The sequence below is a fragment of the Roseovarius maritimus genome (assembly GCF_043355895.2).
GTDB lineage: Bacteria > Pseudomonadota > Alphaproteobacteria > Rhodobacterales > Rhodobacteraceae > Roseovarius > Roseovarius maritimus.
On sequence record NZ_JBHFPF020000008.1, the window covers coordinates 1 to 55801 of the forward strand.

Genomic DNA, 55801 nt, shown 5'->3' on the forward strand with positions numbered 1-55801 from the left:
ACCTCGCCCTTCTTCGGGCCATCGAGGTTCACTTCCATGATTTCCATGGGTTTTCCGGCCTCAAGGGCCACGGCGGCGAGTGTTCTCATTGCGGATCTCACTTAATTTATGTATAGACATATAGAGTGTCACCACTTTGTAGAAAGCGTGACTGGCCCCGTCAAGCATCTGGCGTCACTTTGGATTGGGGGAAGGCATACCATGCAACTTTTGAAGGGCGCCGATCTGGTGGAGGTGCCGTGGAGGAACGGCGGCGGCATCACCCGCAACATTGCGGAGGGGCGGACAGCCTCGGGCGCGGCCTGGCGTCTGAGCCGGGCGGACGTGGCGGACGATGGGCCATTCTCGAATTTCGCCGGATTGCGGCGCATTCTGACCGTCGTCTCTGGCGCGGGGATGGACCTGGTGCATCCGGGTGGCACCTTGCGCGCCGCCCTGTTCGAGCCGGTCGCGTTCGATGGCGGCCTGCCGGTGACGGCGCGTCTGTTGGAGGGGCCGCTCACCGATCTCAATCTGATGTTCGATCCAGCCTATTGTGACGGCGCGGTCCGGCTGAGGCGCGGCGCGGCCACGCTGGATGCGGGTCCGCCGCTTGCCGGGCTCCTGGTGATTCACGTCCTGCAGGGTCGCCCGCGGATCGCGGGCAACGCGCTGTCGGTCGCGGATACCGCCTTTTTGTCCGAGCCTGCGGATATGGTGATGGCCGAGGGGGACGCTCTGCTCGAGATATCCTTGCGGTATCTGGATCGGAGCGCGGCCATCACGCTTTGCGTTGCGGCACGGTAGCGCGCGACGATTTGCGCGCGCGCGACATCCCTGCCGCCCTTGACCATGTGGCGGCCGTGGGACCGGACATCGGTCACGACCCGGTCGTCGCGGCAAAGATCAGACCATCAGCGCGGTGTCCGAGCTGTCGATCGCCACCAGATCGGCCAGCTGGCCCACGACTGCCCCGGGGTGGCCATTGCCCGTGTTTTGGTATCGCTCATGTGGGTGGCGTGGATCAGGCACCAATCAAGCGTGACATCGGCATTCGCCAGCAGTCAGTCCACGGGGCGCAATGCCGACGCGGCAATCGCCGGGCAGCCCTGCCACCGCGTGACGCCCGCGCTACCAGGTCGCCAAAAACGGTCCACATCATTGCCAAACCGCGCCTGCCCCGCCTGCAGCGGTGCCTTGCCCGCGCCGCCATAGGTATAAAGGACCGGCAGATGCGTCAGGCCGATGCCCTTCTGCCCCGCGGCAGCGGCGATGCGCGCCGAGAGCTCGCCCAGATCGGCGTAGGGCGCGCCACCCGGCTGGTGGTGAATGTAGTGGAATTCGCCCACCGATGCATATCTCGCCTCCTGCGTTCAAGGAAAACGAAGGCGGCGATTGCCTCGATCTGTTCGTGGCCGAGATGCGCGGTAAAGCGATACATAAGATCGCGCCATGTCCAGAAACTGTCCTTACCGGCCATGCGGTATTCGGTCATCCCCGCCATCGCCCGCTGAAAGCTGTGACTGTGACTGTGACTGTGACTGTGACTGTGACTGTGACTGTGACTGTGACTGTGACTGTGACTGTGACTGCGCAAGTTGGCCAGCGCCGGAAGAAGCGTGTCAACGCGTGCATCACCGGATCGGACCGCAGCGCCCTCTTCGATACCGGTGATCTTCCCGCCCTCCACCACCAGCCTGACATTGCTGGCCCAGCCACACGCGATGAGAGCCTGATTTGCGAAAATCATTTGACTGCCTTTCGAAAGTTTATGTATAGACATAAATAGATTCACCCGCCGCTGGCAAAGCGAAACCTCAGCCATTTCGGACAGTTTATGACAGATAGCAGCACCCTTTACGTCGATTTCACAGCCGCAACCATGGTGACGGGGGGCGACGCTTATGGCCTGATCCAGGATGCAGCGATTGTCGCCCAGGACGCGCGAATCGCCTGGGTCGGGCCGCGCGGGGATCTGCCGACCCAGTATGACAGCCTGGCCGGACACAGCCTTGGGGGCCGCCTGGTCACGCCGGGGCTGATCGACTGCCATACCCATGTGGTGCATGGCGGCGACCGCGCGGGCGAGTTCGAGATGCGCCTCAACGGCGCCAGCTACGAGGAAGTCGCGCGCGCCGGGGGCGGCATCGTCTCGACCGTGACGGCAACCCGCGCGTCGGATGTGGACCGGATGGTGGCGGATGCCCTGCCCCGCGTCGATGCGCTGCTCGCCGAAGGCGTCTGCACGCTGGAAATCAAGTCTGGCTATGGCCTCGATACCGAGACCGAGCTGCGGATGCTGCGCGCCGCGCGCCGCATTGGCGAGGAGCGCCCGGTGCGGGTCTGCACCACGTTCCTCGGCGCGCATGCGGTGCCCGCCGAATATGACGGCCGCCCCGACGCCTATATAGACGAGGTCTGCATCCCCACCCTGCGCAAGGCGCACGGCGAAGGGCTGGTGGACGCGGTTGACGCGTTCTGCGAGGGCATCGCGTTCTCGCCCAGCCAAGTGTCGCGCGTCTTTGACGTGGCAAAAGAGCTGGGCCTGCCGGTCAAGATCCATGCCGAGCAGCTGTCGAACCTCGGGGGTGCGATCATGGCGGCAGAGCATGGCGCCATCTCGGCCGATCACATCGAATATCTGGACGATGCGGGCGTCGCCGCGCTGGCCAAGGCCGGCACCGTCGCCGTGATCCTGCCCGGCGCCTTCTATACGATCCGCGAGACCCAGGCCCCACCCATCGAAGCGTTGCGCAACGCAGGCGTGCCGATGGCGCTGGCGACGGACAACAACCCCGGCTCGTCGCCGCTGACGTCGCTTCTCCTGACGATGAACATGGCCTGCACACTCTTCCGCATGACCCCCGAAGAGGCGCTGAGCGGCGCAACGCGGAATGCCGCCGCCGCGCTGGGGCTGGAGGATTGCGGCACCCTCACCAAGGGCATGCGCGCCGATCTGGCCGTCTGGGACGTCAAGACACCGGCCGAGCTGAGCTATCGCATCGGGTTCAACCCGCTTCATTCCCGCATCTTCGGAGGCACTTCGTGACCACGCTTACCCTGACGCCCGGCGCCGTGACGCTGGATCATCTGGCGCAGATCTATTGGGACGAATGCGCCGTGCGCCTCGATTCCGCGTGCCACCCGGATATCGAGCGTGCCCACGCCCGCATCGCGCGCGCCGTTGCTGGGTCCGATGCCGTCTACGGCGTCAATACCGGCTTTGGCAAGCTGGCTTCCGTCAAGATCGCGTCCGAGGATACGGCCACGCTGCAGCGCAACCTCATCCTCTCCCATTGCTGCGGCGTCGGCCCCGCCATTCCGCGCCGGATGGCCCGATTGCTGATGGCGCTCAAACTTCTCAGCCTTGGGCGCGGGGCATCGGGTGTGCGGCTTGAGCTGACGCATCTGATCGAGGCGATGCTGGAGAAGGGCGTGACGCCCCAGATCCCGGCCCAGGGCTCGGTCGGGGCGTCGGGCGATCTGGCCCCGCTGGCGCATATGGCGGCCGTCATGATGGGCCATGGCGAGGCAGAATACGGCGGCAAGGTGATGGCGGGCGGCAAGGCATTGGAGGCCGCGGGCCTCAGCCCGATCGAGCTGGGCCCCAAAGAGGGTCTCGCGCTGATCAATGGCACGCAATTCTCGACCGCTTTCGCGCTGGGCGGCCTTTTCGGCGCATGGCGCGCGGCGCATTCGGCGCTGGTCACATCCGCGCTCTCGACGGATGCGATCATGGGATCGACCGCCCCCTTGCAGCCCGAAATTCACCAGCTTCGCGGCCATCGCGGCCAGATCGAGGCAGGCGAGACGATGCGCGCGCTGCTCAGCGGTTCGGAAATCCGCGAGAGCCATGTGGACGGCGACGCGCGCGTGCAGGATCCCTACTGCATCCGCTGCCAGCCGCAGGTGACCGGCGCCGCAATGGACGTTCTGCGCCAGGCGGCGCGCACGCTGGAAATCGAGGCGAATGCTGCAACTGACAATCCCCTTGTTCTGACCGAGGCGGACCTGATCGTCTCGGGCGGGAATTTCCACGCCGAGCCGGTCGGCTTTGCCGCCGACATGATCGCGCTGGCCGTGGCCGAGATCGGCGCCATCGCCCAGCGCCGCGTCGCGCTGATCGTCGATCCGGTGCTCAGCCATGATCTGCCCGCCTTCCTGACGCCGCGCCCCGGCCTCAACTCGGGCTACATGATCGCCGAGGTGACGACCGCCGCGTTGATGAGCGAGAACAAGCATCTGGCCAACCCTTGCGTCACCGACAGCACGCCCACCTCCGCCAATCAGGAAGACCATGTCAGCATGGCCGCCCATGGCGCGCGGCGCCTGATGCCGATGTTGGACAACCTCACCCGCATCCTCGGGGTTGAACTCCTTTGCGCGTCCCAGGGCGTCGATTTCCGCGCGCCCTTGACCACCAGCGCGGCGCTGGCCCGCGTCGTCGCGCGGGTGCGCGAAGAGGTCGCCACGCTGGGCGATGACCGCTACATGGCCCCCGATCTGGAGCGCGCGGCGCAGATGATCGCCACGGGCGCCATCATCGAGGCGGCAGGCACCCCGATGCCGAAGCTGGGCGCCTGAATGCGCCCCTTTCATTCACCTTCTGATCCCATGTTGAAATAGACCCCCGGAGACACCTCATGAGTAATCCCCGCAAGAACACCCGCGACATCTATCCCGCGACCGGCAGCGAGATCACGGCCAAAAGCTGGATGACCGAAGCCCCGATGCGCATGCTGATGAACAACCTGCATCCCGACGTGGCCGAGAACCCGCATGAGCTGGTCGTCTATGGTGGCATCGGGCGCGCCGCGCGCACATGGGAGGATTTCGACACGATCGTCGCCAGCCTCAAGGACCTTGAAGAGGACCAGACCCTGCTGGTGCAATCGGGCAAACCCGTAGGCGTCTTCCAGACGCACAAGGACGCGCCGCGCGTGTTGATCGCCAACAGCAATCTGGTGCCGCATTGGGCCACCTGGGACCATTTCAACGAACTCGATAAGAAGGGTCTGGCGATGTACGGCCAGATGACCGCCGGATCCTGGATCTACATCGGGTCTCAGGGCATCGTGCAGGGCACCTACGAGACGTTTCAGGAGGCGGGCCGCCAGCATTACAATGGCGATCTGACCGGCAAGTGGATCCTCACGGGCGGTCTGGGCGGGATGGGCGGCGCACAGCCTCTGGCCGCCGTGATGGCCGGCGCGTGCTGCCTTGCGGTCGAGTGCAACCCCGACAGCATCGATTTCCGCCTGCGCACGCGCTATGTGGACGAGCGGGCCGAGACGCTGGACGAAGCGCTCGAGATGATCGAGCGATGGACCAAGGCGGGCGAGGCGAAATCCGTCGGCCTTCTGGGCAATGCCGCCGATGTCTTCCCCGAGCTGGTCAAGCGGGGCGTGCATCCCGATATCGTCACCGACCAGACCAGCGCGCATGACCCGGTCAACGGCTACCTGCCGCAAGGCTGGACCATGGCCCAGTGGCGCGAGAAACGCGAGAGCGATCCCAAGGCGGTCGAGAAGGCCGCCCGCGCCAGCATGAAGGTGCATGTCGCCGCGATGGTCGATTTCTGGAACGCGGGCGTTCCGACGCTGGATTACGGCAACAACATCCGGCAGGTCGCGCTGGAGGAGGGCCTTGAAAACGCCTTTGCCTTCCCCGGATTTGTGCCCGCCTATATCCGCCCCCTTTTCTGCCGGGGCATCGGTCCGTTCCGCTGGGCCGCGCTCTCTGGCGACCCCCAAGATATCTACAAGACCGACGCCAAGGTGAAGGAGATCCTCTCGGAGGACACCCATCTGCACAACTGGCTGGACATGGCGCGCGAGCGGATCAGCTTTCAGGGCCTGCCCGCGCGCATCTGCTGGGTCGGCCTCGGCGTGCGGCACAAGCTGGGACTCGCCTTCAACGAGATGGTCCGGAGCGGCGAGCTGAGCGCGCCCATCGTGATCGGCCGCGATCACCTCGATAGTGGCTCGGTCGCCTCGCCCAACCGCGAGACGGAGGCGATGAAGGACGGCTCGGACGCGGTCTCCGACTGGCCGCTGCTGAATGCGCTTCTCAATACAGCGTCGGGTGCAACCTGGGTGTCGCTGCACCATGGCGGCGGCGTCGGCATGGGCTTTTCGCAGCATTCCGGCATGGTGATCTGCTGCGACGGCTCCGAGGATGCAGACCGCCGCATCGCCCGTGTCCTCTGGAACGATCCGGCGACCGGCGTCATGCGTCACGCCGATGCAGGCTATGACGAGGCGCTGGACTGCGCGCGCGAGAACGGGCTGAACCTGCCGGGTATCCTCAAGTGACCCCCTCGCTCCGGCCACCCTGCTGGCCGGAGCACGTTCAGTAGCGCGTCGTCATGCGGTGGCCGGGCCGATAGGACAGCCTGACATGAGTGATCGCCCGGCCCTCGAACCACGTTGCCCGCTCCACCACGAACAGCGGATCGCCCTCCCGGCTGCCCAGATACTCGGCCAGCCGGGCATCGGCCAAGGCGGCGGAAAAACTGATCTCGGCATTCGAAAAGGGGATCGTCGCCACCAGCCATTCATTCGGCCCGGTCTCGCTGAAATCCGCCTCTTCGGCCTGCGGCAAGGCCTCCAGGCTGATCCAGCGGTCCTCGTGCTGGTAGGGATCGCCATCCGCGTAATGCATGCAGATGAGGTGCAGCGCCCGCGTGCCTTCCGCCAGCCGGAGCCGGGCACGGAGCCAATCGGGTGCGGCCTCGACACTGCGCGCCGCCAGCGCATAGCGGTAGGCCGCGCCCTTGTCCTCGATCTCGCGGCGCACGATGGGGATATCGAAACGTGCCTGCCGGATCGGGCTGGCCCGCACGCGGGTCCCGGCCTTGCGCCGTCGCTCGATCAGGCCGTCATCGGCCAACTCGCGCATCGCGCGGTTCACCGTGGCACGGGCGCAGCCATAGGTCTCGGCCAGTTCGATCTCGTTCGGGATAAGGCTCCCGGGCTGCCAATGACCCTTGGTGATCTTGGCGAGGATGTCGGATTTGACGTCCTTATAGGTGGCGTTCATCAGGCGGGCCTTCGGATAACACTGCATCAAATGCCTTATAGTCTATATCGCATTCTGTACCAAGCCTGCCTGTACGAGCCTGTAGATATTCTAAACGATGGCGGTGTCAGCCTGCGCTCGTCAGCCTATACGCATCAGGTTTTGCAATATATTATCTAGACATAAAGGCGATTATTTGGACAAAAAGTGGTGTAGATGCGAACGATCCTGTCGATCATCATGAAAAGACTGCTGGTTGGTTGCCTGACCCTATTCGTCGTAACCATCATTATCTTCGGCGCGATCGAGATGCTGCCCGGCGACATCGCAACCGAGGTTCTGGGCCAGGCCGCGACCGAAGAAAGCCTGAACGCATTCCGCGAGAAATATGACCTGAACCGGTCGCTGCCCGCACGCTACCTGTCATGGCTGGGCGGCGCGGTCACGGGCGATTTCGGCATCAGCCTCGCCAACCAGCGCCCGATCTCCGAGCTGATCGGCCAGCGCGCGGCCAACACCTTTTTCCTTGCCGGCTATGCCGCCGCGATCGCAGTACCGATTGCCGTGATGTCGGGCATGCTGGCCGCACTCTACAACGGATCGATCTTCGACCGGATGCTGTCCAGCTCGACCTTGGCAGCGATATCGTTTCCCGAATTCTTCATTGCCTATATCCTGATCCTGATCTTCTCGGTCGCGCTAGGCTGGTTTCCCAGCCTTGCCAATGTCGATCCGAATATGGGTCTGGGTGAGCGGCTTTACCTGACATTTCTGCCAGCAATGACGCTGACGCTGATCGTACTGGCATACATGATGCGCATGACGCGTGCGGCGATCCTGAACCTTCTGGCGCTGCCTTATATCGAGATGGCGCATCTGAAGGGGATGAAGCGCTGGCGCGTGATCGCGGTCCATGCGCTGCCCAATGCGTTGGCGCCGATCATCAACGTCATCGCGCTGAACCTGGCCTATCTGATCGTCGGCGTGGTGCTGGTCGAGGTGGTGTTCGTCTATCCCGGCCTCGGGCAGATCCTGGTCGATGCGGTATCGAACCGCGACGTGACCGTGGTGCAGGCCGCCTGCCTGATCTTTGCGGCGACTTACATACTGCTGAATCTCGCGGCGGATATCCTGTCGATCATCGCCAATCCCCGCCTTCTGCACCCGAGGTAGCGCCGTGAACGAGATGCTATACACACTGCGCGGCGCGCCCGTTTCCGCCTGGATCGGCATTTTCATCGTCGGTCTCTACGCTATCCTTGCCATCGGCGCGCCCGTGTTGGCCCCCTACCCCGAGGCGGCATCCGTCGGCGCGCAATATCAGCCATGGGTCGCGCCGCATTATCTTGGCACCGATGCGCTGGGGCGCGATGTGCTCTCGCGGCTGATCTACGGCGCACGCAACACGGTGGGCATCGCACTGGCCACGACAGCACTGGCGTTCCTGCTGGGCGCCACCATCGGCCTTCTGGCAGCCACCATCGGCGGTTGGTTCGACTCCTTTAGCGCGCGCGTTGTCGACGTGCTGATGGCGATACCCCCATTGATTTTTGCGCTGCTGATCCTGACGATAACCGGAACGTCGGTTCTGTCGCTGATCCTCGTCATCGCGGTACTGGACAGTACGCGCGTATACCGCCTGTCGCGCGCCGTGGCGCAAGGTATCCTGACGATGGACTATATCGAGGTGGCGCGAATGCGTGGCGAAGGCCTGCCGTGGTTGATCCGCAAGGAGGTGCTGCCCAACGCCGCCGCGCCGTTAATCGCGGAATTCGGCCTGCGCTTCTGCTTTGTCTTTCTGTTCATCTCGGCGCTGTCATTCCTCGGCCTCGGGATTCAGCCACCCACGGCCGATTGGGGCGGGATGGTGCGCGAAAGCGCCAAGCTGATCGGCTTCGCCAATTTCTCGACCTGGCAATCGGCCACCTTCGGTCTTGCACCGCTGCTACCCGCGGGCGCCATCGCGCTCTTGACCATCGGCGTCAACCTGATCGTCGATTGGGTGCTGCACATGTCCTCGGGACTCAAGGAGTAACGCATGAGCAATCTGCTGCTGGAGATGACCGATATCCGCATCGAGGGCCGCTCGGACAGGGCGTGGAAGCCCATCATCAAGGGTGTCGATCTGTCGCTGAGACGCGGCGAGATCCTGGGCCTCATCGGTGAGAGCGGCGCGGGCAAATCGACACTGGGCCTTGCCGCCATGGGCTATACCAAGGGCGGGTGCCGGATCAGCGGCGGCTCGATCACATTCGACGGGCAGGAACTTGTGGGGGCACCGCAAGGCGCGCTGCGGAAGCTGCGCGGCAAACGGATTGCCTATGTCGCGCAGTCTGCGGCGGCCGCCTTCAACCCGGCCTACAAGCTGATCGATCAATATTGCGAAGGCCCGGTCAAACATGGCGTGATGAGCCGCGCCGAAGCTCAGCGCGATGCGGTGGAGCTGTATCGCAAGATCCGCCTGCCGGACCCCGACCAGATCGGCTTTCGCTATCCGCATCAGGTATCGGGCGGGCAGCTCCAGCGCGCGATGACGGCGATGGCGATGTCCTGCCGCCCCGATCTGATTGTCTTTGACGAGCCCACGACGGCGCTGGACGTGACCACACAGATCGAGGTGCTGGCCGCGATCCGCGACATCGTGCACGAATACAACACCGCCGCGATCTACATCACCCATGATCTGGCGGTCGTCGCGCAGATGGCCGACCGGATCAAGGTGCTCTTGCGCGGCGAGGAGGTCGAGGATGCGCCCGCCCGCGACATGCTGGCCGACCCGCAGGAGGATTATACCAAATCCCTCTGGGCGGTCCGCGCGTTTCGCCGCGATCCGATGCCCCCGCAGGAGGCAGGCATCGCGCCGCTGCTGGAAATCGCGCAGGTCACAGCAGGCTATGGCGCCGCAACGGTGCTGAAGGATATCGACCTGACGATCACACGCGGATCGACCGTCGCGATTGTTGGCGAAAGCGGGTCCGGCAAATCCACCCTCGCGCGCGTCGTGATGGGCCTTCTGCCGCCATGGCAGGGGGCGATCAAATTCGACGGCACGCCCCTACCCGCCTCCAGCAAAAACCGCACACCCGATCTGCAGCGCCATGTGCAGATGATCCACCAGATGGCCGACACCGCGTTAAACCCGAAGCAGCGCATCCGCGAGGTGATCGGCCGGCCGCTGGACTTCTTTCTCGGGCTCAAGGGCGCGGCCAAGGAGGCACGTACGCGCGAGCTTTTGACCCTGATCGAACTGGACCCGGACGAGTTCATCGACCGCCTGCCTTCCGAGCTGTCGGGCGGCCAGAAACAGCGTGTCTGCATCGCCCGCGCTCTGGCGGCCGAGCCGGAATTCATCATCTGCGACGAGGTCACATCGGCCCTCGATCAGTTGGTGGCCGAGGGCATCCTGCGCCTTCTGGACCGACTGCAACGCGAGATGAATCTGACCTACATGTTCATCACACATGATCTGGCGACAGTGCGGTCCATTGCCGACACCGTCGTGGTGATGCAAAACGGCGTCATCGTCGAGCAGGGCACGAAGGACGAGATCTTCACGCCGCCCCACGCCGATTACACCGAGCTTCTTTTGTCATCGGTGCCCGAAATGGATCCCGACTGGCTGACCCGGCTTCTGGCCGCACGCGGCGCAAACGGGCAAGGCGAGCCATGATGGGTCTCGCGTTCGGCACCGTATCGTCCTCGCTCGATCTGGATGCCCCGGGCAAGCGGGCAGGCCAGTTCGGCCTGACGCATTCGGGCAACCGCCATGCCTTTTCCACGATCCGCGCGCCGCTTGGCGTTATACGCGGAGGGGACGGCCCCACGGCCCTGATCTGCGGCGGCAACCACGGCGACGAATACGAGGGGCAGATCATCGCGCGCCGCCTCTTCGAGCGGCTCGAGCCGGGTGATCTGGCGGGCCGCGTCATCCTGGCGCCTGCGCTCAACATGCCTGCGGTCGAGGCTATCAGCCGGACATCACCGCTGGATGGCGGCAACCTGAACCGGTCTTTTCCCGGCGAGGCCCATGCCACCCCCACGCGAGAGATTGCCGGGTTTGTCGCGACGCAGCTTATGCCGCTGGCCGATGTCGCCATCGACTTGCATTCAGGCGGGACCGGCACAGCCTATCTGGACGCCGCCTATCTTTGCCTTTCGGGCGACGCGGCGCGCGATGCGCAGACCCGCGCCATGGCGACGGCGATGGGCCTGCCCTTCGCGATGGTCGTGCCGCCGGGCGACACGCCCGGCGATTTCGACGGGGCCGCCCACGCGGCGGGCTGCGCGATGCTGTCCTGCGAGCTGGGCGGCGAGGGCAAGGTATCGCAGCGCGCGCTCGAGGCCGGTTGGCAGGGCGTTTTGCGCGTACTGAATGACGCCGGCATTGTGAGCGCGGCGGCAGCGACGCGTCTGGGCGCCAAACCGGCGCCGCAAACGCGGTTTCTGGACCTTGGCGCAGCCTCGGCGCCTGTCACATCGGATCACCACGCGCTTGCCGAGCCCCTGGTGCAGATGGGCGAGGCGGTCAGCGCAGGCCAGGCCATTGCCCGCCTGCGCGATCTGCATCGTCTGGACGTTGCGGCCATTGACCTCATCGCGCCTGTCTCGGGCGTTGTCGCCATTCAGCGCGCGGGCGCTATTGTCGCGCCCGGCGATCATCTGTGCGTCATTTGCCCGGAACTCTCCGGCGTAGCACTCGATGCCCTGCTGGAGCAATCCGCGCGCAGCATGCCCTAGATATCCAGCACCACGGCCCCCTTGGGGCGGGCGCAGCAGATCAGCACCTCGCCCGGCGCGGGCGGGTTCAGCGGATCCTCGAAATATTCGACCTCGCCCGATACAAGCGCGCATTTGCACGTATTGCAGATACCGGCGCGACAACTGAATTCAGGGGTGAGGCCCGCAGCCTCGGCCAACTCCAGCAAGGATGACGAGGTGCCATCCCATGTTGCGGCCTTGCCGGATTTGCGGAACGTCACATCACCCAGCGCCGCATCAGGCGCAGCCTTCGGGGCCACCTCGACGGTGGTATCATCGCTGGCCCATGCATCGGGATTGGTCAGGAAGGTCAGCGAGCGGATGGACGCGGCCGCGTTCGACGCCGCCCGAGACGGCGCATCGGTGGGCGCGGCACTCATCTGGTCGAGCGACATGGCCTTGCCAAAGAACTCGTAGGCGATCCGGTCCTTTGGCAGGCCCAGCTCTTGCAACAGCTGATACATCGCCGCCATGAACGGGGCGGGGCCGCACATATAGGCCTCGTAATCGCCGATCGGGACATGATCTTGCAGAAACGCCTTGTCGATCACGCCCTCGGCGTGATGGCGCGCGGCGCTGCGATCCGCCTCGCTTGGGCTGCGGTAGACAAAGAGGGCGCGGATATTGCCCCCCTTCAGCGCCTCGACCTCATCGCGCAGCGCATGGACCGCGCCATTCTCGCAGGCGTGGATGAAATAGACGTCCCGTCCGCTATCCTTCAGGCTGTGCAGCATCGACACCAGCGGCGTCAGCCCGACACCGCCCGAAAGCAGCAGAACGGGGCGCTGGCTGGCCTCGTCCAGAACGAAACTGCCGCGCGGGGCGGCGATAGCGATCTCGTCGCCCGGCTCGATCCTGTCATGCAGCCAGCACGATCCGAGACCGTCTGGCGCGCCGCTCTGTCCGGCCTCACGCTTGACCGTGATCCGGTGGTGGCCAGTCTCGGCCACATCATTCGACACCGAATAGGTCTTGAGCACCGGCGCACCTGCCGCCGCCTCCGCATCGGGCATGCGCAGCGTCAGATACTGGCCGGGCCGCACCGGCCAGAGCGGCGCGCCATCGGCGGGCACCAGATGAAAGGACGTGATGATATCACTCTCGCGGCGCTTGTCAGCGACGCGAAAGCTGCGGAATCGATCAGCCATCTTACTGGCTCATCTTGGCGTCGACCATCGCCTCTTCGGCGATCATCGCCTCCAGCTGCCGGCGGAACCGCAGCTGGCCCGCATCGATGTGCAGGTCGATATGTGGCGAGGTTTTCTCGGTCATGCCGATCTGCACCTGATCCAGAACCGCGCGATCCTCCTCGAATGCACCGCGCACATCCTCGCTCATCATCTTGGACAGCTCTTCGTCATCCGGCCGGATGTTGCGCAGCTGGAACCAGTAATAGCGCGTTTCCGTCTCGGTCGTCGGCGTCATGAAGTTATAGCTGTCCATGACAAACGTGTTTTCATGCAGCGTGCCATCTACACCGCCGGTTCCGGCGGGCGTGAAAACCGCGCGGATCAGGGCGTGGCTTGGATAACGCACTTCGTAGTGCTGAAGTCGGTCGCAATTGCCTTCGAACTCAATCACCTTCTTGTAGAAGGGCGCAGGCTCGTGATCCATCATCCAGCGATGCACGATGACGCCCGTGTCCGTCTTGGTCACGCGCAACGGCGTGTCCTTGGTCGCCGCGGCGGCGAACGAGGTTTCATGCACCCAAGCCACATGCGTGGGATCAAGCAGGTTGTCGCACATCAGAAGGTAGTTGCAGTTCAGCTCCATCGCCGCGCCGCGGTTGATGCCCCACTCGGGATTGTCGAAATTCGGGATGTCAATGATATCCTCGGCGTCCGCGATGGCCGCGTTGCCCATCCAGATCCAGACCAGCCCGTATTTTTCGTGCACGGGATACGGCCGCACGCGCGCCGCCGAGGGGATGCGCCCGCCGCCGGGCGCCCAGACGCATTGGCCCGCGCAATCGAAGGTCAGCCCGTGATAGCCGCATTCAACGTTGTCGTCCTTGATCCGGCCCTTTGACAGCGGCAGCTTGCGATGCGGGCAGGCATCCTCCATCGCGATGACTTCGCCCTGGCTGTTGCGGAACATGCATATCTTCTCGCCCAGCACCTTGACCTGCTGCAACTCGCCTTTGATCTCGTCGCTCCACGCGGCGACATACCATGCGTTCTTCAAAAACATGCCTGGACTCCTGACTGACCTTAGTTTGGCTGGGACTATCCGATCTATATTGAAGACATGGCAGAATTAAATGCCGTTCTACAGGATGATTGTTTAGTTTTCCTGTCCCGTGGCCAGCAGCGCAATGCCCTGGTCAGACCGCGCCTCAGCTAGGATCCAGTTGAGGAACCTGCGCGACACGTCGTTTTCCAGCAGCATGGGCGACCAGCAGATGTGATAGGGCTCGGGCATCGGAATGGACTCGTCGGACAAACGGACCAGCCGCCCCAGCTTGAGATCCATCGACGCGAAAGAGTGCTGCGCGAGAGCGACGCCCTGCCCGCTCGCCACGGCCTCGAGTGCGGAACTTGAAAGCGAATGGATCGAAACGGGTTTGTGCGCGGGGCTCAGCTGACCTTGCGCGGCAAGCCAATCTCCAAGGCGCGGCACGCTGGCGTAACCCGGCCCCCAGTCGATATCGATCCACGGTAGCGATCCCAGCGATGCAGGGTTCGACGCCTCGGGGTGGCGGGCCAGAAACTCGGGGGCGCATACTGGAAAGCAGACATCATGAAAGAGCGCCCGCCGGTGCGGATGCACCTCGGACGCCGCACCATATGTCAGGCGGAACATGTGGTTCAGAAATTGCGGCTCGGGCTCCACATGGGTGGCCTCAAGCCGAAAGGAGGCCGACCCGAACGCCGCTTCAAAGCGGTGGAGGCGCGGATTGAGCCATTTGAGCAGTAGGGTCGGCAGCCCCGAGATACTCACATCACGATCGGCAATTCGTTCCGACAGAAGTCCTTGCGCCTGCTTCAGCTTGGCAAAGCCCGCCGAGAGCAACTCATGATACGATCGCGCGGCAGGAGCCAATGACGCGCGCCGTCCGTCCTTCATGATCAAGGGCATCTTGAGCTGCGTTTCGAGGATCTTGATCTGCTGGCTGATCGCGCCGGGTGTCACGCCCAGCTCCTTGGCGGCCGCAGTGACCGAGCCCAAGCGTCCAAAACTCTCGAAGGCCTGAAGCGCACGCATTGGGGGAAGGGTGGATTGCATAGCCTACCTACAGCATGGTTTTGAACGAGCCACGTTTAGCAATTCTAAAGAGTGTCCGCGCAATTCTCATTTGTAACGCGATTAAGGGTCAACCTATTCTATTAACAATAGACATAATAGCACGTAATCCGCCGCCCTCTCAACCGGCGATTACCAGTAACGACAGATCACAGGGGTATCATAAAATGACATTTTCGATGAACAGGAGAAGTCTGTTGCTGGGCGCGGGCGCCATGGGCGGCGCGGCCGTTCTGGGCCTTTCGGGCCAGCCGTTGCACGCAGCGACGCCGCAGCCCGGCGGGACGCTGCGCCTCGGGATCGGCAGCTTCGACTCGGGCGAGACCCTGGATCCGCAGGTGAACGAGACGAAATTCATGCAGAACCTGCAATGGCAGCTGCGCAACAACCTGATCGAGATCGGCGCCGGCGGCGTATTGGTGCCCGAGCTGGCAACCAGCTGGGAGTCGAATGACGATCTGACGGTCTGGGTGTTCAAGCTGCGCCAAGGGGTCGAGTTTCACAACGGCAAGACGATGGATGCCGATGACGTGGTTTTCTCGATCAACCTGCACCGCGGCGAGGACACGATCAGCCAGACCAAATCGCTGGTCGCCGTGATCAAGGACGTTCAGGCCACCGCCCCCGATGAGGTGACGATCACCCTGAACGAGCCGAATGCAGGCTTCCCGCCGGTTCTGGCGCTGACCACCATGGTCATCGTGCCCAAGGACGACATGAATTTCGACGCAGGCATCGGCACCGGCGGATATATTCTCGAAACTTACGAGCCGGGGATCAAATCCGTCGTCCGCAAGAACCCCAATTACTGGAAATCGGACCGCGCGCATTTCGACAGCATCGAAATGCTGGCAATTCGGGACGTAAACGCGCGCACGACCGCGCTGCAAACGGGGCAGATCGACGTGATGAATTCGGTCGATCCGACAACGGCCAATCTGATGGCGGTCATGCCGGGGGTCGATCTGGTCCAGACGCAGGGCAAGGTGCATTACTGTTTCAGCATGTACACAACCGATCCGCTTTTCTCGGACGTGCGCGTGCGCAAGGCGATGAAACTGGCGATCGACCGTCAGGACATGGTCGACAAAATTCTCAACGGCTACGGCTCGATCGCCAATGACCAGCCGATTTCGAACGCCTATCGCTATCACAATCCCGATCTGCCCCAGCACAGCTATGACCCCGAGCAGGCCAAGGCCCTGCTGAAGGAGGCGGGCGCCGAGGGTCTGACGACGACACTGCACGCCTCCAACACGCCCTTTACCGGCGCCGTCGAGGCCGCGCAGCTTTTTGCCGAGCACGCGGCGCAGGCGGGCATCACCATCAATGTCGCGCGTGAGCCCGAGGATGGCTATTGGTCGAACATCTGGGGCAAGAAGCCGTTCTTTGCCTCGCGCTGGTCCGGCCGTGCCAACGAAGATCTGATGCTGAGCCTTGCCTATTCGCGCGAGGCACTGGGCGGCTACAATGCGACCAACTGGGATAACGAGGCCTTCAACACCGCGCTGATCGCCGCTCGCTCGGAAAAGGACGATGCCAAACGCAGCGAGCTCTATGGCGAATGTCAGCGCATCCTGTCGGATGAGGGCGGACTGATCGCCCCGGTCTGGGCCGACTTCCTCGATGCCAAGGCGTCCAAGGTAGGCACGCCCGAAGAGATCTCGGGTGACTGGGACCTGGACGGCAACCGCTGCGGCGAGCGCTGGTGGTTCAACGCCTGATCGGGCAGAATTTCAGCATTGCGGGCCGCCCTGAACGGCGGCCCGCAGCCACATCCGATCCCGAGGTCAACACATCCGATGGATAGCCCCGCCGTGACCGACAGCATCGCCGCCGCTCTGGAGGATTTGCGCCCCCGGTTCGGGGACCGCTTGCTGACCTCCGATGCCGCGCGCGAGCACCACGGGAGCGGCGAGTCGCATCTGCCTCCCCAATGGCCCGATGCGGTGGTGATGGCGCAGTCGACCCAGGATGTGGCGGACGTGCTGCGCGCCGCCCACACGCACGGCGTGCCGGTCATCCCCTTCGGGGCCGGATCCTCGATCGAGGGCCAGATCCATGCGCCGCGCGGCGGGATCAGCATTGACCTGTCAGGCATGGACCGGATCATCGCAGTCCACCCCGAGGATATGGATTGCAGCGTTGCCTGCGGCGTCACCCGGCAGGCGCTGAACGAGCATCTGCGCGACACCGGCCTCTTCTTTCCCGTTGATCTGGGCGCGCATGCAACGCTCGGCGGCATGGCCGCGACGCGCGCGTCGGGCACGACGACCGTGCGCTATGGCTCCATGCGCGATCTGGTACTGGGGCTGACTGTGGTCATGCCGGACGGGCAGATCATCAAGACCGGCGGGCGGGCGCGCAAATCCTCGGCCGGGTATGACCTGACGCGGCTGATGATCGGGTCCGAAGGCACGCTTGGCATCATCACCGAGCTGACCTTGCGCCTTTTCGGCATTCCCGAGGCGGCGCAAAGCGCGATGTGCAGCTTTGCCAGCATCGAGGAGGCGACCGAAACGGTCGTCGCCGCCTTGCAATGCGGCCTGTGCCTGAATCGGATCGAGCTGGCCGATACCGTGCAGATGCGCGCGATCAACGCCTATTCCGGCACTGATCTGCCCGAACATCCCACACTTTGGATCGAGTTGACCGGATCTGAGGCGGCCGTCACCCATGACATGGCGGTCCTGCGCGATCTGGCCGAGGGCGCTGTGCGCTTTGACAAGGCCGAGACGGTCGAGGCCGCGTCCAGGCTCTGGCGCATCCGGCACGACGCGCTTTATGCCGCGCGCGCGCTACGGCCCGGCATCAAGGGGATTTCCACGGATGTCTGCGTGCCCGTCTCGCAGTTGCCCGCCTGCATCAGCGGCATCATGGAAGTGATCGCCACCACCTCGATCATCGCGCCGCTGGTCGGGCATGTCGGCGATGGCAACTTCCATCTGGTGCTGCTCTATGATCCGGCCGATGCGGATGAGGTTCGCGAGGCGCAGCATATCAACGGCAGCCTGATCAGGATGGCCCTCGCAATGGGCGGCACCTGCACGGGCGAGCATGGGGTCGGCCTCGGCAAGAAGGCCTATCTGGACGCCGAACACGGGCCCGCGCTGGACGTGATGCGCCGGATCAAGCGCGCGCTTGATCCGGGCGGTATCATGAACCCCGGCAAGATTTTCGATCTTTGACGCCAAGGACAGCAGCCATGACACACCCGATTCCCGATGATCTGATCCGCAAGGATGTGCGCGATCTGCCCGATTATAACGCCGGCCTCGCCTTGGACCGGTTTCGCAAAGCATACGGCATCGATTGCGTGGCCAAGCTGGACAGTAACGAGAGCCCGCTCGGTCCCTCGCCGCGCGCGATCGACGCGATGCGAGAGGCGGCCAGGGGTGTCGCGCGCTATCCCGATGCCGCCAACACCGCCTTGCGCGCCGCCATCGCGCGCAGCACGGGGGCGGATGCCGATTGCATCATCGTCGGCAATGGCTCGGAGGATCTGATCGGTGCGCTCTTTCGGGCTATCATCCGCGCGGGCGATCATGTCGTCACGATCTGCCCCAGCTTCGGCCTGCATGAATTTGGCGCGCTGACCTTCGGCGCGCGGGTGACCAAGCTGCCCTTCGAGGCCGACTGGTCCTTTCCGGTCGAGGCGATGAAGGCCGAATTGCGCCGCGCGCCGCGCGTATTGATCTTCTCGTCGCCCAGCAACCCCGCAGGCCCCGCGATCCGCGAAGATGAATTCCGCGCCATCGTGGACGCCGCCGACCCCGCGACGCTGATCTGCTTCGACGAGGCCTATGTCGAATTCACCCTGCCGCAGCACCGCTTTGACGCGCTCGGCATTCTGGCCGCATCGGGCAAGCCCTACATCGTGCTGCGCACCTTCTCCAAGGCTTACGGCCTTGCCGGTGCGCGGGTGGGCTACGGCATCGCTGGCGCGCCCGCGATGATCCGCGCGCTGATGAAGACGCGCAATCCTTTCGGCGTCAACGCGATGGCCGCCGCAGGCGCGATCGAGGCGCTGGCCGATACGGCCCATCTGGACCGCGTGGTCAAAGATGCCTCAGCCGAGCGCACGAGGGTGGCCGCCGCTCTGACCGGAAAGGGCTATCCCTGTGCGCCCAGCCAGACCAATTTCGTCTTTTTCGACACGCGCCAGCCTGCGGGCGATTTTGCCGAGGGGCTGCGCCGCTCGGGCATCCTGATCAAGGCATGGCAGGAGGTGCCGTTTCAGACATGGGCGCGCGTCACCATGGGCACCCAAACCGAGAATGACGCCTTTCTGGGCGCCGTGCCGGACATCAGCGCCCAGGTGGCCTGATCTCCGCAACGTCCTGCTGGGCAAAGATCCAGGCAGACATACTGGCAGGCGTGCATCCGGTTGATCTGACGCTGGAGCGCATCGTAAAGACCGGCGTCCCGCTCGACTGGGATGAACAGGCGCAATTGTTTGGCTTTGATTGAACAGCGCTGCGCCGAAGATCTGGCACCCCCTGATCGCGCCACATCTGTCTGATCCGTCGCGCAATCACAGCGACATGCCGCCGTCCGGTTTCGATCAGTCTTGCGCTCGGCCGGACAACACACTGCCGACGCCCGGAATGGCCTTAGCCATTCATCCGCGAAATCGAAGGAAATTCCCTGCTAATTCCCTGTATTTCCAGTTTCGGCGCCAAAGCGAAACGAGCCTATTGCAGGCCGGAGACTGGAGGCCGGAAAGCCGGGAATACTGCCAAAGCATCACGTCTCAGTTACGGGTCGCCGTCAGCAAGCTTTTGATCTTGTATGTAAACACTGACGCAGAACGAAACACGTGACGTGAGACTTGGGTGGGTGGCGGAGACGATGGGATTCGAACCCACGAGACCCTTCCGGGCCTACTCCCTTAGCAGGGGAGCGCCTTCGACCACTCGGCCACGTCTCCGCCGACCCGTATAGCCAAGCAAACATAGGGAATACAAGGCCAAATTGGGGTTTATTGAAAAAACCTCCCTGCGCCCAAAAACTGCTCAAATGGCACTGAGAGGCACAGAATGGCACCCAGTTTGGGCAAGATTTGGTCAATTTCCCTTCCAGAGAAAGCGCCCTGAAAGCATGGAAGCGACGCAGCCAAGCCTGCCTTGCTGGCGTTCCCAGTGATGTCGATCATCAGGCTCTGCTGCGCTATTGGCGGTCTGCCCTGCGTGCCGACCCTTGCGGGGCGACTACGCAAGTAGTCGATAAACACGGTGTGGAATGGGCCCTTATTTCCCGGCGCGGACCAATAGCTCCGGGAGAGGGTGAAACCCTTACCATCACCATTGCGCTCGATGCGCTTGCAGCCTCATTCCGCGTGGCGATGGTGCACAGGGAAGGCAACGAAAATGCGATGGCCATCGGCTGGCTCATGGCAGTGACCAGATTGAGTGTGGTGCCAGCGTTTCAGCCGGTCGGCTTACTCTCTGCCACTTGGGAGCGTCACGAAAGAGATCTGATTTTGACGGTGGACGCCACTGATGTATTGGTGAATCCGGACTGGATGAGAAATGCAGCGCGTCAAACCGGTTGGCACCGCGAGGCGTTGGCGGAGTTGTTCGACGCTGAGGATGGTGTCGGGCTACATGCATCTTACTATCTACTGAAAATAAAGGACGCCGTGGCGAGCCTGATCCGGGGGCGTATCACCGGCGAAGATCTCGCCTTCCGGCTCGACGCGTCGTCAACAGGTATTTTCGACTCGGCGGCACTCTTTCTTCGACCCGACTCCAATTTCACCGCCGGTGCTGCGCGAGATCTGGATATTATCGCGACCTGGTCGCCAGAGCGGATCGCCCGCACCGCACTCGCGAAAGTATTCAGCTTCGAATCTCAGAACGACAACATCGAAGTTCCCGCGGTCAATACCGGCGCCTTGAACCGAGAACAGACGGCAGCAGTACGCAATGCCTGCTCGGAGCCGCCATCCGTCGTGACCGGGCCGCCGGGAACGGGAAAGAGCCAGGCGATCGTTTCCTTGGCAGCGTCTGTGCTTCTTTCCGGCGGCAGCGTTCTGATGGCATCAAAGAATCATCAGGCTCTTGATGCGGTCGAGGACCGTCTTGGTGCGCTTGCGCCGGGCGTCCCTTTCGTGACGCGGACCTTGAAGCCGGAAGATGAGATCGATGTAGGTTTCGTGGACGCGCTGAAGGCTCTGATCGATCGCGATCACGCCATGCGCGCGCGGCGTGTCGACCAAGCCATGTTGGACGACCTCAGAGTAGCCGCTCGCGAACGAAGTGCGGGGGGCGACGCACTTGCGCAGCGAACGGAGTTGGAAGGCGAGATTGCAGAGCTTGTGGAACGCATCGAGTATCGTGTGGGACTCGGTAGACAAGAAAACACGTTTGCGCCGGACGACCCATCCGCATTGCCCAGCTGACGTCGCATTCTTTTGGCCTTTGTCCATCTATTTGCCAAAAGGCAGGCTGCTTCAACCAAGGCCGATGAAACGTCCCTCCGTGGCGCGACTCTGGCGGAGATGCGTTATCGTCTGGAGCAGGCACGAGCTGCAAAGAGCGCCTTGCCGCCTTTGAGCGATCCGATCGCACTTGGGGAAAAGATACAAAACCTCGTGGCGACGGTTTTGCCCCAGGCAATGGCAGATCGCGCATCTCTGGGCGATGCCAGGCGCCAAGAGATTGCGGAGTCCTACGACGACTGGGCGTTCGCTGCCGGCAGGGGAATCCTTCCGGCCGATCTTGCTCGATCGATCCTCGGCACGCCGCGGCGCATTCCGCTGGATGATGGTCTCTTTGATCTTGTCGTCTTTGACGAGGCCAGCCAGTGCGACATCGCCACGGCCATACCCCTCTTTGCGCGGGCGAAGAGGGCCGTCGTCGTTGGGGACGATCAGCAGCTTTCTTTCATCCCCCCAATTGGGCCAGGCTCAAGATCGGAACCTGATGCAGGCACGAACCTCCCGATTGCAAAGATGGCGCGCTTCGCGCAGAGTCGACGATCACTCTTCGATTTCGCCTCGCGGGTGCCGAATGTCGCGCGGTCACGCTACGCCACCAATATCGCTCGGCCGGCCCGATTGTGGATTACATCAGCGAGTATTTCTATGGAGGTCAGCTCGAGACCTCTCACGATCCAGCCAGTCTTGTTGTCCCGAAAAATGCGAAACCGGGTTAGGCATGGGAAGATGTTCCTTCGCCTGCGATCCCGCAGAACGGCAATGTCTACGTTGCGGAGGTGTCTGCCATCATTCGTCATTTGCGCCAGTTGCTCGAAGAACAAGGTTATCCCGGGCGGGTTGGCGTGATAACCCCGTTTCGCGCGCAAGTGATGGCATTGCAGGACGCGATCGCGAATATATCGGAGCAGAAGCGTTTGGGTGCCGACCTGAGTGTCGGCACGGTCGATGGTTTCCAAGGACAGGAAAGAGACCTCATCCTCTTTTCGCCTTAAGTGGGCCCGCGTAGTCCGCGATCGGGTCTGACGTTCTTTCACCGGGACGCACGACGGCTCAATGTCGCAATCTCTCGTGCCCGCGCGGTGGCGATGATCTTTGGCGATCTCGACTTTGCCCGGTTGGGGACATCGAAGGCGCTCAGGAACCTTGCAGCGCGGGCGATCGAGCCACGAGCGCGCGCCGGCGAAGGCGTATTCGATAGCGATTGGGAGCGTCACGTTATTCACGCACTCAAGGAACGAGGGCTCGACCCAATACCGCAGCACGAAATTGCCGGTCGCCGGCTCGACTTCGCTTTGTTCGGAAAGCAAGGTATGAAGCTCGATCTGGAGGTGGACGGGCGCCGTTGGCACCAGACACAGGACGGCAAACGCAAGACGACCGACCTTTGGCGTGATCACCAATTGCAATCACTGGGCTGGCGCGTCCGCCGATTCTGGGGAGATGAACTGGCACTGGGCATGGTGGAATGCATTGACATCGTCGAACGGGACCTCGCCTAAGCTGGAATAATCACCATACTGATGACTCCTACTGACAGCAAAAACAGGGTAGATTTGTGATGCGGGGACGGCCCACAACGGGCATCCATCACCCCTCAGTTTCCGCTCTGCAGCTTCACCAAACTGGCCATCCGCCACATTTGCTGGATTGGCAACTCAATGGGTGGCAGCAACACGGTACGTTTTGGGCCCATGCTCCGAGCGCTGGAGCAAGACGCGGGTTTTGTTTAGCTATGTGGCTGTATCAACTGTTGGCGGTGCATCCTTGCTGAAGCGTAGTTTGCGGAATATTGCTAGTGATCTCAAAGCGTTGATAAAAATTTTGCCTGAAAAAGAACTTGATCTTCTTGCGCTGTCAAGTGATCGTCGAACCGGAAATGTCTTCCCATTTTGAAAATGGTGCCCTTCAAAGAGCCCCGAATAATCAAAGTGAAATTTTTTGGATTTATTGATGGAAAACACACTCGCAAAGCTAATTAAGAGTGTTTCGGGAACGCTCACGCAACTGACTAAAATTAGATGTGTGGAAAGCTACGCTCTACCTTTGACTTGCAAACCCAAGAATCTTTTCGCTTGGCCTAATACAAGGTTTCTTGACGAAGAAGGCGCATCTTTTCTTGAAGCTCGAGGTGTCTGCTTGCGCGATAGTCACATCAAGACGTTCTCGGTTCCATACAGTTTGTACGATGAAATGAAAAAAGTCGATGTTCCAAGTGTGGCTACGATCAAGATAAACAGAACATTATTAGATGTGTTTCAAATAGTTTCTGGTGACAAGCCCGTAACTGAAATTACGGCAGTTTTGTCAACGGCGGAGAAAAGACCTAACCCAAACCGATCAGCAGGAGCAAAGCGTAGCTTAAATTACGCGGAATCCTGCCCAAGGATTGGGGAGTAGCTCAGTTTCGCTCCACTCGTCCATGGGTCGCCCGGCTTTCGACTCAAAGCCTTGCCTTGACCGGACCTTCGTGACGAAACCGGCGAATGCTCGGTCTGACCCCAGACTGCGTTATGCTGCAAACTGCGCCGTCGACAGCGACCAGCGGCAATGCGGACCTTCGCCGCGCCAGCAAAATGAACACACACACACAAGCAAGCCTCAAGACCGGACTTTCACGGCATACAGGTCCAGACCAGCAGACATCGGTGACAGATCAAAGTTCAGGACGGCGGATTGCGAGTCAGGCCACAAACAGATTTGACTCACTTCTGACCACGCCTGCTGACAGCACTCATTGCAAACAACAGGTAGCTCGACACGATTGCGGCCATGAAACACCAGACAGAAGTGAATGCATAGTGAGCGAACGCGAAGCCTGCGATGACGGAAAGAGTGATTATTACGCCGAAAATCTTGATATGTTTTTCAGACGCCAAGAGCAAAGGCAGGCAAACGATGCCGGCGTAGACGACCCGAATGATACTGTATGGCACGACGCCCTCCCAGATCAGGCGTGAGTTGTAGTCAATAGAGTACTTCGCGATCCTGAGCGGCACCCAATCCGGATTGAAAATCAAAGGCACGAAAAGAGACAGCCCCAGAAAGAGCCCCAAAGCACTCAGAGCCAAGAAAATCATTCTCCGTTTTCTGCGCGGTTCAATAAGAAACGTCGCGAACGGTATCAGGAATGGCCAGACGAGATAGGCAAAAAACAGGAACCCCAAGGCAAAAAGATGCGATTGCCCAGCGTCCGGCTGCGCGATTTCTATCCAAAGCCCCCCTTCCAAAACTTGCTGAATACCAAAAAAGAGAGGAAAGATTGCGAACCCCAGATATCGTCGGTCCGTCTTTAAAGCCATCCCGATTGTATATGCCGCCCCTGTTAGCAGGACAGCTGCTGTTGTGAAGCTGGCGGTCGCGGAAAAGCACATGCTCGGTGTCCTCAAGTCGCCAGTTATCGGCAGCCCGTTGAATCTCACTGGCAAATCATACTATACGGACAGCCCATCTCATTGAGGCATATCAACCCTTGCGATTGGCCTCCCTTCGGCTCTGGGCGTGATACATTAACGGCTGCAATGCGAAAGTGATGCAGCGGCGCAGATGGTCAGCCTGACTGTCTCACTCGGGCCGGAAGCAGACCTTTCGAAGGTCGCATCAGATGGCAACTTTGTCCGCATAGCCGCCATCTCGGGCGAAATTGCGGTCGCAGATTTACGCGAGGGCGCTCAAGTCTTGAAAGCCAAATGGGACGGAGCGCCGCGCATGGCAATTCAACACATTCGTTAACGGGCTCGCTTTCCCTGCGGCGGCTCTTTTCATCTTGGCGAAAATACTCACGCCGAAGGCGCAAGAAATTTCCTTGAATTTTCTCACACCCGCGCGAAATCCGCGTCGTTCATCAGGCTCGGGATGCGCCCCTCGGTCCGGGCGATCATGTCGAGGTCAATCCGCGCCGCCACGACGCCCGGGCCTTCGCCCCCATCGGCCAAAACCTCGCCCCACGGATCCACGATCAGCGAATGCCCATAGGTTGCGCCCCCGCCCGGCACCGGGCCTGTCATCGCCGCCGAGACGACAAAGCGCGTCGTCTCGATGGCCCGCGCGCGGTTCAGCACATGCCAATGCGCCGCGCCTGTCTTGGCGGTGAAGGCGGCGGGACAGGCCAATATTTCGGCCCCGCCCTGCGCAAGGCTGCAATAGAGATGCGCAAAGCGCAGATCATAGCAGATGGTATGGCCGACCCGCACCAAGGGCGTGTCGTGGATCACCGCGCGATCGCCGGGATCGACCCGGTCGCTCTCGCGGTAAACCTCGCCTTCCGACAGCTGGATGTCGAAGAGGTGGATCTTGTCATAGCGACCGGCGATTGCCCCCTCGGGGGTCAGCATGAAACCGCGATTGATGATGCGCCCGTCCGGCCCGTCCACGGCAACTGATCCCAGATGCACCCAGACGCCGCTTTCGCGGGCGAAATCCTGCATCGCCGCCAGAAAGGCATGCTCCTCCTCGGGCGCCGAGGGTGGCGCGACCGCCGCGCCATCGGCGCGCAGGCCGCCGCAATATTCAGGCAGGAAAAGCATCTGAGCGCCGCCCTTCACGGCCTCGCGCGCAAGGGGCAGCGCCTCGCCCAGCGCCGCATCCATGCTGGGCATTGGGCGCAGTTGCAGGCAGGCTATGTCTAAGACATGTGGCATGGGTCAGGCTCCGGCAATGATAAGCTGCCAAAGCCTAGGCCAGTGCCGCCACCGGGGGCAACCCGGCAGCGGCGGTTGGTGTCAGATCACGACGACGTCAAGCGGCGGAAAGCCGTTGAAACCGACCGAGCTATAGCTGCTGGTATAGGCGCCACAGTTGCGGATCACGATCCGGTCGCCGCAAGCCAGCGCCAGAGGCAGGTTCACAGGACGCTGCTCATAGAGGATATCGGCGCTGTCGCAGGACGGACCGGCCAAGATGCAGGCACCGGTCTCGCCACCGTCATGCGGCGTCTGGATGCGGTAGCGGATTGCCTCACCCATCGTCTCGGCCAGCCCCGAGAACATGCCGATATCGAGGTAAACCCAGCGGTGCAGATCATCGGCGGACTTGCGCGAGACCAGCAGCACCTCGGCCACGATATGCCCCGCCTCGGCAACAAGGCCGCGGCCCGGCTCCGCCATGATGTAGGGCACGGCGCCGAACCGCTCGGTCACGGCGGCCATCACGGCAGCGGCGTAGCTCTGCGCTCCCATGACTTCGTCCTCGTAGGTGGCCGGAAAACCGCCGCCCAGATTCAGAACGCGCAGGTCATGGCCAGCGTCGCGGCCCGCCATCCACAGCTCGGCGATCTGGTCCAGCACGGGGTTCCAGAATTCGGGACGGCGCGTCTGGCTGCCCACGTGGAACGACAGCCCCGCCACATCGACACCGGCCTCGCGCGCATAGTCCATCAGCGGCAGCAGCGCCGAACGCGCGCAACCGAACTTTCGGCTGAGTGGCCAGTCGGCCTCGGAATTCTCGACGATGACGCGCAAATAGACTTGGGCGCCGGGCGCATGCGCCGCGAGCTTGTCGATCTCGGCCTCGCTATCGGCGGCAAAGAGGGTCACGCCATGGGCGTGGGCGAAGGCGATGTCGGCAGGTTTCTTGATCGTGTTGCCGAACGAAATATCGGCGCCCGGTGCACCCTGGCCCAAGCAAAGCTCGATCTCGCCCCGGCTCGCGGCATCGAAGCGCGCGCCCTTTTGCACCAGCGCGCGAATGATTTCGGGCGCCGGGTTTGCCTTGACCGCGTAGTGAATGCGCGCATCGCCAAGGCCCGCGACCAGCGCGTCATATTGCGCGGTTACGCGGTCGCGGCTGACCACCAGCGTCGGGCGGTCGAACTGACGCGCCGCGATCAACGCAGCGGCGGGATCAGTGAGATCAGCAGCGGGGATGGCGAAAGGTGCGGCGCGCAGGGCGCCGGGGATCATAGCGGTCATGGTCATCTCCAAAAGGATCCCCCGGAACGGTCCGGGTTGGGTCAGCAGTCAGAGACGTTACCGTCGCTACATAAACGCGGGTCAGTCAGTATGTGGACTGACCGGCCAGAGGCGCGTGCGTTGGCGTCTTGAAATCGCATTTAAACCAGTTTGGGAATCGCACAAGAGATTTTTGCCCCTCGGGCGAAAAAAATCCCGGCGCGCGCTATCGCGGCCGGGATTGAGCGTGGCTTGGATTTGCAGCGCAGCCTAGCGGCGGCTGCCCTCGTCCTCGTCCTCGTCATCCTCGTCTTCCGCCCCTTCAGGCAGGTTGAAGAGGCTGTCGGCATCATATTGCTTTTCAGTGACCTCGGGATCGGCCTCGCCCAGCGTGAAGGTCTCAAGCCCCTCGATGGCGGTCGGCATCTTCTGCTCGTCCTCGTTACCGAGGCTCTGCTCGGTGCTGAGGAGCTTGCGGCGATCGTCATCGCTCATCGCCTCGCCCTCGCGGACCTTCTTGGCGGCCGCCTTCTGCACGGCGGCGTCCAGCTCGGACTGCTTGCACAGGCCCAGCGCGACCGGATCAATCGGCTGGATATTGGCGATATTCCAATGGGTGCGCTCGCGGATCGCCTGAATCGTCGGCTTGGTCGTGCCGACCAGTTTCGAGATCTGGCTGTCGGCCAGTTCAGGATGGAACTTGACCAGCCATAAGATCGAGGCGGGACGGTCCTGACGCTTGCTGAGGGGGGTGTAGCGCGGGCCGCGGCGCTTTTCCTCGCCCTCGGCCGAGGCATTGTATTTCAGCGTTAGCTTGTGCAGCGGGTTTTTCTCCGCCTCGTCGATCTCCGACTGCTCCAGTTGGTTGTTGGCAACAGGGTCGAATCCCTTGACGCCAGCAGCCACGTCGCCATCCGCGATGCCTTGCACTTCCAGCTCGTGCATCTGGGTGAAATCCGCGATCTGCTTGAAGCTGAGCGTGGTGTTGTCCACCAGCCAGACGGCGGTGGCCTTGGCCATCAATGGTTTCGCCATGTCTAATCTCCTACAGCGTATCCGTCCCGCTCGCATGCCTTCCTCGTCTCCTGTCTCCAGGAGGCTTCGGGTAAGGTCCGAAGCGGGTCGCCATTGTCGGGAAACTTGGGGCCCCGTATAATCACCCTGCTGCCATTTGGAAAGACCGAAATATGCGTGCCCTCCTGATCCTGCTTCTCGGCTGCACAATGGCCCATGCCGATGGCGAAAAGGCGGGCACCTTCGACTACTACGTGCTCGCGCTCAGTTGGACACCCACATGGTGCGCGCTGACCGGCGACGCGCGCGGCGCGCCTGAATGCGACAGCTCGGCCGATGCGGGCTGGACGCTGCACGGCCTCTGGCCACAATACCACCGCGGCTGGCCCACCTTCTGCCCGACGGCTGAGCGCCCGCCATCGCGTGCAATGACCGAGGCGATGAGCGACATCATGGGCAGCGGCGGCCTTGCCTGGTATCAATGGAAGAAACACGGCCGCTGCACAGGCCTCAGCGCCCCCACATATTTCGCCCTCACCCGCGAGGCATGGGGCCGCATCACCCCTCCCGACCTCTTCAAGAAGCTGACCCGGCCCGTTGCCCTGCCCGCGCGCGTCGTCGAGGAGGCTTTCCTCAAGGAAAATCCGGCGCTTGAGCCCGACATGCTGACTATCACCTGCAAGGAGGGCCGCATTCAGGAGGCACGCCTCTGCCTCTCACGCAGCCTCCACCCGGTGCCCTGCGGCCAGGACGCCGTCCGCGATTGCACCCTGAACAACGCTATTCTGGACCCGATCCGCTGAGGCGCCCGCATCGTGCGATGCAGCATGGATATTTGTGCCAAGAAAAAGCTTGGACCGTCACAGAACGCGAAAGGGCGCCCCGCCAAGCGCCCCTTCCATTCTGCTTGCTGAAAATATCCCCGCCGGAGGCCGGAACATTAATTCAGTTTTCCGTTCACGCCGCCTCATGTGCGAGGATCGCAGCCTCGGGCGTGCTGAGGCTCCGGCGGGCGAAGGCACCATAGGTGTGCGGCTCGCACTCCAGCGACGGATAACGCGCCAGCAGGCGCAACCGATCCGCCTCGCTCAGCGTCGAGAGGGCAGTGCTGGCCGGGTGGAAACTTTCGGTCTCGACACCATTGGCCCAAAGGATCTGGTGGCTGGGCAACAGCAGGTGAATATAGGTCACCTCGCGCAGCGCCAGATCGACACTGATCGAGCCGGAATTGACCAGATCCTTGGCCGAGATCAGCACTTCGGGCGTGTTGAACAGCGCGCGCGCCGTGTCGCCCTCGATCAGCATGCGGTGCTCGGGTGAGACCAGCAGATCCTCGTCCGGACGGGTGCCACCCAGCGCGCCGGCGCGGATGCGGATGGGCCTCAGCCGCGGCATCGCGAAAAGGCGCGCACCGGTCATGTGCCGGCTGCCGATCCATTCGATCGCTTGCGTGCCATTATCTTTGGTCTGCACGCGGTCGCCCTCGCGCAACTCCTCGACAAGCCGTGGCCCGTCCGGCGTGTCGATGCGCGTTCCGGGGGTAAAGCAGATGACACCGCCCGTCGCCGGGCCGGTCGATGCGGTTTGCGCACCTTCCAGCGTGTGATGCACGACCCACATGTCGGTGTCTTGCGGCGGCAGCGCGTCGATGAACATCAGGAGCGGCGGCGTGCCACGCCCCAGCTCGATGACGCTGACCGTGTAACTTTGCGCGCCGTTGGTCACGACAAAACTGCTGTCAGGCAGCGTGTCATCCACTTCCACCGCGCTCAGGTCGCGCGTGCCGCTGACGGCCGCCCCGACGAGGCGGCGCACCATGCGTGCCGCGCTCTTGCGATTGATCCCATATCCGTCCGCATTTTCCAGCCGCAACAGTTCAGGCGGCCCATCGACGCGCACGGGTGACCGGTGCCAACGCCATGTCGCGCCGACTGCAATCTGTTCGACCGCCTCGGGCTGAAACCCGTCGACTGTCGTTTGCGACCAGGAAATGACGAACGTGCCCCGAAAGCCCGTTCCCATACCCGTATATCCTGCCTCAGTCTTTTTTTTATTAACGGGAAATTAACAAACGAGGAGCAAGCTGGGAAGCCGCGTCAAGGAAAAGCTGTCAGAATTCCACGTGTAGTCGCAGAGATCCCACAATCTGGCCTTCGTCCTGGCCCTTGAATTCGCGGTCCAGCCAGGTCAGGCCGTAGAATACCCGATGACCTGCCGGGGCGGCGTAATGCACACCCGCGCGAACGCGGCTCCGCGCATCGCTCAGGCGGTAACCGCTGCTGGAGGGCAGGTAAACGCTGTCCTCGACATAGGCCGTGTCGGCGCCCAAGACGAAAGCGTAGCCCGGCAGGCCGTTCTGCACCGTGCGATAGCGCTGCCCCGAAACCGGGTCGCGCAACAGTAACCCGCCATCGAGGGCCGAGCCGATGGTCAGGTCCGCACCCACGCGGATCAGCGTCTCGTCCCCGGCGCGCGCCTCGGCGAAGGGCCGCAGAGAAATCGCGCCGAAATCCGTACTACGGCCCACCTCCATTACTGCGGTCGGGCGGATATCGTCACCGATCTGGGTGCGGCGCACGGTGCTGCCGAGGCCCTGCCCGCCCAGAGTGTCATGGAACGCGTCCTGAAACCCGTCGAGGCCCGTTTGCGGGCCGACAAATACCAGATCGCCCCCCAGCGACACTTCGCTACCAAGGGCGCTGTAATGCGTATGCAGACCCAGCGAGAGCGATCCTGCATAGGGTCGATCTCCGGGCGCTGGCATGTTCAGATCGTCGGGCGCGATGATCTGCGCGTTCAGCCGTAGCTCCAACAGCTGGCCAAACCCATCCGGTACGGTTCCGTCCCACTCGGGCCCCCAAACACGGCTGGAGGCGACCGAGCCGGTGCGCCAACGGTCATGGCCGTCGCCGATGAAATCGTTTGTGACAAGGCGCCCATAGCCCAGTTTTACACGTCCTTCGGACGCGGCCGGGACCGTCAGGCCAAGCAGAAGGGTGAGGGATAGGCCGGTTGCGGCAGTGAGACGCATCTTGAATTCCTGTCGTGAGGCCCCCCCGGGCACGTTCAAATAGCCGGCGGATTGTGGCACTGGCCAGACCGGATGGCGCTATTTCGGTGGCGATGTCCGAGTTTTCCAAGGGTCGGGGCATTTTTGCATCGCCGTCAGAGGTGGCGCATCCAAAGCTGTAGATCGTGATCCGTCTCGGCGGCGGCGCCCACTTCCTTCCACGCAAATCGCGCAATGGCTCCGGGCAGCGGTGCATAACCGCGCCCGCGCCAGAACGCATCGAGAGAGCGATACCCGCTGGGCCGCTTCGGGTGCCCATCCGGGCGCAAGACGCTACAGAATACGCAGGTTTCCCGCCCCAGGGCGCGCGCGTGATCTTCGCGGGCATCAAAGAAGGCGTGACCGATGCCATGACCACGATACGCGGGCAACAGAACCGACTCGGCGCAGTAGAATATCCGCGAAAGGTCCGGATCGCTGCCCGCCGGTCCCTGCCCCGCCAGCGCGGCGGCAAAGTCATCGGCGTGATCCTCCATCGGCGTGCCCGTGGCCGCGCCGATCAGGCGCGTTCCATGATAGGCGCCGACAAGAATGGCACCGGGGCTGTCGCGATAGGTCTGCAGGTAGCGCCGCTCGTATGCGGTGTCGCCGTCATAAAGATAGGGATAGGCGCGAAACACCTCGATCCGCAGACGCGCCACGTCGTCCAGCGCCGCCTCGAGCGCGGCGCCGGTCAGGGGCCGCACCTCGATCCCCGCACGGGATCCGGTGGCGCCGCTCACGAGATCTGGTTGCGCCAGTCGGAGAGGTTGTAATAGGTCGTGATGCGCGTGATCAGCCCATTCTCCAACGTAAAGAACGAACCGGCGGGCAGCCGGTAGGTCTGGCCGTCGGCCTCGGGAAGGCCGTCATCGGTTTTCAGATACGTACCATTGACCACGTATTCCGCCGCCGCACGCTTGCCATCGTCGGTCTGGAACAGGGTCATATCCGTCAGCTCTTCGCGGTAGCACTCTTCCATATGCTCGCAAAAGTCGCGGAACATGTCCTTGCCCCGGCGCGTCCCGCCCTCGTTGACGTGATGCGCAACATCATCCGAGACGCAGGACAACATGCCCTCGATATCGCCGATATTGAACGAGTCGAAATAGTGCTTGATGGTTTCGATCATGTCTCTTCTCCCCTGGGATCACCCCAGCGTTCAGTCATATGCCGCAGAATCTGGTCCCGCGTTTGACGATAGGCGGCCAGCTTGGACTCGCGCGTCTCGCCCAGGCCGGTCGGGTCCATGATGGGCCAATAGAGCACGTCGAGATGATGGACCCGCGTCAGATCCAGCGCGCGCCTCTGGCTGGCCGGGCTGAGCGCGATGACCAGATCGAACGAGCCGAGGTCATCGCCCCATTCGGCCATCTCGTCGAAACTGCGGGCGCGGTGGCGCGACAATTCGACCCCGATCTCGTCGCAGACCGCGATGGAAAAGCCGTCGATATCCTGCTCGCTCTTGACGCCCGCCGATTGGACATAAGTGCCGGTGCCGTAGAGCTTCTTCATGATACCTTCAGCCATGGGAGAGCGCACCGCGTTGTAATCGCAGCAGAAAAGCACCGACTGAGGAAGCTCTTCCACCATGCGCTATCCGCCGAAATGCAGAACGCAGATCAGGGTAAAGAGGCGGCGGGCGGTGTCGGCGTCGATATCGGCCTTGCCCTCCAGGCGCTCTTCCAGGATGCGCGCGCCCTCGTTATGGATGCCGCGCCGGGCCATGTCGATCGTCTCGATCTGGCTTGGGGGCATGTTCTTGACCGCGTCGAAATAGCTCTCGCAGATGGCGTAATAATCCTTGACCACTTGCCGGAACGGGCTGAGCGAAAGGTGAAACTCGGCCGCCGGAGCATCGGCCTCGGTCGTGATGGTAAAGACAAGGCGCTTGTCGCGGATCGACAGCCCTACGCGATAAGGACCGCCGGGCACCTCGCGGCCCTCACGCTCGGGCAGGCGAAACGTGTTGTCCTCCATCAGGTCGAACATGGCGACTTTGCGCTCCTGCTCGATCTCGGGCGTGGGCGCGGGCAGGTTGGCGTCATCGAGTTCGATATGGCAGATGCGGTTCATGGGCGGTCTTTCGCACTTGAATGTTGCCCCAGCAGTAGCGCGCAGGCGGGCAAGGGGCAATAGGAGGGCCGGTGCTCCTACTCGTTCAGCTTGTCCAGACGCGCGCGCACAGACAGGCCATGCGCCTCGAGGCTTTCGGACCGCGCCAGCGTTTCCGCCGCCGGGCCGACAGCGCGCAGGGCGCCGGGGCTCATGCGCGCCAAAGTCGTGCGCTTGAGGAAATCGAGCACACCGAGGCCCGAGGAAAACCGCGCCGAGCGCGCGGTCGGCAGCACATGATTGGGCCCGCCGACGTAATCGCCGATGGCCTCGGGCGTCCATTGGCCAAGGAAGATGGCACCCGCATGGGTGATCTTGGCACTCAAGCCATCCACATCGGCCACGCACAGCTCCAGATGCTCGGGCGCGATGCGGTTCGAAAGCCGGGCCGCGACATCGAGGTCGGGCACCGTTATGATCGCGCCAAAATCGCGCCAGCTGACCCCGGCAATGGCGCGCCGCGCCAGCGTTTGCAGGCGCGCGTCGATGGCGTCCGCCACCTTCTGCCCGAACGCGGCATCGGTGGTGATCAGGATCGCCTGCGCGCTTTCATCATGCTCGGCCTGGCTGAGCATATCGAGCGCGATCCAGTCGGGATCGTTGGCGCCGTCAGCGATGACAAGGATCTCGGACGGCCCGGCGATCATGTCGATACCGACCTTGCCGAACACGCGCCGCTTGGCGGCGGCGACATAGGCATTGCCGGGGCCGGTGATCTTGTCGACCGGCGCAATCGTCTCGGTGCCATAGGCCAGCGCGGCTACCGCCTGCGCGCCGCCGATGCGGTAGATCTCGTCGACACCCGCAATCTGCGCGGCGGCCAGAACGGCGGGGTTCAGCGCGCCATCGGGCGTAGGCACCACCATGGCGAGGCGCGAAACCCCCGCGACCTTGGCGGGAATCGCGTTCATCAGGACCGAGCTGGGATAGGTCGCGATGCCGCCCGGCACGTAAAGGCCGGCCGCATCCACCGGCGTCCAGCGCCAGCCCAGCGTTGCGCCCGCTTCGTCCGTCCAGCTGTCACCCTCGGGCATCTGGCGCTGGTGATAGGCCCGAATGCGGTCCGCAGCCAGTTCCAGCGCCTGGCGCACGCCCCGGTCCACCTGCCCCGCCGCTTCGGCCACTTCATCGGCAGTGAGGCGCATCGTTTCAGGCGTCAGCGCGATACGGTCGAACCGCTCGGTCAGCTCGATCACCGCCGCGTCGCCGCGGGCGCGCACATCAGCGATGATCGCGGCGACGGTATCATCGACATCGGGGCTGTCCTCACGCTTGGCATTCAGAAGCGCGGTGAACTCGGCCTCGAAATCGGGGCTGGTCTGGTCGAGGTAACGAGGCATGTCTGATCCTGTGCAAGGGCTGTTGTGGCAGGCTTACTCCGGGTGGTGCGGCCTCTTGCCCGAGGGGGCAACATAGGGCCGCGTCACATCCTTCAAGGTGACATCCAGCGCCTCGACTTCCAGCCGGATGGCGCCATCGCCTGCCAGCGTCAGGAGGACATGGCCCGCAGCATCCTCGCCCGGCTCGAAGGTGACGGTCAGCAGCGACAGGATCAGATCAGGATCGCTCCGGTCGATCCCCTGGCTGGCAGCGCCCAGCACGTTGTCGATGACCAGCACAGATTGCACCCGCTCTGGCGCGTGGCGGTCTGCGCCTTTGTCTTCCCAGCGAAACCGGTTGAGCAATAGCGCAAAGCGGCGCGTGCCCTTCTGCCACTTCATCTCGGTGATGGGAAATATCGCATCCTGCGCCAGCCCCGAGATCACTTGCAGATCATCCAGATCCAGTGCTCCGAGGTTCAGCGCCCCCTCACTTACGTCTTCAAACTTGGCGTCTTCCGTCATTGGCCCGAGACCCGCTCGATTTTGGCGCCCACGGCGCGCAGTTTGTCCTCGACATGCTCATAGCCGCGATCGAGATGATAAACCCGGTTCACGATCGTTTCGCCCTCGGCCGCCAGCCCGGCAAGTATCAGGGATACCGACGCGCGCAGATCTGTCGCCATCACCGGCGCACCCTTGAGGCGACTGACACCCTCGACCGTCGCTGTTCCGCCATGCACGTCGATCTTCGCCCCCATGCGGATCAGTTCGGGCGCATGCATGAAGCGGTTCTCGAAGATGTTCTCTTCCAGAACCGATTTGCCCTTGGCGATACACATCAGCGCCATGAACTGCGCCTGCAGGTCGGTCGGAAAGCCGGGGAAGGGCTCGGTCGCCACATCGACGGCGCGGATGTCGCCATTGCCGCGCGCGACGGTCAGCCCTTTATCCGTTTCGGTGACGGTCATGCCCGCCGCCTCCAGCTTCTCGCAGAAGGCCTCCAGCAGAGCGCGCCGCCCGCCAAGGCAGGTCACCTCGCCGCCGCAGATCGCGGGGGCCAGCATGTAGGTGCCCAGTTCGATCCGGTCGGTGACGACAGGATGGGTTGCGCCGTGCAGACGCTCGACTCCCTGGATGATGATCGTTTCGGTGCCGTCGCCCTCGATCTGCGCGCCCATGCGGCGCAGGCAGGTGGCGAGGTCCACGATCTCGGGCTCGCGCGCGGCGTTCTTCAGGACGGTGGTGCCCTTTGCCAGCGTCGCCGCCATCAACGCGTTTTCCGTCGCCCCGACCGAGACGATGGGAAACTCATAGGTGCCGCCCTTCAGGCCCCCGGGGGCCTTGGCCAGAACATAGCCCTCGCTCAGTTCCAGTTCGGCGCCCATCGCCTCGAGCGCCCTGAGGTGCAGATCGACGGGCCGCGCACCAATGGCGCAGCCGCCGGGCAGCGACACCTCGGCGTGACCGAACCGCGCCAGAAGCGGGCCGAGGACAAGAATCGAAGCGCGCATCTTGCGCACGATGTCATATTCCGCCCGCTGGCTGATCAGCGCATGGGAGGACATGGCAATCACCTGCCCGCCCTGCAGCGTCGACACTTCGGCCCCGAGCGAGCCGAGCAGCTGCGACATGGTGCGGATATCCGACAGGCGCGGCGCATTGGTCAGCGTCAGCGGCTCGTCACTCAGCAGGGTTGCGGGCATCAGCGTAAGGCACGCATTCTTGGCCCCCGCGATGGGAATCGTGCCGCTCAGCGGGCCATTCCCCGTCACTATGATGCTGTCCATATGCCTCTAGCCTTCCTGCTCGCCGCCCGCTTCGGGACCATTGTCATCTCCTGTGCCTGCCGTGCCGGCCTTGCGCCCTCGCGCCTGCGCCTTGCGCCGGGCCAGGTTGGCCTTCAGCGCCTGCTTGAGCCGATCCTCCCGGATCTCGGCCTCGCTACGGGTTTTCTTCGGGGTATCGCTGCCGTTCATGCGCCGTCTTTACATGACGTGCCGCGGCGGGTCCAGATTAGGGTTGCAAGGCCCGCGATTAGCGTCTAATCAGCGCCCGATTGCTGTGGTAGCTCAGTGGCAGAGCACACCCTTGGTAAGGGTGAGGTCGAGAGTTCAATCCTCTCTCACAGCACCATCCTACCTAATTTCATCACCCATCCCGCCGCACTGCACAGCGTAGCCCTCACCGCGCTGCTCCGTTGCGGCTTGCCGCGACTCGGCAAGGGTTCTAGCGTTTCGGGATGAGACTGGATCTGACATGTTTTGAGCTGGGGTGGCGCGCTTGCGGTGCGCCCTACGCAAAGACGCAGGAATGGTGGCCGCCGCCCTGCCAGTGATGCGCATTTTTGCTCACTTACATCTAAAAATACTGGATAGACCATGACCATAGACACTCTGATGGTCCGCTAGGACGCGCTTGACGTAACGTGGACGGACCAAGGCCAGACCAGCTATCCAACGATCTGGCTGCGCGACAATTGCCCCACCGGGCTGCACCCCCAGACGCAGGAGAGACTGACGGACCTTCTGGCGCTCGATCCGGCACCGGTGCTGTCCGAGGCTGGGATATTCGCGTGCATGAGCCCGTCATCACGCTGGATCGGTCGGGCGCGGTGATCAAGATCAGGTATAACGCGCATCTGGCGGGTATCTTCGACATGCCGGCGGAGATCATGGCGGAGTATTACGGCGCCTATCGCGCTTATATGGCCAAGACGCGCGATCCCCGCTACCACCTGACCCTGCGGCTGAAGAGCGGCGAAATGGTGGTCTTCGACAACCGCCGCGTGCTGCACGGGCGCGATGCGTTCGATCCCTCTACGGGCTTCCGCCATCTGCACGGATGCTATGTCGACAGGGGCGAATTCGCATCGCGCCTGCGTTTGCTGGCGCGCGCGGGCCACGCCAGCTGCGCAGCCTGACGAGCGCCAGCGCCGCCCCCTCGCCTATTCGTGCCGGGGGCGGCGCACCGGCTATCGGTCTATTCGCCGAGGCCCAGCGCGCGCTTCTGATCGTTCGCCCATTTCAGGATCGTGAGATCGAAGGTCAGCGCCATCAGCGACACGCAGATACCGAGAACGAAATTCTTGCCCATATCCGTGCCCGCCAGCGTGCGCTGAAGCTCTTGCCCCAGATCCTGCGTGCCGATGAAGGCCGCGATGATGACCATGAAGAAGGCGAACATGATGGCCTGATTAAATCCCACGGCCATCGTCGGCAGGGCCAGCGGCAGTTGCACCTTCCACAGCTTTTGCCGCCGCGTCGCGCCCGACATGTCCGCCGCCTCCAGCATTTCTTCGGGGACCGTGCGCAGCCCCTCGATGGTGTAGCGCGTCAGCGGCACCGTGGCGAAGATCAGGATCGAGAAGATGACGGCCACATCAGTGATGCCAAAAAGCATGATGGCGGGGATCAAGTAGATGAAGCTGGGAAAGGTCTGCGCCGTATCGCAGGCCAGAAGGACCCGGCGGGACCACTTGTCGCTGCGCGCCGCCGCGATACCGAGCGGCAGGCCGAACAGCATCGCCAGCGCCACGGCCGAGATCACGGAATAGAGCGTGATGACCGACCGGTCCCACCAGCCCGAGAGCGCAACGAGGCCAAAGAAGAGCGCCGCCAGCCATGCCTGACGCCGCCCGCCGAGCCAGAGCGCAAAGGCCGTGATGACAAGGATCAGCGCCGGCGTCGGGATGCTGAGCAGGAAATTGCGGAAGGGGATCAGCACCTGCACGTTCAGGAAATAGCGGATGCCATCCGTAATCGCGTTGACCCAGCCTAGGGCCAGGAAATTCTTCATCAGATCGTCGATTTCCTTGCCCTGGCTGAAATTCTGCCTGCGCCCGATATCGGTGGCCACCTCGACGAAATGCCCCAGCACGCAGAAGAACGCGAAGGCGCCGATGGCTGTCAGCAACAGAACGTGACGCTTCCACCAGGGCGTGCCGCGCTCGAAATGCTCGGGCTGCTTGACCACCCATGCCTTGGACATGCGGTCAAGCATGACGGCAATGAGGACGATGGTCACGCCAATCTCGAAGCTGCGGCCCAGCTTGAAACTGCCCATCATCGCCAGCAGCTTGGCGCCGAGGCCCGGCATCCCGATGAAGGCGGTCAGAACGACCATCGCAAGGCTGAGCATGATAACCTGGTTGACGCCAACCAGGATCTCGGTCCGGGCCGAGGGCAGGTAGACATGGCGCAGGAGTTGCCAGCGCGTGCAGCCGCTCATATGGCCTGCCTCGACCACCTCATGCGAGACTTTCTGCAGGCCCAGCGTTGTCATCAGGATCATCGGGGGGATGGCGTAGATCGTGGTCGCCACCGCGCCCGCCGTCGGCCCCACCTTGAAGAAGATGACGGCCGGCAGAAGGTAAGTGAAGAAGGGTAGCGTCTGCAGCACCGACAGGATTGGCTTGATCGCGCTGTCGATCCAAGCATAGCGCCATGCCATGATCCCCAACGTGAGGCCAATGATGAAGGCCAGCGGCGCGGCTACGACAAGGACCGAAACCGTCTGCATCGCAATGGTCCACTGCCCGATCAGCGCAGTCCAGACGAAAACGCCCCCGCCCAGCAACGCCATCTTCCAGCCGCCCAAATAATAGCCCAGCACGGCGGCCACTGCGGCAATCGCCGTCCAGGGGATGGGGCCAAGGAACGGCCAGCGCCGCTGGCCGAAAAAGAGGTTTGCCGTCACGTCCAGCAACCATTCCAGCCCAACTGTCAGGAACCGCGTCAGCGCCAGAAGGCCCAGATCATCCTTGATGAAATTGAACGCAGCATCCAGCCACGCGGCGAAGGGCGGTATCCACGCCTCGGGCAGGCGGTGAAGCGCAGCGGGCAGGAGACCGGAATATTGCAGCAAGGTCAGCAGGATCGCGGCGCCGATCAGGATCAGCGCCGTGCGTGGGCGGCTGAGGGCGGGGCGCGGCAGACTGTCTGTCGCCGTCGCAACCATCAGTTCGACCCCACGAGGATTTCCAGCGCCTCGGTGCGTTTGAATGCACCCAGCGCTTTGCCGTCCCGCTCGACGGGGATCGCCTCACGCGTGTCCTGCACCAGGAGCTGCGCCATCTGGTGCACGGTCATATTCGCATCCACCGGCGCGCCGGTGCCGGTCACATCCGGGCTGGCCAGGACGCTGGCATGAACGACGCGGGACTTGTCGATATCCTCGGTGAATTTGCGCACATATTCGGTGGCCGGGTGCAGCACGATCTGGTCGGGTGTGTCGCATTGTTCGACCGCGCCGTCCTTCATGATGGCGATGCGGTCGGCAAGGCGCAGGGCCTCGTCGAAATCATGCGTGATGAAGACGATGGTCTTTGACAGCATCGCCTGAAGGCGCAGGAATTCGTCCTGCATCTCACGCCGGATCAGCGGATCGAGCGCGCTGAACGGCTCGTCCAGAAACCAGATATCCGGCTCGATGGCGAGGCTGCGGGCGATCCCCACGCGCTGCTGCTGCCCGCCCGACAATTCGCGCGGAAAGTAGTCCTCGCGGCCCTCCAGCCCGACCAGCTTGATCACCTCCATCGCCCGCTCGCGCCTCTGGTGACGGTCCTGCCCGCGCATTTCCAGCGGGAAGGCGACGTTTTCCAGCACGGTACGATGCGGCAGGAGGCCGAAGGACTGGAACACCATGCCCATCTTCGAGCGGCGAAGCTCGATCAGCTCGCGCTCGCTCAGCTTCATCACGTCCTGACCTTCGACGCTGATCGTGCCGCCGGTGATGTCGTGCAGGCGGGAAAAACAGCGCACCAACGTGGACTTGCCCGAGCCCGACAGCCCCATGATCACCAGCATTTCGCCGCGGTTCACATCAATGCTGACATCCTTGACGCCCGCGATATAGCCATCGGCGCGGATCTCCTCGAAGCCGCGACCGGCGGGCATGGTGGCAAGATATGTCTCGGGGTCCTTGCCAAAGATCTTCCACACGTTGCGGCACGAGATGACTGGGGTTTGCTGATCCATGATCCATCCTGAATAAGGCAAATCGGCCCCGTCCGGCGTCATGCGGGCGGGGCCGGGCATTGAGATTGTCAGATCGGCAGGATCAGTTGATCCAGCCCGCCCACACGTCCTCGTTTGCGTCCAGCCACTCGGCCGCGGCCTCCTCGGGCTCCATCTCCTCGACATCGACCAGCTTGGCCATCTCGGCGATCTGCGGGTTGGTGAAGGAGATCTTCTCGAGCGTGGCATAGGCGGCGGGCCACTTCTCTTCCATGCCTTCCCATGCGGCCTTTTTCAGATAGCCGTCGGCAGGGTTGCCGCAGTCATAAAGCGCGTCGGGGTTCGGCCCGACGGACGGATCGGTATCGCAGCCTTCCTCCCATTCGGGGAACTCGACGAACTCGCCCGGCCACACCGCTTCGGCAAAGTTGGGCGTCCAGTTGAAGACCACGATCGGCTTCTTCTCGGCCTCGGCGGCGCCGATTTCAGCCCAGAGGGCGGCGGCGGAGCCGGCATTGATCACGGTGAAATCCATGTCCAGCGCCTCGACCCTCTCCTTGCCGTGCTTGAGCCAGTCGACCGGACCATCGAGATAGCGGCCCTTGTCGCCGGTCTCGACCGTGGCAAAGACCTCGGCGCAGTCGTTCAGCGCCTCCCAGCTGGGCAGGCCCGGGCAGGCCTCCTTGGTCCACATGGGATACCACCAATCCTCGCGGGTGACCGCGTCATGATCGCCTACATCGACGATGCCGCCCTTCTCCATTGCTGCGCGGAAGGAGGCACCGAAGGCGCCCTCCCACACTTCCATTTCCAGCGTCACGTCGCCCAGGCGAATCGACTCGTAGACCGCTTGGCTGTCAGTGGTGACATATTCGACATAGGCGCCCTGCTCTTCCAGGATCTGGCCGACGACGTTGGACATGACGATCTGCGAAGACCAGTTATGGATAGGGATGACGATGGGGTCGCTGCTGTCCTCAGCCATCACCGCCAATGGGGCAAATGCCGCAAATGCGGTCAGAATGGCTGTTTGTGTTTTCTTCATGATTAACTCCCGGTTGTCGCGGTCTGTTTTGGTGCCGCTGTGTCAGGCCCGACTGTGTCGATGCCGAGATGTCCGAAATGGTCTGCGCCACGGTCGATGCCGCCGGATCACCTGTATCCTCGCATGTCTTCACTGTGGGTCAAGTTTTTTTCTTAACATTTTATCGCATTGCCGACACGTCCTCGCGGAAGCGCCCGATTATGAAGCAATAATAATGATCGGCGCTCACCCCTGCTCATGATGAGCGCCATCAGCGGCAAGGTTACTCAAATACCCGGTTTCCTCGTCCACTCAACTCGTTCACTCAAGGAGCGTGGCGCGCCGCGCGAATTTCACCCTCAAGTTATATTTCTTGTCCTGTGAGGAAAAAATGCCCATGTATGCGAGGAGAGAGTCAAAACGCGACCCGAAGAGCAGGATGAACGATGACCGTCGAACGACTGACACGCGGCGAGGCCGCGCGCCTGACCCAAGACCCGCACCGCCCCCAGCGCGAAGACCGTGAAAACGTATTGGAAATCGCGATCGGCCGCGAATTGCGCGCGCATCGGCGCAAGCAGGAGATCACCGTGGCCGAGTTGGCAGCCAAGACCGGCCTCAGCATCGGCATGCTTTCCAAGATCGAGAACGGCAACACCTCGCCCTCGCTGACCACGCTGCAGACGCTGGCCAATGCGCTGCGCGTGCCGATCACCGGATTTTTTCGCCGCTTCGAGGAAGCGCGCGAATACGTCCATACCAAGTCCGGCGAGGGCGTCGAGATCGACCGCGCGGGCACGCGCGCGGGGCACCAATACAACCTTCTGGGCCATATTGGATCGAACGGATCAGGTGTGATCGTGGAGCCCTATCTGATCACGCTCAGCACTGAGTCGGACGTTTTTCCCACGTTTCAGCATGGCGGGATCGAGACGATCTACATGCTTGAGGGGGCGGTCGATTATCGCCATGGCGACGATGTAATACCGCTCCTGCCGGGCGACACGCTCTTCTTTGACGCAGACGCGCCGCACGGGCCCGAGCGGCTGGTGACGCTGCCCTGCAAGTATCTGTCGATCATAAGTTATCCGCAGAACACCTGAGGCGCCCACAAGGGGCGCCTCATCCGATCATTTCTGTAGCGGCGGCTCCGTTTCCAGATCCGGCCAGATACCCGGCGAGGTGGGCAGCCCGTCATCATATTGCGACAGGTAGTCCAGCATCAGCTGGTGGTTCGCCTTGAAGCCTTTGTAATCCAAAAGCTCCTGCGGCAGATCGCGGATGACGCGGTGCAGGCGACGGCCCCATTTGGGCACACTCACCACGTCCTGAAAAGCACATAGGTAGCACCGGATCGGAAAGACCAGCGCGTTGGATCGCGGCAGGCGGAAGAAGGTCTGAAGCTCGACCCGCAGATGCTGTTTCGCGCCGATATTTTCGGGCGTCAGCGTAGTCTTCTGCACGCCCCACTGGTGGTAGTTTTCGGGGCTGGTGTCGAGCAGCGGATTGACCGTCATCGTCCAGTTGAGGCGCCGCGCGGGGCTGCCTTGCTGGATGTTCAGCAGGAATTTCAGCGCGCGGACAAAGATGCCCTTTTCATGCGCCAGCGGTACCGGCGCGTGCCATTCAAAGAAATTCATACCGATGTCGAAATCGAGGCTCCAATCGGCCTGCGTCGTCACCATCCCCGCATCCATCCAGAGGTTGTCGTCGCGCTGGTCCAGCACGGCGAAATCGCCCTGCGTCTGGCGGGTGATGTATTCCATCGGGCCATAGGGCAGCGTGGTCTCGTCAAGGAAAGTGAACGTGTCGTCGATGCCCAGCGGCTTGTTGATCCAGCGCCACTTGTCGCCATCACGGTGTAGCTCGAAAAGATCCGGGTAATCCTCGGACTTGGCCACCATGATCAGCTCCAGCAGATCCCAGCCCGCCAGCGTCATGTGCGGCAGGGACTGGCAGCGCAGCGGGTCCTGATCCAGCACGATGGCGCGGTCACGCATCTCGGCCACGTAATGCTCGTCCACGTCAAAGCGGTTGTCGAACACCGATCCCTCGCGCCCACCCGCATGCGGCTCCATGTTGACGGAGTACATGTAGTCATCCTTGTCGAACGGGAACGGAAAGCGTTTGATCGCCCAGGCGGAGTTGTGAAACGAGTAGTCGTCGCGGAACGTCTCGTCGTTGAATTGCATCGTCATGTAATGGCTCCCCTATCGGTCCAGCACCAGCGTCTTGCCCTCAAAACGGCTGACGCAAGGCATGATCTTTTCATTCGAGGCGTGCTCTTCAGGCTCCAGCCAGTGGTCGCGGTGCACGATCTTGCCGTCGCATTCCAGCACGTCCGTCTCGCATTGCCCGCAAGCGCCGCCGCGGCAGAGGTAAGGCGCATCTACCCCGGCCCGCTCGATCGCTTCCAGCAGGCTCTCATGCTCGCCCACCTCGATCACCTTGTTGCTGACGGCCAGTTTGACCTCGAAGGGCTTGCCCGGCTTGGGCGCCAGAAATTCCTCGTAATGCACCGACTCGCGGGGCCAGCCCAGCTCTTTCGCGGTGCCGCGCACCCAGTTGATCATGCCCTTGGGGCCGCAGATATAGATATGCGTTCCAAGGGGTTGGCCATCCAGCAGATGCTCCAGGTCGATGCGCTGATCCTGGTCATCGTGATAGATATGCACGTCATTTGGATGCTCGGAGGTCAGCTCCTTGGCGTAGCTGGCCAGGTCCTCGCTGCGGACAGAATAATGCAGCTCCCAATTGCCGTGGCTGCGGTCCAGCTGCTTGATCTGGGCGAGGAAGGGCGTGATGCCGATGCCGCCCGCGATCATCAGGTGTTTCTTTGCGCGCAGATCGAGGCTGAAGAGATTGACGGGGTTCGACAGAACCATCTCATCGCCGACCTTGACCTTTTGGTGCAGGAAGAGCGATCCGCCCCTGCCCTCGTCGTCGCGGCGCACGGATATGGTGTAGGCGCCGCGGTCGGCCGGGTCGGACATCAGCGAATAGGGGTTGAGGCGCGTGCGATCCCCGTCCTTCATCTCGATCACCGTATGCGCGCCGCCCGAGAAGGTGGGCAATAGCCCGCCATCCACCGGCTCGAACTTGAAGCGCGTCACCAGCTCGTTCAGCGGGACGATCTCGGTCACGCGCACTTTGATCTTGGTGGCTCCGCTCATTCGTAAATCCCCTTTTGTTCAGGAATGTTGCCCGGCTCTTCGGCATCGACGCAGACGGCCTGATAGGCGGCAAGGCGGCGCGAATAGTGATCGCGCACGAACAGGGTCAGCCCGCAATGCGAGCAGGTGAACGGGTCGACCTCGACATCCTCGGTGATGCCCTTGCAGTGCACGCATTGCATGCGGCGTGCAGTCGATCCGCGGTGCTCGGTCTGGATGGCGGTGTGAGGAATGCCGGCCTCGGTCGCCTCCTGCATCGCCTGCCCCATCAGCCCCTCGGTCCCCGCGAGGTAGATCTGCAGCCCCATATGCGCGTCCTGCAGGATACGGCGCAAACGCGGAAGCGAGGCGGAATAGCTGGGTGCGACATGCAGGATCGCCGGATCCAGATCGCGCAGCTTTTGCTCGTAATCCGTGCCCTTCGGAATGTAGATGATATGGGCCTTGGCCATCAGCTCGGGCGTGGCGATGTCCAGAATGGCCTCGGCACCCTCGGCATCGACGATCATCAGATGATGCTTGCCCGCGCGCGCCTCGAGGCTGCCCCAGACCGGGCGGCTCTTGATCGAGGGGGGGAATTCAAACTTCGACATGTGCGCCATGGTCTCCTGTTGGTCTCTTTTTCGTGGCCGGCGGCAGGGCGATCCCCGCCGCCGGCAAAATCAAATGTCAGCCCTTGGCCGTGCGGATCTTCTTGTCCTTGTCATAGAAGGGCATCTCGGCGGCGACGGCGGGGGTTTCGGTGCCATCGCCGTTGCGGACAGTCAGTTTTGTGCCGGGTTTGGCCGCGTTCACAGGCATACGGGCGATGCCGACGTTATGCTTGTTGATGCGCGAAACCATACCATAGGTCACAGTGCCGACCTTCTTGCCGTCCTGCAAGAGATCCGCGCCCTCGTCAGCCGGCACGTCGCCCTCCAGCTTGACGCCGTAGATCTTGAACCGCTCGCGGCCCTCGAGCGCGTAGTGGTTCTCGGCGCCGACAAAACCGATCTTGCCGGGCGAGACGACGAATTCGAGGCCGAGCTCCCACAAGGTGTCACCGGCGGGATCGCCGTTCTCGTGCGGGTAGGTCTCGGAGTTGTCGCCGGGAAAGAAGAGCAGGTAGGATTCGGTGCGCAGACGGTCCAGCGTGCTGAACTGCACGGGGCCGATACCCATATCCTTGCCCTCTGCCAGGATCTGGTCCCAGATTTCGACCACGTGCTTTTTCTGGCAGAATATCTCGTAGCCGCGTTCGCCGGTATAGCCGGTGCGCGAGATCATAACGGGGCAGCCGAACAGCTTGGTCTGCATGATACCGAAATAGGCAAGATCACGAATGCCCGGCACGTGCTTTTCCAGGAAATCGACCGAGACGGGGCCCTGCAGCGAGATATCGTGCAGGTCGTCGTCAAACGTGATCGCGACATTCTTGGCGGCGGCGGCGGCAGTCATCGATTCCATGCCCGCGCCGGTGCCATGCACGACCATCCAGGTGTTGACCGACAAACGGTAGATCACGCAATCGTCGATGAACATGCCGCGATCGTTCAGCATCGCAGCATAGACCGCGCGGCCCGGCATCAGCTTTTCGACATTGCGGGTGGTGGTTCGGTCGATGACATAGGCGGCGTCCGGCCCGGTCAGGTGAACCTTCTTCAGGCCCGAGACATCCATGAGCCCCGCCTTGGTGCGCACCCGCTCGTAATCGGCCTGGCCGCGCTCTTCGCTGTGGTCGTAGAACCACGCGGTGCCCATGCCGTTCCAGTCCTCAAGCTCGCCGCCGATTTCGGCGTGGCGATGTGCCAGTGCGGAATGTCTCCAGATAATTGCCATGTGGTGGCCCCCTGTTGCGATGAGTCAAAATTCGTCGAGGCATTGAGCCTCAGCCGCGCTCAAAAAGCAAGAATGCCATGCAATAATATTTCCTCACAGGCAATTTTTGCGCAATATGGGCGATCCGCCGATTGACATGCGACCCAAAAACGCGACTGAATGTCGCAGGAAAAATTTATTCCTGAGAGCAAAGACGGCTCTGCGCAAAGAAAAATCACAGTGGGAGAAGACGCAAATGGCAACACCCGGCGAGAGCGGCGGAGGTAGCCTGCAAAGGGCTATTGGCTGGAAAGACGCATTCTGGATGGCATCGGGCGTACCCGCTCTGGTGCTGTTCTCGATCGGGGGAATCGCCGCCACTATCGGCAACCCGTCATGGGTGATCTGGATGCTGTCGGTCAGCTTCGGCTTCCTTCAGGCCTTCGTCTATGCCGAGATCGCGGGCCTTTTCCCCAACAAATCGGGCGGTGCATCCATCTATGGTGCCGCCGCATGGGTGCGCTACTCCAAGATCATCGCGCCCCTGTCGGTCTGGTGCAACTGGCTGGCCTGGACGCCCGTTCTGGCCATCGGGGGCGGATTGGCAGCCGGATACGTGCTGACATCGCTCTTTGGTGCCGAATCGTCGATCAACGCGTGGGAGATCACGCTGTTGAACCTCGATTTCCTCAATGCGGGCCTGACGCTGCGCATCAATGCAGTCTCCATCGTCGGCTCGGCCATCCTGCTTTGCGTTTTCATCGCGCAGCACAAGGGCATTTCCGCAGCGGCCAAGCTGCAGACGATCATCGGCCTCGCGGTTCTGATCCCGCTGCTCATCGTCGGCGTCGTGCCGCTCCTGACCGGCGATGTTCTGGCGGAGAATCTGCTGCCTCTCGTTCCCATCTCGGGCGAGTGGAACATCGAGGGCACGACCCTCTTCCTTGGCGGCCTCTTCATCGCGGCGTGGTCCGCCTACGCGTTCGAGACCGCGATCTGCTATACCAGCGAGTTCAAGGATCCGCAGCGCGATACCGTTCGGGCGATCATCGCCGCAGGCGTCGTCTGCGTCGTTGTCTACACACTGGTTCCGCTCAGCTTTCAGGGCGTGCTCGGCGTCGACGGCATGCTGGAGCCGGGTATCGTCGACGGCTCGGCCGTGGCGGGTGCGATGGCGGGCATGGTGGGCGGCGGCACGATCATTGCCAAGATCATGGTGGTCATGCTGTTCCTGGCGCTGACGCTGGCGATCATGACGTCGATGGCAGGCTCGTCGCGCACGCTCTACCAGGGATCGGTCGATGGTTGGCTGCCCAAATACCTGTCGCGTACGAACGAACATGGCGCGCCGGTCACCGGCATGTGGACGGATCTGGGTTTCAACCTGATCCTTCTGCTGATGTCGGACTACCTCTTTGTCCTCGCCGTCTCAAACTGCTGCTACCTGGTGTTCAACTTCCTCAACCTGCATGCGGGCTGGCTGCACCGGATCGACAACGCGGATGTCCGCCGTCCCTGGAAGGCGCCCACCATCATGCTGTGGATCGGCGGCATCCTGGCCTTCGTCAACGCGATGCTGCTGGGCGCGGGCGCGAATGTCTGGGGCGAGGGCACACTACGCTCGGCCATCATCGCCATCGCGTTGATCCTGCCCGTCTTCTGGTATCGCCACTACGTCACCGATAAGGGCATTTTTCCGGCCAAGATGCTAGAGGATCTTTCAGTGGGCGGCAACACCGACCTAAGTCAGCGCAAGGCGGGCATGCTGCCCTACATCACGCTGGCCGCAGGGGTGATCGTGGTGATCATCGCCAATCAGGTGTTCCACCTTTAGCGCCGCACATCCCTCTGAAACCGTAAGCTTTGCTCTCACCGCCGCGCCCAGACCAAACGCGGCGGTGAAATTTCATCACTGGCGCCAATCCTCCTGGGTTGGAAAATTCCGGATGGGCGGGCAATCAGCCCGGATAGAGGCGCTGGCGACCGTGGGCGTGCCATGGCGCGCCTCCTTTTGCCTTAAATGAAAATTTGTTTCTTGATAGTTGAGCAGGCAAGGCTTTGCTGCTAGCCTCAGAATCGACATCACAGAAGGATCGCAACTCATGTGCGGGATCGTAGGACTTTTTCTCAAGGACACGTCGCTGGAGCCGAAGCTTGGCCAGATGCTGACGGACATGCTGATCACCATGACGGACCGTGGCCCCGACAGCGCGGGCATTGCCATCTACGGCAGCGACAGCCCTGGCAAGGTCAAGCTGACGGTGCAATCGGACACGCCCGACCGTGATTTCGCAGATCTGGACAAGGACATGCAAAAGGCGCTGGGCGGCGACGTCACGATGCGCGTCAAGGACACGCATGCCGTGATCGAGATCGACACCGCGTGGGCCGCCGCCGCGCGCACAGTGCTGGCCGATATCCGCCCCGATGTGCGCATCATGAGCACGGGCGAAAAGCTGGAGATCTACAAAGAGGTCGGGCTGCCCAAGAACGTCGCCGCACGTTTCGACATCTCGTCGATGACGGGCAGCCACGGCATCGGCCACACCCGCATGGCAACGGAATCCGCCGTGACCACGATGGGCGCGCACCCGTTCAACACCGGGCGCGACCAGTGCCTCGTGCATAACGGTTCGCTTTCGAACCATGCCAGCCTGCGCCGCAAGCTGCGCAAGGCGGGCGTGCATATCGAGACCGAGAACGACACCGAGGTAGGCGCGGCCTACCTGACATGGAGGATGCAGAACGGCGCGACGCTGGGCGAGGCGCTGGAATCGAGCCTCGACGATCTCGACGGGTTCTTCACCTTCGTCGTCGGCACCAAGGACGGCTTTGGCGTGGTGCGCGATCCGATCGCGTGCAAGCCCGCCGTGATGGCAGAGACGGACCAGTATGTCGCCTTCGGCAGCGAATACCGCGCGCTCGTCAACCTGCCCGGCATCGAGCATGCCCGCGTTTGGGAACCCGAGCCCTCGACCGTCTATTTCTGGAGCCACAACGCTGCACCCACCGCAACCGAGAAGGCCGCGTAAATGCAAACTTTCGACCTCGAGGCGCAGGGCCTGCGCAACCTCAACGCCGCGCTGCAGGCGCAGGCCAAAGACACCAACCAGACCGCTTGGGAAATCGTCAACGCCAAGGGTAGCCATGCCATCGCCGTCGGCCTTGACGCGCCGATCGAGGTGATCGTCAAGGGCTCGACCGGCTATTACTGCGCCGGCATGAACAAGCAGGCCACGATCCGCGTGCATGGCTCGGCCGGTCCGGGCGTGGCCGAGAACATGATGTCGGGTACGGTCATCATCGACGGCGACGCCAGCCAGTATGCCGGCGCTACCGCCCATGGCGGCACGCTCGTCATCAAGGGCAATGCCAGCTCGCGCTGCGGCATCTCGATGAAGGGCGCGGACATCATCGTGCACGGCAATGTCGGCCATATGAGCGCCTTCATGGCGCAAACCGGCAATCTGGTTGTTTGCGGCGATGCGGGCGACGCGCTGGGCGACAGCATCTACGAGGCGCGCCTTTTCGTGCGCGGCAAGGTCAAGTCTCTGGGCGCCGATTGCATCGAGAAGGAGATGCGCCCCGAACATCTGGAAATTCTCGCCGACCTGCTGGAGCGCGGCGAATGCGATGCCAAGCCCGAAGAGTTCAAGCGCTATGGCTCGGCCCGCAAGCTCTATAATTTTGACATCGACAACGCATATTGAGGGGGCCGCCATGAAAGACGACGCCAAGCACGCACCGCGCACCGTACCCATCCAGTCGGCGACCTTTTCGAACCCGACCAATGCCGAAATCCGCCGTGCGGCTGCCACCGGCATCTATGACATTCGGGGAGGCGGCTCCAAGCGCAAGCTGCCGCATTTCGACGACCTGCTGTTCCTCGGCGCGTCGATCTCGCGCTATGCGCTCGAAGGGTATCGCGAGAAATGCGACACCAAGGTGACGCTGGGCACACGCTATGCGAAGAAGCCGATCGAACTGGATATTCCCGTGACGATCGCCGGCATGTCCTTCGGCTCTCTGTCAGGCCCCGCCAAGGAGGCGCTGGGCCGGGGCGCGACGCTGGCCGGCACCTCGACCACCACCGGCGATGGCGGCATGACCGAAGAAGAGCGCGGCCATTCCTCGAAACTGGTCTACCAGGTGCTGCCGTCGCGCTACGGCATGAACCCCGATGACCTGCGCCGCTGCGACGCTATCGAAGTGGTCGTCGGCCAGGGCGCCAAGCCAGGCGGCGGAGGCATGCTGCTGGGTCAGAAGATCTCGGACCGTGTCGCGCAGATGCGCAACCTGCCCAAGGGCATCGACCAGCGCAGCGCCTGCCGCCACCCTGACTGGACCGGCCCTGACGATCTGGAAATCAAGATCCTCGAGCTGCGCGAGATCACGGCCTGGGAAAAGCCGATCTACGTCAAGATCGGTGGCGCGCGCCCCTATTTCGACACCACGCTGGCGGTCAAGGCCGGCGCTGATGTGGTTGTTCTGGACGGCATGCAGGGCGGCACGGCGGCCACGCAGGACGTCTTTATCGAGCATGTGGGCCAGCCCATCCTCGCCTGCATCGGCGAGGCGGTACGCGCACTTCAGGACATGGACATGCACCGCGAGGTGCAGCTGGTCGTTTCGGGCGGCATTCGCGGCGGCGCGGACACCGCGAAGGCGCTGGCGCTGGGCGCGGATGCGGTTGCCATCGGCACTGCCGCGCTGATCGCGCTGGGCGACAACGATCCGCGCTGGGAAGCCGAGTATAACGCGCTGGGCACCACGGCGGGCGCCTATGACGACTGGCACGAGGGCCGCGATCCGGCGGGCATCACGACGCAGGACCCCGAGCTGATGAAGCGCTTTGATCCGATCGAGGGCGGGCGCCGCCTCAACAACTTCCTCAAGGTGATGACTCTCGAGGCGCAGACGATCGCGCGGGCCTGCGGCAAGAACCATCTGCACAATCTCGAGCCCGAGGATCTGTGCGCGCTGACCATGGAGGCGGCAGCGATGGCCAAGATCCCGCTGGCCGGAACCAGCTGGTATCCGGGCAAGCCGGGTTCCAGCTACTAAACCGAGGCGCAAAAGGCGCGGCGCAGATTGTGCCGCGCCTTTTTTGCTTTTAGCCTCCCACAAATAAAACAACAGGGACAACAAAACATGACTACCGATCTGGCCAAGTTCGCAAAGGACAATGGCGTCAAATACTTCATGATCTCCTTTACTGACCTCTTCGGCGCCCAGCGAGCCAAGCTGGTTCCCACGCGCGCCATCGCCGACATGCAGGAGGATGGCGCGGGCTTTGCAGGCTTTGCGACCTATCTCGATCTGACGCCAGCCCATCCCGACATGCTGGCCGTGCCGGACCCGGACTCGGTCATACAGTTGCCCTGGAAGCCCGAGATCGCCTGGGTCGCCGCGAACTGCATGATGGAGGGGCAGGACGTGGCCCAGGCGCCGCGCAACGTGCTGCGCCGGCTGATCAAGGAGGCCGCCGACGAGGGCATGCATATCAAGACGGGCATCGAGGCCGAGTTCTTCCTGCTCACGCCCGAAGGCACGCAGATTTCCGACAATCTCGATAAGGCGGGCAAGCCCTGCTACGATCAGCAGGCAATGATGCGCAGTTACGAGGTGGTCCGCGAGATCAGCGACTACATGCTGGAAATGGGCTGGAACCCCTACCAGTCAGACCACGAAGATGCCAATGGCCAGTGGGAGATGAACTGGGATTTCGACGATGCGCTCAAGATGGCGGACCAGCACAGCTTCTTCAAGTTCATGACCAAGACCGTCGCCGAAAAGCACGGCATGCGCGCCACCTTCATGCCCAAGCCCATCCCGGGCCTCACGGGCAACGGCTGCCACGCGCATATCTCGGTCTGGGACGGTGCGGGCAAGGATGCCAAGACCAATATCTTTGCCGCTGAAAAGTCCGATAGCCCCACCGGCGAGCTGGGCCTGTCCGAGCAGGGCAAGCACTTTCTCGGCGGGATCATGAAGCACGCGAGCGCGCTGGCGGCGATCACCAACCCGACGGTGAACAGCTACAAGCGCATCAACGCGCCACGCACCACATCGGGCGCGACATGGGCGCCGAACTCGGTCACCTGGACGGGGAACAACCGCACGCATATGGTGCGCGTCCCCGGCCCCGGCCGGTTCGAGTTGCGCCTGCCCGATGGCGCGGTGAACCCCTACCTGCTGCAGGCGGTCATCATCGCGGCGGGCCTCTCGGGGGTGCGCTCGAAGGCCGATCCGGGCAAGCGTCACGATATCGACATGTATGCCGACGGCCACAAGGTGAAGGGAGCGCCCAAGCTACCCCTGAACATGCTGGACGCCATGCGCGCCTATGACAGCGACAAGGAGCTGAAGGCATCTATGGGTGAGGAATTCTCGGCTGCTTTCCTCAAGATGAAGCGCGACGAATGGAACCAGTTCGTCTCGCACTTCTCACGCTGGGAGCGCGAGAACACGATCGACATCTGACCCCGCATCAGGTGGATTTTTCAAGGGGCGCGCCGATCCGGCGCGCCCCTTTTATCATCCAAACCCTGTCAGTTATCCTTGCGCATCTTCTTGGGCGCGCCCGAGGCTATGTCGGTGCCAATGTATTCCAGCCCCGCCTCTTTCCACGCGGCGAGGCCACCCTCCATATGCGCGACGCGGTGGAAACCGGCGTCCAGGCATTGCTGCGCCGCCTTGCCCGAGCGCACGCCCGAGCCGCAATGCAGCACGATCCGCTTGGATTTCTGATCCGGCAGGTACTCGGGGCGAAACTCCTGCAGCGCCATCAGCATCGCGCCGCTGATCCGCTCCAGCGCATGTTCCTGCGGGGTGCGCACGTCGATCAGCACGACATCATCGCGCGTATCCGCAATTTCCTTGGGGGTCCACAGCTCGACCGGACCGCTTTCGGTATCTTCGGTTTTCATATCAGGCTCCTTCGATTGAGCGCGCGTTACAAATTCACCGTTTGCGTGCGCAGTGCATTGTGTAAACTGGGGTCGATCGACGGAAAAGGAAACCCTCATGTCGCTGGCGCAACTCACACCCGCCTTCACCGCCCAGACCCAGATGAGCGCGACGGTCCAGACCGTTGTCGATACGCTTTTCGGGCGCATCCGCAGCGGCGAATACGCGGTGGACGAGCGCCTGCCGTCAGAGCGGATGCTGTCCGCGGATCTGGGTGTGGCCCGCAACACCGTGCGCGAGGCGCTGGAAGTGCTGGAGAGCCACGGCCTGATCCGCCGCCGCGCGGGCAGCGGCAGTTATGTCAACCCGCAGACCGGCGGCGCGCCCGCCGCCTCGCATAGTGAAATCGCCGCCTCGTCCAGCCCGCTGGACTTGCAGGTGATCCGCGGCATCCTCGAGCCGGACATGGTGCGCCTTGCCGTGGTCAACATGCCGCCCCGCGACATCGAGGCACTGGGCGAAATCCTGAGCGATATCGAGGCTGTGCACACCGATGCGGGTGCTTTCGTGCGCCATGAAGAGGCATTCTACCGCAAGATTGCGGCCGGCACGGGAAATCCGCTGATCGCGGGCTGCTACGATCTGGTGCTGGACGCCTGCCGCCAGAGTTTCCGTACCGCGCAGCTGCGCCGGCACCTGACCCCCGCGCGCATCGAGGCCTATCAAAAGCGCTACAATAGCCTCTTCAACGCCATAGCCGCCCGCGATACAGACGCCGCCGTCGAATTCATCAAGCTGCACCTGATCGAGGAGCAGCGCCAGCTCTTGCAAGAAGGCTAGATGCGGGCACCAAAAACGCCCGAAAATGACCCAATTTTCTTGACACCCGTGGGTGCCGCCGATTGAATTGGTCCATACCAAATGAACCAACAAAAAAACCGGTTTGAACCAACGGGAGACTTCCATGACAAAACGTATCGCAATCCTCGGCGCCGGTCCTTCGGGCCTTGCACAGCTGCGCGCATTTCAGTCCGCGCAGGCCAAGGGCGAGGACATCCCCGAGATCGTCTGCTTTGAAAAGCAGGACGACTGGGGCGGCCTGTGGAACTATACGTGGCGGACTGGCGTGGACCAATATGGCGAGCCGGTGCACGGGTCGATGTATCGTTACCTTTGGTCGAACGGTCCCAAGGAGGGTCTGGAATTCGCCGACTACTCGTTCGAAGAGCATTTCGGCAAACAGATCGCCAGTTATCCCCCCCGCGCCGTCCTTTTCGACTATATCGAAGGCCGCGTGAAGAAGGCTGGGGTGCGCGATTGGATCCGGTTCGAAACCACCGTGCGCTATGTCGAGAAAAAGGACGGCAAGTTCCACGTCACTGTCTGCGACCTGCCCAAGGATCACGAATACACCGAGGAGTTCGATCACGTCATCTGCGCGACGGGGCATTTCAGCACGCCGAACGTGCCCGAATTCAAGGGCTTCGACAAGTTTCCGGGCCGCATCCTGCATGCTCATGATTTTCGCGACGCGGTCGAGTTCAAGGATCAGGACATCCTGATCATCGGCACCTCCTACTCGGCCGAGGATATCGGCAGCCAGTGCTGGAAATACGGCTGCAAATCCGTGACCGTCAGCCACCGCACGGCGCCGATGGGCTACAAATGGCCCGACAACTGGCAGGAAGTCCCCCTGCTGACGCATGTCGACGGCAAGACCGCGCATTTCAAGGATGGCACCACCAAGGACGTGGACGCGATCCTGCTCTGCACCGGGTATCAGCACCACTTCCCCTTCATGGAGGACGCGCTGCGCCTGCGCACCGCCAACCGCCTGGCCACCGCCGATCTCTACAAGGGTGTCGCATGGGTGCATGACCCGTCGATGTTCTATCTCGGGATGCAGGACCAGTGGTTCACCTTCAACATGTTCGACGCGCAGGCCTGGTGGGTGCGTGATGCCATCATGGGCAAGATCGCGATCCCCGGCAAATCCGAGATGGAGGCCGATGTCGCCGACCGCATCAAGCGCGAAGATGCGGGCGAGGATGATTACGACGCCATCTGGTACCAGGGCGACTACATCAAGGAGCTGATCGCCGAGACCGATTATCCCA

The 55801-nt window shown here is 62.6% G+C and carries 55 protein-coding genes, 2 tRNA genes and 1 pseudogene (1 of these 58 cut by a window edge); 28 read left to right on the top strand and 30 right to left on the bottom strand.

Going from position 1 to position 55801, the window contains the following annotated elements; translation table 11 throughout:
* The first annotated feature begins 201 nt into the window (after positions 1-201).
* Positions 202-786, top strand: coding sequence for a HutD/Ves family protein (locus ACEWPM_RS14085; RefSeq protein WP_393963927.1), 585 nt, complete (start codon positions 202-204; stop codon positions 784-786).
* Positions 787-885: 99 nt separating this feature from the next.
* Here ACEWPM_RS14085 and ACEWPM_RS14090 read toward each other — a convergent pair whose 3' ends face one another.
* Genes ACEWPM_RS14090 through ACEWPM_RS14100 form a run of 3 tightly spaced genes read right to left on the bottom strand, consistent with a single transcriptional unit; the run spans position 886 to position 1804 of the window.
* Positions 886-1011, bottom strand: coding sequence for a hypothetical protein (locus ACEWPM_RS14090; protein ID WP_393963926.1), 126 nt, complete (start codon positions 1009-1011; stop codon positions 886-888).
* A 32-nt stretch (positions 1012-1043) separates the two neighbouring features.
* On the bottom strand, positions 1044-1328 hold the full coding sequence (locus ACEWPM_RS14095; protein WP_393963930.1) for a hypothetical protein: 285 nt from the start codon (positions 1326-1328) through the stop codon (positions 1044-1046).
* On the bottom strand, positions 1217-1804 hold the full coding sequence (locus tag ACEWPM_RS14100) for an amidohydrolase family protein (protein WP_420768025.1): 588 nt from the start codon (positions 1802-1804) through the stop codon (positions 1217-1219). Before ACEWPM_RS14100 ends, ACEWPM_RS14095 begins: the two co-directional genes overlap by 112 nt.
* A gap of 12 nt (positions 1805-1816) precedes the next feature.
* On the opposite strand from ACEWPM_RS14100, the gene hutI reads away from it, so the two are divergent.
* The 3 genes from hutI to hutU are packed head-to-tail and all read left to right on the top strand — an operon-like array spanning position 1817 to position 6293.
* Positions 1817-3028 carry an imidazolonepropionase gene (gene hutI, locus ACEWPM_RS14105; protein WP_393963924.1) on the top strand — a complete coding sequence of 404 codons (1212 nt, stop codon included), beginning with the start codon at positions 1817-1819 and terminating at the stop codon, positions 3026-3028.
* Positions 3025-4563, top strand: coding sequence for a histidine ammonia-lyase (gene hutH / locus ACEWPM_RS14110; RefSeq protein WP_393963923.1), 1539 nt, complete (start codon positions 3025-3027; stop codon positions 4561-4563). Before hutI ends, hutH begins: the two co-directional genes overlap by 4 nt.
* 59 nt (positions 4564-4622) lie before the next feature.
* Positions 4623-6293, top strand: coding sequence for a urocanate hydratase (gene hutU, locus ACEWPM_RS14115; protein ID WP_393963922.1), 1671 nt, complete (start codon positions 4623-4625; stop codon positions 6291-6293).
* Positions 6294-6330: 37 nt separating this feature from the next.
* Here hutU and ACEWPM_RS14120 read toward each other — a convergent pair whose 3' ends face one another.
* Positions 6331-7020: a UTRA domain-containing protein gene (locus tag ACEWPM_RS14120; RefSeq protein ID WP_393963921.1), complete on the bottom strand. Its 690-nt coding sequence runs from the start codon at positions 7018-7020 to the stop codon at positions 6331-6333.
* Between the two features lie 195 nt (positions 7021-7215).
* On the opposite strand from ACEWPM_RS14120, the gene ACEWPM_RS14125 reads away from it, so the two are divergent.
* Genes ACEWPM_RS14125 through ACEWPM_RS14140 form a run of 4 tightly spaced genes read left to right on the top strand, consistent with a single transcriptional unit; the run spans position 7216 to position 11736 of the window.
* Positions 7216-8172 (top strand): ABC transporter permease, encoded by a 957-nt coding sequence (locus tag ACEWPM_RS14125; RefSeq protein WP_393963920.1) that lies wholly within the window; start codon positions 7216-7218, stop codon positions 8170-8172.
* Positions 8173-8185: 13 nt separating this feature from the next.
* Positions 8186-9034 carry an ABC transporter permease gene (locus ACEWPM_RS14130; RefSeq protein ID WP_393963929.1) on the top strand — a complete coding sequence of 283 codons (849 nt, stop codon included), beginning with the start codon at positions 8186-8188 and terminating at the stop codon, positions 9032-9034.
* A gap of 3 nt (positions 9035-9037) precedes the next feature.
* Positions 9038-10669, top strand: a complete 1632-nt coding sequence (locus tag ACEWPM_RS14135; protein ID WP_393963919.1) for an ABC transporter ATP-binding protein — start codon at positions 9038-9040, stop codon at positions 10667-10669.
* A complete protein-coding gene (locus ACEWPM_RS14140) occupies positions 10666-11736 on the top strand; it encodes a succinylglutamate desuccinylase/aspartoacylase domain-containing protein (protein WP_393963918.1) in 1071 nt (356 codons plus the stop codon). The genes ACEWPM_RS14135 and ACEWPM_RS14140 overlap by 4 nt, the downstream gene beginning before the upstream one ends.
* Here the strand turns inward: ACEWPM_RS14140 and ACEWPM_RS14145 are convergent.
* The 3 genes from ACEWPM_RS14145 to ACEWPM_RS14155 form a co-directional block, all read right to left on the bottom strand.
* Entirely contained in the window at positions 11733-12905 is a 1173-nt protein-coding gene (locus ACEWPM_RS14145; protein ID WP_393963917.1) for a 2Fe-2S iron-sulfur cluster-binding protein, read from the bottom strand. The two genes, ACEWPM_RS14140 and ACEWPM_RS14145, sit on opposite strands and share 4 nt — an antisense overlap.
* A 1-nt stretch (position 12906) precedes the next feature.
* On the bottom strand, positions 12907-13947 hold the full coding sequence (locus ACEWPM_RS14150) for an aromatic ring-hydroxylating dioxygenase subunit alpha (RefSeq protein ID WP_393963916.1): 1041 nt from the start codon (positions 13945-13947) through the stop codon (positions 12907-12909).
* Positions 13948-14040: 93 nt separating this feature from the next.
* Entirely contained in the window at positions 14041-14982 is a 942-nt protein-coding gene (locus ACEWPM_RS14155; protein ID WP_393963915.1) for a LysR substrate-binding domain-containing protein, read from the bottom strand.
* 197 nt (positions 14983-15179) lie between these two features.
* Between ACEWPM_RS14155 and ACEWPM_RS14160 the strand changes: the two genes are divergently transcribed.
* From ACEWPM_RS14160 to ACEWPM_RS14170, 3 genes are all read left to right on the top strand, one after another.
* Entirely contained in the window at positions 15180-16724 is a 1545-nt protein-coding gene (locus ACEWPM_RS14160; RefSeq protein ID WP_393963914.1) for an ABC transporter substrate-binding protein, read from the top strand.
* 93 nt (positions 16725-16817) lie between these two features.
* On the top strand, positions 16818-18188 hold the full coding sequence (locus tag ACEWPM_RS14165) for an FAD-binding oxidoreductase (protein WP_393963913.1): 1371 nt from the start codon (positions 16818-16820) through the stop codon (positions 18186-18188).
* Between the two features lie 17 nt (positions 18189-18205).
* Entirely contained in the window at positions 18206-19327 is a 1122-nt protein-coding gene (locus ACEWPM_RS14170) for an aminotransferase class I/II-fold pyridoxal phosphate-dependent enzyme (RefSeq protein ID WP_393963912.1), read from the top strand.
* 513 nt (positions 19328-19840) lie between these two features.
* On the opposite strand, the gene ACEWPM_RS14175 is transcribed toward ACEWPM_RS14170, so the two are convergent.
* Positions 19841-19930, bottom strand: a tRNA-Ser gene (locus ACEWPM_RS14175).
* Positions 19931-20062: 132 nt separating this feature from the next.
* Between ACEWPM_RS14175 and ACEWPM_RS14180 the strand changes: the two genes are divergently transcribed.
* The 5 genes from ACEWPM_RS14180 to ACEWPM_RS14200 all read left to right on the top strand — a co-directional run bounded on the left by ACEWPM_RS14180 (position 20063) and on the right by ACEWPM_RS14200 (position 23839).
* Positions 20063-21403, top strand: a complete 1341-nt coding sequence (locus tag ACEWPM_RS14180) for an AAA family ATPase (RefSeq protein WP_393963911.1) — start codon at positions 20063-20065, stop codon at positions 21401-21403.
* Positions 21404-21502: 99 nt separating this feature from the next.
* Entirely contained in the window at positions 21503-22288 is a 786-nt protein-coding gene (locus ACEWPM_RS14185) for an AAA domain-containing protein (RefSeq protein WP_393963910.1), read from the top strand.
* Positions 22219-22434: an AAA domain-containing protein gene (locus ACEWPM_RS14190; RefSeq protein ID WP_393963909.1), complete on the top strand. Its 216-nt coding sequence runs from the start codon at positions 22219-22221 to the stop codon at positions 22432-22434. The genes ACEWPM_RS14185 and ACEWPM_RS14190 overlap by 70 nt, the downstream gene beginning before the upstream one ends.
* Positions 22435-22527: 93 nt before the next feature.
* Positions 22528-22941, top strand: a complete 414-nt coding sequence (locus tag ACEWPM_RS14195) for an endonuclease domain-containing protein (protein WP_393963928.1) — start codon at positions 22528-22530, stop codon at positions 22939-22941.
* A gap of 451 nt (positions 22942-23392) precedes the next feature.
* Entirely contained in the window at positions 23393-23839 is a 447-nt protein-coding gene (locus ACEWPM_RS14200) for a hypothetical protein (protein ID WP_393963908.1), read from the top strand.
* 305 nt (positions 23840-24144) lie between these two features.
* Here the strand turns inward: ACEWPM_RS14200 and ACEWPM_RS14205 are convergent, their stop codons facing one another.
* The 4 genes from ACEWPM_RS14205 to ACEWPM_RS14220 all read right to left on the bottom strand — a co-directional run bounded on the left by ACEWPM_RS14205 (position 24145) and on the right by ACEWPM_RS14220 (position 28362).
* Positions 24145-24813 carry a DUF6629 family protein gene (locus ACEWPM_RS14205; protein WP_393963907.1) on the bottom strand — a complete coding sequence of 223 codons (669 nt, stop codon included), beginning with the start codon at positions 24811-24813 and terminating at the stop codon, positions 24145-24147.
* 441 nt (positions 24814-25254) lie between these two features.
* Positions 25255-26079, bottom strand: coding sequence for a carbon-nitrogen hydrolase family protein (locus ACEWPM_RS14210; RefSeq protein WP_393963906.1), 825 nt, complete (start codon positions 26077-26079; stop codon positions 25255-25257).
* Positions 26080-26160: 81 nt separating this feature from the next.
* Positions 26161-27354, bottom strand: a complete 1194-nt coding sequence (locus ACEWPM_RS14215) for a type III PLP-dependent enzyme (protein WP_393963905.1) — start codon at positions 27352-27354, stop codon at positions 26161-26163.
* A 243-nt stretch (positions 27355-27597) separates the two neighbouring features.
* The gene (locus ACEWPM_RS14220; protein WP_393963904.1) at positions 27598-28362 is read right to left on the bottom strand and encodes a DUF1013 domain-containing protein; all 765 of its coding nucleotides are present in this window, start codon (positions 28360-28362) and stop codon (positions 27598-27600) included.
* Positions 28363-28514: 152 nt separating this feature from the next.
* On the opposite strand from ACEWPM_RS14220, the gene ACEWPM_RS14225 reads away from it, so the two are divergent.
* Entirely contained in the window at positions 28515-29144 is a 630-nt protein-coding gene (locus ACEWPM_RS14225) for a ribonuclease T2 family protein (protein ID WP_393963903.1), read from the top strand.
* A 154-nt stretch (positions 29145-29298) separates the two neighbouring features.
* Here ACEWPM_RS14225 and ACEWPM_RS14230 read toward each other — a convergent pair whose 3' ends face one another.
* The 10 genes from ACEWPM_RS14230 to ACEWPM_RS14275 all read right to left on the bottom strand — a co-directional run bounded on the left by ACEWPM_RS14230 (position 29299) and on the right by ACEWPM_RS14275 (position 36803).
* Entirely contained in the window at positions 29299-30363 is a 1065-nt protein-coding gene (locus ACEWPM_RS14230; protein ID WP_393963902.1) for a Hint domain-containing protein, read from the bottom strand.
* Positions 30364-30451: 88 nt separating this feature from the next.
* On the bottom strand, positions 30452-31372 hold the full coding sequence (locus tag ACEWPM_RS14235; protein WP_393963901.1) for a lipid A-modifier LpxR family protein: 921 nt from the start codon (positions 31370-31372) through the stop codon (positions 30452-30454).
* A 134-nt stretch (positions 31373-31506) separates the two neighbouring features.
* Positions 31507-32133 (bottom strand): GNAT family N-acetyltransferase, encoded by a 627-nt coding sequence (locus ACEWPM_RS14240; protein WP_420768026.1) that lies wholly within the window; start codon positions 32131-32133, stop codon positions 31507-31509.
* Positions 32130-32522 (bottom strand): ketosteroid isomerase-related protein, encoded by a 393-nt coding sequence (locus tag ACEWPM_RS14245; protein ID WP_393962965.1) that lies wholly within the window; start codon positions 32520-32522, stop codon positions 32130-32132. The genes ACEWPM_RS14240 and ACEWPM_RS14245 overlap by 4 nt, the downstream gene beginning before the upstream one ends.
* Positions 32519-32983 carry an arsenate-mycothiol transferase ArsC gene (locus ACEWPM_RS14250; protein WP_393962966.1) on the bottom strand — a complete coding sequence of 155 codons (465 nt, stop codon included), beginning with the start codon at positions 32981-32983 and terminating at the stop codon, positions 32519-32521. The genes ACEWPM_RS14245 and ACEWPM_RS14250 overlap by 4 nt, the downstream gene beginning before the upstream one ends.
* Positions 32984-32986: 3 nt before the next feature.
* Complete coding sequence (locus ACEWPM_RS14255; protein WP_393962967.1) at positions 32987-33466, bottom strand: UPF0262 family protein; 480 nt, start codon at positions 33464-33466, stop codon at positions 32987-32989.
* A gap of 77 nt (positions 33467-33543) precedes the next feature.
* On the bottom strand, positions 33544-34845 hold the full coding sequence (hisD, locus tag ACEWPM_RS14260) for a histidinol dehydrogenase (RefSeq protein ID WP_393962968.1): 1302 nt from the start codon (positions 34843-34845) through the stop codon (positions 33544-33546).
* A 33-nt stretch (positions 34846-34878) separates the two neighbouring features.
* A complete protein-coding gene (locus ACEWPM_RS14265) occupies positions 34879-35349 on the bottom strand; it encodes a DUF2948 family protein (RefSeq protein WP_393962969.1) in 471 nt (156 codons plus the stop codon).
* Positions 35346-36614, bottom strand: a complete 1269-nt coding sequence (murA, locus tag ACEWPM_RS14270) for a UDP-N-acetylglucosamine 1-carboxyvinyltransferase (protein ID WP_393962970.1) — start codon at positions 36612-36614, stop codon at positions 35346-35348. The genes ACEWPM_RS14265 and murA overlap by 4 nt, the downstream gene beginning before the upstream one ends.
* Before the next feature lie 6 nt (positions 36615-36620).
* On the bottom strand, positions 36621-36803 hold the full coding sequence (locus tag ACEWPM_RS14275) for a hypothetical protein (protein WP_393962971.1): 183 nt from the start codon (positions 36801-36803) through the stop codon (positions 36621-36623).
* A gap of 82 nt (positions 36804-36885) precedes the next feature.
* Between ACEWPM_RS14275 and ACEWPM_RS14280 the strand changes: the two genes are divergently transcribed.
* From ACEWPM_RS14280 to ACEWPM_RS14290, 3 genes and pseudogenes are all read left to right on the top strand, one after another.
* Positions 36886-36960 (top strand) — tRNA-Thr (locus tag ACEWPM_RS14280).
* Between the two features lie 290 nt (positions 36961-37250).
* Positions 37251-37442, top strand: a pseudogene (locus ACEWPM_RS14285) (hypothetical protein); the annotation flags it as partial.
* Positions 37400-37747 (top strand): TauD/TfdA family dioxygenase, encoded by a 348-nt coding sequence (locus ACEWPM_RS14290; RefSeq protein ID WP_393962972.1) that lies wholly within the window; start codon positions 37400-37402, stop codon positions 37745-37747. The pseudogene ACEWPM_RS14285 and the gene ACEWPM_RS14290, both read left to right, overlap by 43 nt.
* A gap of 59 nt (positions 37748-37806) precedes the next feature.
* On the opposite strand, the gene ACEWPM_RS14295 is transcribed toward ACEWPM_RS14290, so the two are convergent.
* The 3 genes from ACEWPM_RS14295 to ACEWPM_RS14305 form a co-directional block, all read right to left on the bottom strand.
* The gene (locus ACEWPM_RS14295; RefSeq protein ID WP_393962973.1) at positions 37807-39783 is read right to left on the bottom strand and encodes an ABC transporter permease; all 1977 of its coding nucleotides are present in this window, start codon (positions 39781-39783) and stop codon (positions 37807-37809) included.
* Entirely contained in the window at positions 39783-40802 is a 1020-nt protein-coding gene (locus ACEWPM_RS14300; protein WP_393962974.1) for a quaternary amine ABC transporter ATP-binding protein, read from the bottom strand. The genes ACEWPM_RS14295 and ACEWPM_RS14300 overlap by 1 nt, the downstream gene beginning before the upstream one ends.
* 82 nt (positions 40803-40884) lie before the next feature.
* Positions 40885-41826, bottom strand: a complete 942-nt coding sequence (locus tag ACEWPM_RS14305) for an ABC transporter substrate-binding protein (protein ID WP_393962975.1) — start codon at positions 41824-41826, stop codon at positions 40885-40887.
* Between the two features lie 425 nt (positions 41827-42251).
* Between ACEWPM_RS14305 and ACEWPM_RS14310 the strand changes: the two genes are divergently transcribed.
* Complete coding sequence (locus tag ACEWPM_RS14310; protein ID WP_393962976.1) at positions 42252-42908, top strand: helix-turn-helix domain-containing protein; 657 nt, start codon at positions 42252-42254, stop codon at positions 42906-42908.
* A 27-nt stretch (positions 42909-42935) separates the two neighbouring features.
* Here ACEWPM_RS14310 and ACEWPM_RS14315 read toward each other — a convergent pair whose 3' ends face one another.
* The 4 genes from ACEWPM_RS14315 to ACEWPM_RS14330 all read right to left on the bottom strand — a co-directional run bounded on the left by ACEWPM_RS14315 (position 42936) and on the right by ACEWPM_RS14330 (position 46796).
* A complete protein-coding gene (locus ACEWPM_RS14315; protein ID WP_393962977.1) occupies positions 42936-44003 on the bottom strand; it encodes a heme-dependent oxidative N-demethylase family protein in 1068 nt (355 codons plus the stop codon).
* Positions 44004-44015: 12 nt separating this feature from the next.
* Positions 44016-44978, bottom strand: a complete 963-nt coding sequence (locus tag ACEWPM_RS14320) for a PDR/VanB family oxidoreductase (RefSeq protein ID WP_393962978.1) — start codon at positions 44976-44978, stop codon at positions 44016-44018.
* A complete protein-coding gene (locus ACEWPM_RS14325; protein ID WP_393962979.1) occupies positions 44975-45571 on the bottom strand; it encodes a dimethylamine monooxygenase subunit DmmA family protein in 597 nt (198 codons plus the stop codon). Before ACEWPM_RS14325 ends, ACEWPM_RS14320 begins: the two co-directional genes overlap by 4 nt.
* Before the next feature lie 76 nt (positions 45572-45647).
* Positions 45648-46796: an aminomethyl transferase family protein gene (locus ACEWPM_RS14330; protein ID WP_393962980.1), complete on the bottom strand. Its 1149-nt coding sequence runs from the start codon at positions 46794-46796 to the stop codon at positions 45648-45650.
* A 235-nt stretch (positions 46797-47031) separates the two neighbouring features.
* On the opposite strand from ACEWPM_RS14330, the gene ACEWPM_RS14335 reads away from it, so the two are divergent.
* The 5 genes from ACEWPM_RS14335 to glnT all read left to right on the top strand — a co-directional run bounded on the left by ACEWPM_RS14335 (position 47032) and on the right by glnT (position 53258).
* Positions 47032-48609, top strand: coding sequence for a trimethylamine N-oxide permease (locus ACEWPM_RS14335; protein WP_393962981.1), 1578 nt, complete (start codon positions 47032-47034; stop codon positions 48607-48609).
* A gap of 268 nt (positions 48610-48877) precedes the next feature.
* Complete coding sequence (locus ACEWPM_RS14340; protein WP_393962982.1) at positions 48878-49807, top strand: class II glutamine amidotransferase; 930 nt, start codon at positions 48878-48880, stop codon at positions 49805-49807.
* On the top strand, positions 49808-50485 hold the full coding sequence (locus ACEWPM_RS14345; RefSeq protein WP_393962983.1) for a GltB/FmdC/FwdC-like GXGXG domain-containing protein: 678 nt from the start codon (positions 49808-49810) through the stop codon (positions 50483-50485).
* Between the two features lie 10 nt (positions 50486-50495).
* Positions 50496-51839: an FMN-binding glutamate synthase family protein gene (locus ACEWPM_RS14350; protein WP_393962984.1), complete on the top strand. Its 1344-nt coding sequence runs from the start codon at positions 50496-50498 to the stop codon at positions 51837-51839.
* 87 nt (positions 51840-51926) lie between these two features.
* A complete protein-coding gene (gene glnT, locus ACEWPM_RS14355; RefSeq protein WP_393962985.1) occupies positions 51927-53258 on the top strand; it encodes a type III glutamate--ammonia ligase in 1332 nt (443 codons plus the stop codon).
* Positions 53259-53326: 68 nt separating this feature from the next.
* Here glnT and ACEWPM_RS14360 read toward each other — a convergent pair whose 3' ends face one another.
* Entirely contained in the window at positions 53327-53704 is a 378-nt protein-coding gene (locus tag ACEWPM_RS14360) for a rhodanese-like domain-containing protein (protein WP_393962986.1), read from the bottom strand.
* 97 nt (positions 53705-53801) lie between these two features.
* Between ACEWPM_RS14360 and ACEWPM_RS14365 the strand changes: the two genes are divergently transcribed.
* Both ACEWPM_RS14365 and ACEWPM_RS14370 read left to right on the top strand, forming a co-directional pair.
* Positions 53802-54524 carry a FadR/GntR family transcriptional regulator gene (locus ACEWPM_RS14365; RefSeq protein ID WP_393962987.1) on the top strand — a complete coding sequence of 241 codons (723 nt, stop codon included), beginning with the start codon at positions 53802-53804 and terminating at the stop codon, positions 54522-54524.
* A 124-nt stretch (positions 54525-54648) separates the two neighbouring features.
* Positions 54649-55801, top strand: partial view of an NAD(P)-binding domain-containing protein gene (locus tag ACEWPM_RS14370; RefSeq protein WP_393962988.1) — the 5' portion only. Its footprint extends 182 nt past the window's final position; 1153 of the gene's 1335 nt are visible here — the first part of the coding sequence; it begins with the start codon at positions 54649-54651; its stop codon lies beyond the right edge, outside the window.

Coding starts and splice junctions, on each gene's coding strand:
- ACEWPM_RS14085 (WP_393963927.1), top strand. CDS start 202: ATGCAACTTTTGAAGGGCGCCGATCTGGTGGAGGTGCCGTGGAGGAAC.
- ACEWPM_RS14100 (WP_420768025.1), bottom strand. CDS start 1,804: ATGGCTGAGGTTTCGCTTTGCCAGCGGCGGGTGAATCTATTTATGTCT.
- hutI (WP_393963924.1), top strand. CDS start 1,817: ATGACAGATAGCAGCACCCTTTACGTCGATTTCACAGCCGCAACCATG.
- hutU (WP_393963922.1), top strand. CDS start 4,623: ATGAGTAATCCCCGCAAGAACACCCGCGACATCTATCCCGCGACCGGC.
- ACEWPM_RS14120 (WP_393963921.1), bottom strand. CDS start 7,020: ATGAACGCCACCTATAAGGACGTCAAATCCGACATCCTCGCCAAGATC.
- ACEWPM_RS14125 (WP_393963920.1), top strand. CDS start 7,216: ATGCGAACGATCCTGTCGATCATCATGAAAAGACTGCTGGTTGGTTGC.
- ACEWPM_RS14130 (WP_393963929.1), top strand. CDS start 8,186: ATGCTATACACACTGCGCGGCGCGCCCGTTTCCGCCTGGATCGGCATT.
- ACEWPM_RS14135 (WP_393963919.1), top strand. CDS start 9,038: ATGAGCAATCTGCTGCTGGAGATGACCGATATCCGCATCGAGGGCCGC.
- ACEWPM_RS14140 (WP_393963918.1), top strand. CDS start 10,666: ATGATGGGTCTCGCGTTCGGCACCGTATCGTCCTCGCTCGATCTGGAT.
- ACEWPM_RS14145 (WP_393963917.1), bottom strand. CDS start 12,905: ATGGCTGATCGATTCCGCAGCTTTCGCGTCGCTGACAAGCGCCGCGAG.
- ACEWPM_RS14150 (WP_393963916.1), bottom strand. CDS start 13,947: ATGTTTTTGAAGAACGCATGGTATGTCGCCGCGTGGAGCGACGAGATC.
- ACEWPM_RS14155 (WP_393963915.1), bottom strand. CDS start 14,982: ATGCAATCCACCCTTCCCCCAATGCGTGCGCTTCAGGCCTTCGAGAGT.
- ACEWPM_RS14160 (WP_393963914.1), top strand. CDS start 15,180: ATGAACAGGAGAAGTCTGTTGCTGGGCGCGGGCGCCATGGGCGGCGCG.
- ACEWPM_RS14170 (WP_393963912.1), top strand. CDS start 18,206: ATGACACACCCGATTCCCGATGATCTGATCCGCAAGGATGTGCGCGAT.
- ACEWPM_RS14185 (WP_393963910.1), top strand. CDS start 21,503: ATGCGTTATCGTCTGGAGCAGGCACGAGCTGCAAAGAGCGCCTTGCCG.
- ACEWPM_RS14195 (WP_393963928.1), top strand. CDS start 22,528: ATGATCTTTGGCGATCTCGACTTTGCCCGGTTGGGGACATCGAAGGCG.
- ACEWPM_RS14200 (WP_393963908.1), top strand. CDS start 23,393: ATGGAAAACACACTCGCAAAGCTAATTAAGAGTGTTTCGGGAACGCTC.
- ACEWPM_RS14205 (WP_393963907.1), bottom strand. CDS start 24,813: ATGTGCTTTTCCGCGACCGCCAGCTTCACAACAGCAGCTGTCCTGCTA.
- ACEWPM_RS14210 (WP_393963906.1), bottom strand. CDS start 26,079: ATGCCACATGTCTTAGACATAGCCTGCCTGCAACTGCGCCCAATGCCC.
- ACEWPM_RS14215 (WP_393963905.1), bottom strand. CDS start 27,354: ATGACCATGACCGCTATGATCCCCGGCGCCCTGCGCGCCGCACCTTTC.
- ACEWPM_RS14220 (WP_393963904.1), bottom strand. CDS start 28,362: ATGGCGAAACCATTGATGGCCAAGGCCACCGCCGTCTGGCTGGTGGAC.
- ACEWPM_RS14225 (WP_393963903.1), top strand. CDS start 28,515: ATGCGTGCCCTCCTGATCCTGCTTCTCGGCTGCACAATGGCCCATGCC.
- ACEWPM_RS14230 (WP_393963902.1), bottom strand. CDS start 30,363: ATGGGAACGGGCTTTCGGGGCACGTTCGTCATTTCCTGGTCGCAAACG.
- ACEWPM_RS14235 (WP_393963901.1), bottom strand. CDS start 31,372: ATGCGTCTCACTGCCGCAACCGGCCTATCCCTCACCCTTCTGCTTGGC.
- ACEWPM_RS14245 (WP_393962965.1), bottom strand. CDS start 32,522: ATGATCGAAACCATCAAGCACTATTTCGACTCGTTCAATATCGGCGAT.
- ACEWPM_RS14250 (WP_393962966.1), bottom strand. CDS start 32,983: ATGGTGGAAGAGCTTCCTCAGTCGGTGCTTTTCTGCTGCGATTACAAC.
- ACEWPM_RS14255 (WP_393962967.1), bottom strand. CDS start 33,466: ATGAACCGCATCTGCCATATCGAACTCGATGACGCCAACCTGCCCGCG.
- hisD (WP_393962968.1), bottom strand. CDS start 34,845: ATGCCTCGTTACCTCGACCAGACCAGCCCCGATTTCGAGGCCGAGTTC.
- ACEWPM_RS14265 (WP_393962969.1), bottom strand. CDS start 35,349: ATGACGGAAGACGCCAAGTTTGAAGACGTAAGTGAGGGGGCGCTGAAC.
- murA (WP_393962970.1), bottom strand. CDS start 36,614: ATGGACAGCATCATAGTGACGGGGAATGGCCCGCTGAGCGGCACGATT.
- ACEWPM_RS14275 (WP_393962971.1), bottom strand. CDS start 36,803: ATGAACGGCAGCGATACCCCGAAGAAAACCCGTAGCGAGGCCGAGATC.
- ACEWPM_RS14295 (WP_393962973.1), bottom strand. CDS start 39,783: ATGGTTGCGACGGCGACAGACAGTCTGCCGCGCCCCGCCCTCAGCCGC.
- ACEWPM_RS14300 (WP_393962974.1), bottom strand. CDS start 40,802: ATGGATCAGCAAACCCCAGTCATCTCGTGCCGCAACGTGTGGAAGATC.
- ACEWPM_RS14305 (WP_393962975.1), bottom strand. CDS start 41,826: ATGAAGAAAACACAAACAGCCATTCTGACCGCATTTGCGGCATTTGCC.
- ACEWPM_RS14310 (WP_393962976.1), top strand. CDS start 42,252: ATGACCGTCGAACGACTGACACGCGGCGAGGCCGCGCGCCTGACCCAA.
- ACEWPM_RS14315 (WP_393962977.1), bottom strand. CDS start 44,003: ATGACGATGCAATTCAACGACGAGACGTTCCGCGACGACTACTCGTTT.
- ACEWPM_RS14320 (WP_393962978.1), bottom strand. CDS start 44,978: ATGAGCGGAGCCACCAAGATCAAAGTGCGCGTGACCGAGATCGTCCCG.
- ACEWPM_RS14325 (WP_393962979.1), bottom strand. CDS start 45,571: ATGTCGAAGTTTGAATTCCCCCCCTCGATCAAGAGCCGCCCGGTCTGG.
- ACEWPM_RS14330 (WP_393962980.1), bottom strand. CDS start 46,796: ATGGCAATTATCTGGAGACATTCCGCACTGGCACATCGCCACGCCGAA.
- ACEWPM_RS14335 (WP_393962981.1), top strand. CDS start 47,032: ATGGCAACACCCGGCGAGAGCGGCGGAGGTAGCCTGCAAAGGGCTATT.
- ACEWPM_RS14340 (WP_393962982.1), top strand. CDS start 48,878: ATGTGCGGGATCGTAGGACTTTTTCTCAAGGACACGTCGCTGGAGCCG.
- ACEWPM_RS14345 (WP_393962983.1), top strand. CDS start 49,808: ATGCAAACTTTCGACCTCGAGGCGCAGGGCCTGCGCAACCTCAACGCC.
- ACEWPM_RS14350 (WP_393962984.1), top strand. CDS start 50,496: ATGAAAGACGACGCCAAGCACGCACCGCGCACCGTACCCATCCAGTCG.
- glnT (WP_393962985.1), top strand. CDS start 51,927: ATGACTACCGATCTGGCCAAGTTCGCAAAGGACAATGGCGTCAAATAC.
- ACEWPM_RS14360 (WP_393962986.1), bottom strand. CDS start 53,704: ATGAAAACCGAAGATACCGAAAGCGGTCCGGTCGAGCTGTGGACCCCC.
- ACEWPM_RS14365 (WP_393962987.1), top strand. CDS start 53,802: ATGTCGCTGGCGCAACTCACACCCGCCTTCACCGCCCAGACCCAGATG.